The sequence below is a fragment of the Ruminococcus sp. YE282 genome (assembly GCA_900101355.1).
Classification (GTDB): domain Bacteria; phylum Bacillota; class Clostridia; order Oscillospirales; family Acutalibacteraceae; genus Ruminococcoides; species Ruminococcoides bromii_A.
In genome coordinates this window covers 1-56928 of sequence record FMUV01000012.1, presented here as the reverse complement: position 1 = coordinate 56928, position 56928 = coordinate 1, and the positions used below count along the sequence as shown (strand labels likewise).

Sequence of the window (56928 nt, the reverse complement as noted above, 5' to 3'; positions counted from 1 at the left end):
AAAATAATTAACGCATAGATTGTCGATATTATCGCTATTGCGGGAACAGAGCTAATCAAAAAAGATAATAGAAATGGTGGAATCGTAAATATTGTAAATAGAATCAAACCATATGTCTTGTTGCTTTCTTTTAGGTATAATGCCACTAATGACAGTGAAATAGGAAATAGTAGCAAGGTGTAGAATGTATAATTATATCCAATACAGTGTATACCATTCCTCGCTTCAAAAGCAAAAAGAAAGGCAGAGAAAAAAAGGTGTACTGTGTAAATTGCTAAAGGATGACGAAGCAGAAAAGTATAATCGAAGAAATATAAAGCAACTGCTGCAAAACAACCAATCCCAATAGCAATAAAATTATTTTTGCTTAAAGTACCCTCTAACAAATAATGAATAATTACTCCTAATACAAGGAAGGCGGTCGTTAGTTCAATTAACAATATATTAATCTTAGGTCTATATGCACAATCTAATTCTTTACCTATTTTTTGAGGATCGCCCATGGATTTTATCGCTTCTTCCAGTGCTGGATCAGAGTCCATACCTTGATTAACATAAGCATCAAATTGATCCTGTATATGTTGTTCTAAATCCTGCGTAGCAATTTTTCTTGCACGCTTCCAGCGAATATTATTTTGAACTGCTTGGATATAAGCTTCTATAGAATGGGTAGGTTTCAAATTGCAGCTCCTTTCTCAACGAATAAAATTGAGTTAATCGCACTTGAATACTGTTCCCATTCTTTAGACTTTTCTGCTAAGTATGCTTTACCTTTTTCAGTAATATGATAGTATTTTCTTTTTTTCCCAGGTGTCTTACTGTTATTGTCACCCTCATAAGTATCTACATAATCTTTGACTTCAAGATTATGTAACAGGGGATAGAGTGAGCCGGCTGATAAACTAAAAACATTTTGAGATTGTTTTTCCAATTGTTCAATAATCTGATAGCCATACATATCTTGATTTTCGAGAAGTTTAAGTACAAGCATATCCACATTTCCGTATGTTAAAGTTTTATTTCCCATAAAGACCTCCTAATAATAAATATCGGATTTCGATATTTATTATATATCGAAATCCGATATTTGTCAAGATGCTATTTGAATGTTCATTTGAGATAGAAGTGAGGCATACATCATAAAGCTAACAAAGCAATCTTAATCACAAGAGGGCACATAAAAAGTGCTTTTTGGCAATACTTTTAGATTTTTTACTTACTAAAAAATGTTTTTATGGTTTTGTTTGTTGTGTTAAGATCGAAAAAAATATCGCAAAATAATATATTTGGCAGAAAATACCATTGACAAAACTCAAATCAGTATGGATAGATTTAACGTATTCGCCTGCGATGACCGCATCCGATACAGTTTAAATTTACATTCCAGTATGGATAGATTTAAAGTTCGCCGGATACCGCCAGCGGAGATTCTTTAAGTCTATTTACATTCCAGTATGGATAGATTTGAAGGCATCGGCAAAACAGCCCGGTGTTTATCCTGCTTTGGGCAGTGTGTTTTGTCTATCTGCCTTGTGATTTGTATTTATTTCTTTTATTTGTTTATAAATTTTTTCAAAACCGCATATTGTTCTGATTTTTCGCCGTTGTCAACCTACGGTGTTTTTTGCTTCATATGGGGTTGACAATCATATAAAATTCGATGTTTTGTCTTCAAATTTGCCCCAAAAGTCCTTGCTCATCCACCTTTCTTCGCGAGTATGAAACGTAATTACCGAGTCGGTGTCCTTGCGAATGTAGTGCTCAAGTTCCTTTTTCAGCGCAACCGAGTTTGGTTTGCTGAGGTTGCCCTCAAAGACGGAGTTTTGAATGTGCGTCAGGTACTTTTTGCAGGTCTTAAACACCTTTGGCAAAATCTTTTTGCCCTCGTCGTCCGTTACAATGTCATAAACAAGTATTACATACATTTTACCACCAAATTTCAAACCCTTTGTACTCTTTTTCTCCGATTATATGCTTTATCAGCTTGTATAGCTCAAGCCGTATCAAAAATTGATACGAAACATCTTTTTTTAGCTCTTTGTGAGAAATTGTTTGCTGTAATCTTTTGTCAAGCTCTTCCATAATCGTTCGCGAAGCCTTTTGTGTGAGCTGAAGTCCGTTAAGGCCGTCAACAAAGCTGTTTGCGTTAATCTGGTTTCGGTTGAGCAGTGAGAAAATAAGCCTGTCTGCAATCAGTGGTTTGAATACTTCCGAAACATCAAGCGCAAGCGAAAATCTTCGTGTTCCCGGCTGGTGCAAAAAACTGATGGTCGGGTTGAGCTGGGTCTTATAAATTTCCGCAAGTGTTTTTGTGTATATCAGTGAATTAACAAACGATATAAGGCTGTTTATCATGTTATCCGCAGGGTGATATACCCTTTTGTTAAAATCTATGTTTTGGTCAATTATGACGTTCCAGGCTTTGTAATATTCCTGCCTGATATTGCCCTCAACGCTCATAAGTTCCTCAATTGATTCAACGCTGTCTTTCATTTTCTTTGCTCCTTAGGGTTTCAGTGTGGAATTATACCTCACCGAAAGACTGAATGGAATCCGCCGCCATAAAGGTGGGGACATCTGCACTTAGTGTATATTACGCAAAATTCGTAATATGCGCACGACTTGCAGATTTTGTTCTGAGTTTTTGCAGGCGGCAGGGGAGACTTAACAATGCTCTTTATCTCTTGTATTGCCTTTTTAAGCACGTCTTCGTCAGCCTCAGTCAGTTCAATATCAACGCTTTGTCTAAGCAGCGGATAGTCAATTCTGCCCCTCAATCCGTCAACGCCTCTGCTTTTAAGATAAAAAATATAGTATTTAAGCTGCCAAATCCCCGCTTCTTCTATTTTGCGGCTCTTTTTTACATCGTGCAACATTCCGTGCTCTGCGATAAAATCTATGTTTATGGTGTTGTCAATCATAATGTGTTTGTTGGCTCGCTTGTATGAGGTTTCGTCAAGAATTTTTCCCATTTGAACATTTTCGTTGCCGTCTTCCATTGAAAGCTCGTTTGAAAAGTACCATAGCTTGCGCTTGCAAACAAAATAGTAATAAATTTGCATACCGCTGATTTCTTTATATGCCATCGTCCACCTCAGATGAAATTATCAAATCCACCGTCTTTATACTCTTTTATCATTTGGATTCCTCTTTCGTTGTCGTATTTGCAGTTTTCGAGGATTTGGATTCCGTCTTTCCTCATCTTATATTTAATCAGTTGACGGTTTCCCTTGTCTGCATAGTATTTTGAAACAGACACCGTAAAGTCTGTTATTCTTGAATTTGCTATTATCTTATCTTCCTTGGAACTTTCAAAATCATTGATGATTCTCAAAGATTCTTCGATGACGGCACGGTTTGTTTCATCCTCATATACCTCAATCGGTATTACGTCCACACGGTTAATCAAACGAAAATTGTCCTTATCATTTAAATAATTTAGATTTCTCTCTAAGAGTGAAAAAGTTTTACCGTAGTTATTAACATATTTTGAGCCGTTCAGATTTTCAACAGAAAGATATTTTTCAATCGGCTCGGACTTTTGCTTTTCGTTTATTATGCCGCTTACGCTCATTATGCCTTTTTTTGAAAGCTCATATATTGTCTCTCGTCCGCAAAGCGGTATCTTTTTGCATTGCCCTGCTGTTCGGTAAACACATAGCAATTGCAGTCAGTTTTAAAATAGTCTTTACTGCCCTTTCTGTTTACCCATCCAAAGCGCTGAAACAGCGAAAATAAATCGGAAAGTTCCGTAAAAAGAATGTCAAAGTCAATGTCAAGGCTTGCCTCAACCACCGAGGTTGAGACCCAAATTTCGGTTTTGTCTTTGTTTTCTTCTTTGGTTGCAGCCAAAATTCGTTCTTCTTTGTCGGCTCTGTCCTTTTTGATAAATCCTGAGTGAAACAGGTTTATTTCAATGTCCTCGTCTGCGCAATAATCGCTCAGCTTGTCAAAAATTTTCGTGGCAATGTCAATTGAGTTGCACACAACAAGAAATTTTTTTTCTTTGTCGCACCTTATTTTTTGAACGGTGTTCCAAATATCATCTGCCGTCATACAAGCTTCGGTCACACTTACGTTGTGTTTGAGTATTCCGTCACCCGAAAAGTCTGCGGACTTGAATCCGTCGCCCAAAATTTTGGTTAATTCACACCTTACAAACGGCGGAAGCGTGGCGGTAAGCACCGCAATTTTGCCTCCCATAATGTGAATCATTTTTATTGCGTACATTATGGTTGCAAGCAGTTCAGGTGAGTAAACTTGGATTTCGTCAATTATGAATTTGGAATAAGAGGCGATTGCCAGCTTGTATTCGTAGCAAGGATATTTGAGCGCAAAGTCAAAGATTTGGTCGGGGGTGCACACCGTTATCGGAAGTGAAAATTGCCTGGTCATATACAGGTAATCAAAATCAAAATCCTGGTTTTGCTCAAGGTCATTTTTTAGGTAAACTTCTTTTACGTCGGAGTGAATAAGCGCAACTCGGTTTTTGTATTCATCGCCTGATTTTTCGTTTGTAAGTTTTACAAGCCTTTTGAACATAGCGTTGATTGCGGTTTTGAGCGGAAGCACAAAAAAGCATTTGTTGTTGCCGCACCACAACAACCCGGCTTCGGTTTTTCCCATACCCGTGGGTGCGGTAACAACAATATTTTGGTCTGTGTTCTCAAAGCAGAATTTTTGCAAATTATTAAGTTCTATATTGTTTTGCCTTTGCCAATCGTTTATTTTGTCAAGCAAAAATTCGTTCGGAAGTTCACATTCAATTCCGCCGCTCGCAGTGTAATCGCATTTGTGCAGAAAGCCTTTGAGCAGTACGGCACGTTGCTTTTGCTCAGAAACCAGACTCTCTGCGAAAAAATGACCGATATTATTAGCAAATTTTATTATTTTGATTTTCGGCGGAAGATAACAGTCAAAGCAGTTAAGGCTGTCTTGCAATCTGTCATAGTGACTTCGAATAAACGCCGCATATTTGCCTTCATCGCGATAGTGATGATACAACACGCTGAAGCAAACCGATGAATAGTCGTCGCATTTTTCTTTGTCAATAAAGAATACAGAAAGGGTATTGTGAGGAATTTCTTTGTCTTCGTCAAACCTCACCTTTATATTTTTAAAGATTTTGAGTTTAATTCTTTTCTGAAATTTCCCGTTCATCTTGCCGAGGTCGTGACAAAAGCATGTGTAAATCAGGTCATTTATCATACTTTCGTCAACATAGCCAAGTTCAATTAATCTTTCCGCCGCTTCAATTACTTTTTGTGTGTGGGTTAAAAGAGACTCTGTTTCTTTTGCATAAAATTTGCTTAGGTCATATTTTTTAAATAGCTCCTCAACATACTGATTAATATGTTCAGCGTTGTGCAGACAGTTTGGTGCGTTCGTTTTAAGTGATTTGTCTTCCATATTTTACACCATAAATACAAGGTATTCTTTATTGTCGATAATATCCACGGCGGCGTTTTTGCAACCCTCGTCAGCGGCAATTCCGTTTGTATAAAGGACAGGAATTTTATTGAATATTCTTTTGTCGTCAACTACGGTGTAATCCTTGTTGAGCAAATATTTTGTTCCGTACAACGGCAATTGTTCTTCATTTTGAAAAAGCAGAACATCATCGTCAATATATTCTATCGGCATATAAATATGAATGTCCTCATTGATTGCTCCGTCTTTTGAAACCTGCTGCAAATCCACCTCGCGGCAGTCGAGCACTTCAACAAAGTCTTCGCTTCTGCCGATTGCCGTAAGGTTAAAGATATTGTCAACGATGTCCTGCATTGTTTTTTCATCGCTCTGAATATGTATTATCAGTTCAACGTCGCAAAGCAGTTCATAGTATTTGGGAGCTTTGGTGGGAGTTTTAAATCGTGACTTAGGAATGTCGTACTTCTGAGTAACCAACGCCTTGTATGCGTTCTTAATGTTTTTTACCCTCTTGGCAAAGGCTTTGACTTCGGCTTCGGGAATTTCTTTGTCCTCTTTCATAGTCTTGAGCTTAGCGGAGTATTTGTCAACAACGTTCTTTTTAAGCTTGTCAAAATGCTTTTTTCTTCTGTTCAAAAACCGATATTCTTCTATCAGCTTTTGATTTGCAACGTTTATGGTAATCCCCTTGTCAAAGTCGTTGTTCTGTGTATTTAGGGCGGTTGCAACAACCTCGTAGGCTGAGCAAAGCATATCGGGATTTTTCATTTTTACAAGGATTCCTCTGTCTTTTTTCAGAGAGTCTAAAAATATATCCTCCTTGAACAGCCTGCGTTTAAGAGAGCCGTAGCTGCCCTGAATACTCAGCTTCATCGGGTGATATTCCGTATAGCCGCACGCCTTGTGCAGTGCACCGATAACTGTTGAGTATGTCGGCAGGGGATAGGTCATACGGCAGTTTACGGTTTCTTCACGTCGATAGTTTGCCGTGTTTTGTTTTATATGAAGTCTTATTGCTTTCATAAAAGTTTATCACCTCAGGCTGAATAGTAGCTCTTGACCTGCTCTCTCAGCTTGTCAAAAAATTCCGGAACGCTCAGAGGTGCAAGCTCACGGACAATGTCGTCCTCGTTAGCAATCTTTCCGTTCTTCAAAAGACCGCACTTAAAGTCGCCGCCAAGCTTTTGCTTAATCGGTTCAATGTGAAGCTTGTTGTTGTCCATAGTTACGGCGTTTTCAAAGTAATGGGTTTTGCGAGGAGAAAGTCCGCCAACAACAAAAACAGGCTCTGCATTGTCAAGGTTGCCCTTTACAACCAGCGAAAGGTTCTCAACTGCGTCAAGGAGCGCAAGCACACGGCTGCATTTTTCTTCATTGCCAGCTTCTGCGTCAAAGTTTTTGTCAACGCCCACTTCGTCAAGGGCAATAGTCATACTGTAAATTTTAAGCGACTTGTCATATTCATACTGATACGGCATAAGTCCGACGTCCTTTGCGTTATTTTGAACATTAAGACCGTTTGCGTTTGCATAGTTTGTTGCAAGATACAGATTGTTGTGGAATCTTGTGTCGTTAATGAATGGGTTGGGTGATACTGCGTCGGTCAGATAGAAAGAACTATTGCGAATGTATGTCAAATCTCTTGTAGACATATAGCCTCCCTCAAGGGCACGGCAAGTTGCGGCGTTTACTCCGTCTTTGTCAACAAGCTTTTGCATTGCGCCGTCAATTGAGGTCTGCAAATCGTCATACAAACCGGACTGAACACAAATTGCGTTTTTCAGGCTTTCTCTGCTGCGAGTTGCATAGGACTTTTGGTTTCTGTAAACTTTTTGAACGCTTGAAATGTTTCCGAGTCCCTCTCCGTAATTGCTGGTCATATTAGCGATAACTGTTAAAGTAATTGCGTTTTTATTCATTTGTGTTGTCTCCTTTATCATTTGAATTTTTATTAAATGCGCTGGCGAATGCAAATACAAGGTCTTTGTTTTCTTCCGGGTTTTCTTCCGGGTTTTCAAGAAATTTGTAGATAAATCCGAACTCGGTTTCTGCGTATGAAGATAGGTTAAGAAGAATTTCGGTTACCCTGTCATAATCGTGAGCTATCAGCGCACCTATTATTTTCTGTTGAAAAGAGCTGATTTTATTTTCAGCCTTATCTTCTTTTAACTTTAGTGCTGTATGGTATCCTGCACCCCTTGCAATTCTGATGTCATTTGCTAACATATCATCTTGTCCTTTCCATTCAAGATTAATTTCTATCATCTTCTTAATAAGGTATGATGTGTATTGGCTTGAATTTTCATCACTGCACAATACTTTGAGCATAAAAAGAATAGAATCGTCAAGCACCTCATCATTTAGGCATTTTTCGTATATTTCCTTATCAAGATTAAAGTAATAATTTTCGCCGATTTTGTAGCTGAATTTAAATTTTTGGTCTTTCAGCTTTTGAAGCCTTTTCAGACGTTGCGAGCGAACAAACAGCGTTTTGTAAAAATCCTCGTCACGGTTTTTTGAGATTATCTCAACATCGTAGTCTATAAAGTACTTTGAGTTTTTAAGTACCGTAAGCAGTTTGTTCTTTGCGTCGGTATCATTGATGTCATCAAGGCGTCTGCTGATTTCTCTGTTGGTTTCAACAAGCGTTGAAATACTGTAATTGTTGTTTACAAAGTATGTTTCGTACATACTCGGGTTTGAAAATGCAAAGGGGATAAAGTCAAATTCGGGAATATCGTTAGTGACAAAACTGTCTTTGTTAAAGCAATATCCCAAATATTTGGTTTTTCGCCCCTCGTCAACATTGTATCCGTTAATCCTGCAATGCTTATTGCTGTCGGTAAACAAAAGGTTTTGATTGCAAAAGTTTGTGTACATATTTTTGCCGTATCTAAAAGTGCTTTTAATGATTTTTGCTCGGTTTTTACTGATTTTATTTAGGAAAAAATCAGCGTTACTTCCTTCAAACTTTGTTTTTCCAAATACCTCTTTAAACACGGTTTTGCTTTTGATAAGTTCGTTTATCCTTTTTATCTCGTCCTGGTTAAACTCATCGCTTTTAAGCAAATTCTCAATAGTGAGGTGAGTCATTGAATCCCTAAAGTGTGACTGGGCAAATTCAAGATATTTGTCTTCGGTAATGCTCTCCTGATTGTACACAATGCCGTCAAATCCGCTTATGGCTGTTTTAGGCTTGTCCGAGATATTTTCAAGCACTAAGTAGTCAATTCCAAATTCGGTAAAGAAATTGACAAGCCCAGTAATTGCAGCCGAATACCTCCAATCGGTTGGCTGCAAAAGGGTGTTGTAGGATTTTCCGCCGTATGAAAAATCTGTTGTTTGTTTCAAATATTACACCTCCAATCCGTCTGAGATAAGTTCGGCAAACCCGAAACCTGCCGATTTGCGGGAGCCAATTCCGTACTTTAAGAAATGGTTGATTACCGCCTTGTCTTTGGCTTGAATCACAAAGTTTCCGAGACTGCACTCAATTTTGCTTCCGTAGTGGGTTACCACCGTCTTTTTTGACATTATCGGGACAAGCCTGATACCCTCTGACAGTTCGTCCGAAAAGCCTGCGCTTTTTAGCTGGCGGCAAAGAATTTCAGAGCTTTTTTCCGAAAAGTTTTTGCTGTTGACTGAATAATAAATGTCCTTTTTCTCTTCCTTAAAATGCTCTCGCAGACAAAGTGGACTGAGCATTTTTACAAGGGCTTTGTCCGATTCCGAAAGATTTTCGCGAAGCTGAGTAACATCTGACAACGTCATTTGATTTTCAAGCGGCATTTTAAAGGCCTTTCTTTTTTGACCGATTAAAGTGAAAAAGAATACATAGCCCAGCGTTTGGTCGCCGGTTGAAATTGTGACCTCCATCCTGTTTGCCGACAGTATAATTTTATTGTCGGCAAAATTTGGGTTTGGCAGCCTTACGGCAAAGGTCAATGGGCGAACCTTTGGCACATCGTACACTTGATTGAAGAACTTTCCGTCCAACGGTGCAGATAGCGTAGACTTAATGTACGACATAAGCACTTTGCGATAGTCCATAGGCAGAAGCGGATTTTTAAGTGAAAATTTCAGTAATAGCTTCATTTTTACCTCCTTGTTATATTTAATCACATTAAATTTTAAATTAAAGATAATACTTTTGTATTTGCCTATTATTGAATTAATATATGTTTTAGAAAATAATCTCAAATTATGACACTGTTTAGAATATTATATAAAATATAGATGTTTTTTTAATAATTATTGTGTTTTTTGTATTCATTATACATTATTTGTAAGAAAATTTAAATAGAAACAAATTGTGAACAAGAAATTATGTAAATGTGCACAAGGCGTGGTGACTATATTTCACCACGCCTTGTGTTTTATAAAAACTTAAATTTTGTTGCTTCAAATCATATAATGCTTACAATAAAAAATGGTTTGTTGACGTAGAATATCCGTTATGATAAAATTTAAGTACGGAGATGATTATATGACCTTGCAGCAGCTAAACTATGCAATTACAATTTCGCAGACAGGCTCAATGAACAGGGCGGCGGAGCAGCTTTATATTTCTCAGCCATCGCTAACAAACTCAATCAAAGAGCTTGAAAAGGAGCTTGGAATAACAATTTTTAACCGCAGCGGCAGGGGAGTGACGCTGACTGCGGACGGAACAGAGTTCATTTTATATGCACGCCAGGTTTACAGCCAGTATGATAATTTGCTTGAAAAATTCGGAAAAAACGGAAACATAAAAAAGAAATTCGGAGTTTCTACTCAGCATTATTCGTTTGCCGTAAAGGCGTTTGTTGAGATGGTTAATACATTTGACACCACAAAATATGAATTTGCAATCCGTGAGTGCAAAACCCTTGATGTTATTAATGATGTGAGTACCCTTAAAAGCGAAATCGGTATCCTTTATCTGAGCGACTTTAACCGAAAAGCTATTCAAAAACTGCTCAACAGCAACGGCTTGGTATTTAACAAACTGATTGACTGCGACGCATATGTTTATCTTTGGAAAGGTCATCCGCTTGCAAATAACGAGTCAATCACATTTGAAGAGTTGTCGGACTACACCTGCCTTTCGTTTGAACAGGGCGACAGCAGCTCGTTTTATTTTGCCGAAGAGATACTCAGCACAAACGAATATCCGCGCACAATCAAGGTTTGCGACCGTGCCACAATGCTTAATTTGATGGTCGGACTGAACGGCTACACGCTTTGCTCGGGAATTATTAGTGAGGAGCTGAACGGCACGGATTATGTTGCGGTTCCGTATAAGGCGGACAAGGTCAACCCCAACAGCGTTATGGAGATTGGCTATATTGTAAGAAAAAATATTATCCTCAGCCAAATGGGGGAGATGTACGTTAAAGAAATCAGGCGTTATCTCGGCATAAAAGATGACTGAGTAAAAATAAAGGCTATAAAATGAAAACGGACGGTAAAACCGCCCGTTTTGTTTACTCTTTTGCCTTACATAAACCGTTGACGGTTGCTTCTACAATAGACAGTTCTTTATCATCTAAATTGTTGAGCTGTGCGTCTAAGCGTTTGCGGGCGGAACTCTTATTGACTTCTTTATTTGGAAATTACTCGTCAACCGAAATGTTGAACATCGTCACAAGCTGAATGAACAGCTCCAGACTCGGCTTTTGCCCCTCATTTTCAATCGCCTGTAAATGCCTTGGGCCATAGTCAACGATACGGGCAAGCTGTTCTCTCATCATACCTTGTGCTGTTCTGGCTCATTTTATAGCCAGACCGATTGGCGTAAAATCGAAGTCAAAATCATTATTTCTTTCGTCCATAAGCTCACCACCTATACTCTAAAAATCTTACCCTTATATTTTACAGAGATTTGGCTTCCTATTAAACGGTCTGAAACTTCTTGTAGTAAGAGATATAATCTCTGTGGCAAGGAAGTCGAAAAGCGTTATGAAAATTTTTGTGAATTTTTATCTGAGGGCTTGACATTGTAGTAACAAGTTACTATACCTAAAATGAGCAGGAACTTGTTACTACCAAACGGAGGCACACATAAAATGACCGAACTATTTGAGCAATTCAACTGCGATACGCAGCACAGGATGCAGGCAATCTTTTCAAGTATTTTTGTTTTGCAAAATCGTATGCAGACCGCTGGCGAAAAACTTCAAACCGAAATATCTATGAAACAATGGCTTCTGCTTGCAATGACGGAGTGTTGCCCAGAGCCACGAACACTAACGAACATCGGAAACTTGATGGGATGTTCAAGGCAGAATGTAAAGAAATTAGCGTTAGCACTTGAAAAGAAAGGTTTTGTCCATCTGCTATTAAGCAGCAACAACTCCGTTCTTGTTGAACCGACAGAAAAGGTGCAACGCTATGCTGAAGAAATCGGAGAACGGCATATGAAGGCATTAAGTCTGTTATTTTCCGATTTTAGCGAAGAAGAAATTGGACAACTATTTTCCCTCTATTCAAAGCTCTATGTAGGATTAGAGAGAATAGAAAGCTATGTGGAGGAATTAGATTAACTATGAAAGAAGTGAGGAAAAGAAAAGTGTTTATAGTGATTGGTGTATTGTTTATACTTGTTGGTATTATTTTGATATGGTTTAATATTCCATACTCCCCAGTAAAAAGAGATTTTCAGAAAGACATTGATGCTCTTATATCTGAAAATCAACTACAGATAAATGATGAGGTTTTTGAAGAAGAAGATTTTAGCAGCCTGCCTACTGCTATTCAGAAGTACATACAAGAGTGTGGATATATTGGAAAACCCAAAATGTCCTATCTCAAGATGGAATACCACAATGTCGATTTCTCACAGGGCAGAAACGGTCCCACTCTAAAAATCGACTACTCACAATATAACTTCATCAATGAGCCTTGCCGAATGGCACTCATTGACAGCAGTATGTTCGGTATTCCTTTTGAGGGATATGACTACTATCAAAATGGGATTGGCGGTATGAAAGGTGTAATTGCAAAAGCAATTACCTTATTCAACCAGACGGGGGCAGATATGGATAAGACTTGCCTTGCTACTTATCTTGCGGAAAGTTTATTTGCCCCCACCATTTTGTTGCAGGACTATATTTCTTTTGAGGAAACAAGCGATTTTGAAGTACAGGCGACAATCAAATACAAAGGGCAAACGGCAAGCGGTATCTTTACTTTTAATGAACAGTATGAAATGATTTCTTTTACCACAAATGACAGAGCCGCTACAGGAACAGACGGAAGTATGGAATATGTATCGTGGTCTGCAATTTGTAATGATTATCGACTTGCTTCCAATGGCATTAAATATCCTACGAAATTCCAAGCTGTTTGGAATTATCAAGATGGAGATTTGGTTTACTTTGATGGTAGTATCAGCGAGGTATCTTATGGATATAAACAATAAAGCAGAGTGGATACTATGCCCCGTCTGCGGTAATAAAACAAGGGTGCAGATACGGGAAGATACAGAGTTAAAGAATTTTCCTTTGTTCTGTCCCAAGTGCCATAAGCAGACATTGATAAATGCAAAGCAACTGAATATCACAAAAGCAGAAGTGCCAGACGCTAAGACGCAGAGCCGATGAACTTGTGAGATACCTCACAGCTCGTCGGCTCTTTTGTTATCAATTTATATTTGGCAGCACAGCCCACCAAATAAAAAAACGGTGCTTTGGTGGGCTGCTCTGTCACGCCCAAACAAAAATAGTGCAGCCCTCTAAGCCCGTTTAAGGTTTGGAGGGATTTTTATGTGTTGGTCTAATATGACCGCAACGCTGCTCATCAGAAGCAGCGGATACATATAGAGTGTCACGCAGGAACGAGGATAATCTGTTAAAAAATCCTTGCCTGTTCGTGGCACTCTTATGGTTTTTAAATAGAGATTACATTTCTATACCTTTCTATACCATAGGTATAGTTATGTTTATTGCCGCCAAGGGCAAAGTAGTTTAATGATATTTGATAGACACGCAAACTTAAAGTATAAATATGTTTCAAGAAGTTTTTGGTGTAGAGGATATTATGTAGATACAGGTAGCAAGAATAAGTAGGTAAAAATAAACAGCCGCACGTGAGCGGCTGCCTGTAATGGTAATGCGTTGTCAAACTTTCAAATCCCCTTTTAGGGGTTAAGTCCGTAATGCCCTTTTTAGGGGCTGTGCAAACCACTAGTTTACTAGTGGCCTTTTTGATTATATCTGAAGATAAAAATCGGAGCTGTGAAAATCACAGCTCCGTATTTTAGTTATTCTCAATTTTGCCCATCTTGCGAAAACGATTATATCTGTTTTCAATCAGTTCGTCTTTTGGCAAAGCAAGATTTTTTTCAAAGGTACGGTTGACAAGCTTTTTTAAGCTTTCAAATATAGCCTTATCATATTCCTTTGGCTGGCGAATAATACGCTCAATTACGCCAAGGTTGAACAAATCCTGCGCTGTCATCTTGAGAGCTTCAGCCGCTTCGGGTGCCTTTGAGCTGTCTTTCCACAAAATCGAAGCACAGCCCTCGGGGGATATTACCGAATAAACCGAGTTTTCAAGCATCCATACTTCGTCCGCAACAGCAAGCGCAAGCGCACCGCCGCTGCCGCCCTCGCCGATAATAATAGAGAGAACAGGGGTTTTAAGGGACATCATTTCCATAATGTTTTCGGCAATTGCCTGTCCCTGACCTCGCTCTTCCGCACCGATTCCGGGGTATGCTCCGCTTGTGTCAACAAGGCAAAGCACAGGTCGGTTAAACTTTTCGGCTTGTTTCATCAGCCTCAAAGCCTTGCGGTAACCTTCTGGGTGAGCCTGTCCGAAGTTGCGCTCCATACGCTCTCTGGTGTTGCGTCCCTTTTCAATGCCGATAACCGTAACAGGCATATCGTAAAGCATAGCCAGTCCCGCAACAACCGCTTTGTCGTCAGAAAATCTGCGGTCGCCGTGAAGCTCAAAAAAGCTGTCTCCAAACATATATTTTATATAGTCAACGGCAGTCAGCTTTTTGGAGTCTCTTGCCGCTGTAACCTTTTCATATGCCGTCATTTTTCTGCCTCCCCATATCCGTGCATTTTAAGCAGCTTTGCAAGCGTTGCCTTTAAGCCGTCACGGCTTACAACCGCGTCAACAAAGCCCTTTTGCATAACAAATTCAGAGGTCTGAAAATCCTTTGGAAGTTTTTGGCGCATAGTCTGCTCAATTACTCTCGGACCCGCAAATGCAACAAGAGTGTCAGGCTCTGCAAGTATGATATCGCCCTCCATCGCAAACGAAGCCGTAACTCCGCCTGTTGTCGGGTCGGTCAAAACCGTGATGTACAAAAGTCCTGCTTCGCTGTGCCTTTTTACCGCACCCGAGGTTTTTGCCATCTGCATAAGTGACAAAATTCCCTCCTGCATTCTTGCGCCGCCCGAAACCGTGAACACTATTATCGGCAGTCGGTTTTCTGTGGCATATTCAAACGCACGGGTGATTTTTTCGCCTGTAACCGTTCCCATACTTCCTATCATAAAATCGGGGTCCATTACACAAAGTACGGTTTTAATGCCGTTGATTGTACATTCGCCGCACATAACCGATTCTTTTGAGCCGCTTTTTCTTGCTTTTTCAAGCTTTTTTTCATAGCCCGGAAAGTTTAAAATATTCTGAGACTGCATATCGCCATCGTGTTCGACAAAACTGTTTTCGTCTGCAAGGATTTGTATTCTTTGCCTTGCGTTGATTCTGAAGTGGTGACCGCACATAGGACAAATATGGCAGTTTTCTTCCATATCCGTTGTGAGCAGCATTGAGTTGCACTTTGGACACTTGATCCACATTTCTTCGGGAACAAACGGTACGTTTTGCTGTTCGTTCGGTTGTGATTCAAGCTCGTTTTTGGGTTTTACAAAAGAAAAAAAATCCATAACTGCTATCTTCCTTGTATCTGTATATCGTTATTGAATATTGTGTTTTTCTTCAAATTCAGCCATAAAATCCGTTGTGTATTCGCCGCTGACAAATTGTTCGTCCGACAAAATCTCAGCCAAAATATCACGGTTTATGTCAACACCCTCAATAATAAGCTCGGAAAGCGCCATTTTCATCTTTCTGATAGCCTCGGCACGGCTTCTCGCCTGAACAATAAGCTTGCCAATCATTGAGTCGTAGTACGGCGGAATAAAATAATCCTGATAAATCGCCGTATCAAAACGCACAAAAGAACCGCCCGGAATGTGTAGTCTTCTGATTCTGCCGCAGCTCGGTCTAAAGCCCTTTAGCGGATTTTCGGCGTTGATTCTGCATTCAATAACGTTGCCGTGCGTAAAAATACTGTCTTGTGTTCTTGTAAGTTTTGCGCCTGCGGCAATGCGGATTTGCCATTGAACAATGTCAAGTCCCGTTACCATCTCGGTAACGCCGTGTTCAACCTGAAGTCTGGTGTTCATTTCCATAAAATAGAAGTTGTTGTCACGGTCAAGCAAAAACTCAACGGTTCCCGCATTAACATAGTTTACGGCTTTTGCAGCCTTGATTGCGGCAACCATCATATTTTTGCGGGTTTTGTCGTCAAGCGCGGGGCTTGGGCTTTCTTCAATCATCTTTTGGTTTTTGCGCTGAACCGAACATTCACGCTCACCAAGGCAGATGATGTTGTCATACTGGTCGCAGAGAAGCTGCATTTCAATATGCTTTACGGGGTGAATGAACTTTTCAAGGTAGCAGGCTCCGTCGCCAAAAGCAGACTTTGCTTCTGATGAGGCAGACAAAAAAGCGTCCTCAAACTGCTCAATAAAATCAACCCTGCGGATTCCTTTTCCGCCGCCGCCCGAACGAGCCTTGATAAGCAGGGGAAAGCCTATTCTTTCGGCTTCTTTTTTTGCCTGCTCAACATCTTCCACAACGTCGCATCCAGGGGTTACGGGAACTCCGGCTTTGCGCATTGTTTTACGTGCTATGTCCTTGTCGCCGAGGCGTTTAATCATCTCGGAGTCCGGACCTATAAACTTTATGTTGCACTGCTCGCAGAGAGACACAAACTTTGCGTTCTCCGACAGCAGTCCGTAACCCGGGTGAATCGCCTGGGCGCCGCTTTCAATCGCAACGGTAAGTATTGCGGGAACGTTAAGGTAGCTTTCAGAAACTCTGTTTCCGCCAACGCAATAGCTTTCGTCAGCAAGCTGAACGTGCATTGCGTTTTTGTCGGCTTCGGAATATATTGCAACCGTGCTAATGCCCATTTCACGGCACGCACGAATTATTCTTACCGCTATTTCGCCGCGATTTGCAATTAAAATTTTAGAAAACATTTTTTCACATCCAAAAATAAACCTTATAATGATATTCAACAATAATCAAAGGTATTTTCATCCAATAAATAGCCTACGGCTAAAAGATATGGATATCGTTCCACCCTTATATATTTAATTCGGATTTATGTATTCGGCAAAAGCCGAATGATAAACTCAAAGAGATTAATTTACTATTTGTTTTCAACTAAAGCAAACGAAAGCTCTGCGCTTACGCACAGCTTTCCGTCAACATAGCCCCTTGCGTCAATAAAATAGAACGCACCGCGGTTTCTTGTGAGCGTGCAAACGCTTTCAAGAGTGTCTCCGGGTTTTACGGGGCTTTTAAATTTAACCTTGTCCATCTTTGTAAAGTACGGAGTGCAGTTTTTAACTTTATCTGCAAGCAAAACACAGCTTGCCTGTCCCATCATTTCACAGAGAATAACGCCCGGAACAACAGGGTTGCCCGGAAAATGTCCCTGCAAAAAGAATTCGTCTCCCTTGATAGTATATCTGCCTTTTGCAGAATTTTCGTCAATCTTTTCTGCTTCTTCAACCAATAGCATATTGTCGCGATGTGGTAATATTCCTTTGATTTCTTCCTGATTCATAATTATCTCCGTTATTTAATCTTGAAAAGAGGCTGACCGTATTCAACAAGGTCGCCGTCATTTGCGAGAACTTCAACAATTTCTCCGTCTTCTTCAGCCTGAATCTCGTTCATACACTTCATAGCCTCGATAATGCAAACGGTCTCTCCCTTTTTAACCTTTTTGCCTATCGGAGCATATGGGGCGCTGCCCGGAGATGCTGCCGCATAGAATACACCGACAATCGGTGCCTTTATTGCCTTGCCTGCTTCCTTAGGAGGAGCCTGTACAGAAGCCTGTACGGATGCCTGAACCGGAGCCTGTGCAGGTGCCTGAACCGTTGCCTGTACTGTCGGTGCGGCAACAGCCTCCGCCTGTGCGGATTTTTCAAGATGAATCTTTTGACCGTCTGAAGTTTGAAGTTCAAGAACGGAAAGGTCTGATTCTTCAAGAATTGAAATAAGTTTTTTTACTTCTTCATAGTTCACATCAAACATAGTAAAATCCTTTCGTTATATTTTTTTAAACACAACGCAGGCGTCGTGTCCGCCAAATCCGAGGTTGGTTGAGGCGGCAACGTCAACATTGCGCTTTTTGGCTTTATTAGGAGTATAGTCGAGGTCAAGTTCCTCGTCAGGTTCGTCAAGATTTATTGTGGGCGGAATAATTCCGTCTCTTATTGCAAGAACGGCGGCAATCGCCTCAATTGCGCCCGTTGCGCCGAGCATATGACCTGTCATCGACTTTGTGGAGCTGATGCTTGCGTCATACGCCTTGCTTCCGAGAGCTTTTTTTATCGCAAGCGTTTCGGTAAGGTCGTTAAGGTGGGTGCTTGTGCCGTGTGCGTTTATATAAACCTGTGCGTCGTCAGAAATTTTTGCCTCGTCAAATGCAATTTCGATTGCCCTTGCAAGACCTGCGCCCTCAGGGTCGGGAGCCGTAACGTGGTGTGCGTCACAGGTGTTTCCGTAGCCTGCAAATTCCGCATAAATCTTTGCGCCCCTTGCTTTTGCGTGCTCGTATTCTTCAAGAACAAGTATGCCTGCGCCTTCACCCATTACAAAGCCGTCACGGTTTTTGTCAAACGGGCGGGAAGCCTTTTTGGGGTCGGGGTTTGTCGAAAGTGCCTTCATATTTTGAAAACCGGCAATGGTCAGAGGGGCAACTACTGCCTCTGCGCCGCCTGCAATTATTGCGTCTGCATAGCCGGCTTTGATTGCGTGAAAAGCCTCGCCGATTGAGTTGGTTCCGGTTGCACACGCACTCATAACGGAAAGCGAAACGCCCTTTGCGTTAAATCTGATTGCAACGTTGCCGGTTGCTATATTTCCTATCATCTTTGGGATAAAGAAAGGGGAAACCTTTCTCGGGCCGTTTTCGTGAAGCGCAACGGTGTTCTCAACAAAGGTGTTGAGTCCTCCGATACCTGCGCCGATATATACGCCGAGGCGATTTTCGTCAACGGTTCCCAAAATTTTGCTGTCGTCAACTGCCTGCTGAGCCGCGGCAATTGCATACTGGCAATATAAATCTGTCTTTTTTACATCTCGTTTTTCAATGTATTCGGTAGGGTCAAAATTCTTTACGGTGCCTGCAATGTGCACCTTTAAATCGCTTGTGTCAAAAGCGCTGATTTCTTCAATTCCGCAAACGCCGTCAACAAGGTTTTTCCATGTTGTCTCAGCGTCGTTTCCTACGGGGCTTACTGCGCCCACGCCTGTTACAACTACTCGTCTGCTCATATATACCTCCGCTTAAATTGCAAGTCCGCCGTCAACTCTGATAACTTCGCCCGTAACGTATGCCGCTTCGTCGGAGCAGAGAAATTCCACTACCTTTGCAACATCTTCGGGGTCGCCGATTCGTTTTGCCGGAATCTGAGCCTGCATTTCGGTTTTTACCTTGTCCGAAAGGGCGTTTGTCATATCTGTTCCGATATATCCCGGAGCAACGGCGTTTACCGTAACGCCTCTGCCTGCAAGTTCTCTTGCAACAGACTTGGTAAGTCCGATTATGCCTGCCTTTGAAGCGGCATAGTTAGCCTGACCCTTGTTGCCGATAATTCCTACAATTGACGAGGTGCTTACAATTCTTCCGTAGCGTTTCTTCATAAAGTGTTTGTATGTGTGCTTTATCATATTAAACGTACCCTTGAGGTTTACGTTGATAACTGCATCAAAATCCTTTTCATCCATATTAAGCACAAGCTTGTCACGGGTGATTCCCGCATTGTTTACAAGAATTTCAATTCCGCCGAAGTCCTCGATAATCTTGTCTACAACCTGTTTTGAGGCTTCAAAGTCGGACACGTCGCAAAAATACTGTTCAACCTTTGTGCCGTACTGCAAAAGCTCTTTCTTTGCGTTTTCGCCTTCGCTCTCGTCGCCGACATAAAGTATTGCGATGTTTGCGCCCTCTTTTGCAAGTCTTGTTGCAATTGCAAGTCCTATGCCTCTTGAACCGCCTGTGATTACGGCTGTTTTATTTTCAAATTTCATATTTTCCTCCGGATATGTTTTTCAGCATTATCAAACGCTGCGAAAATCTGCGGCGCATTGCCGCAATCAAGTGTATTAAAGCAGGGGACAAAGGAGCGTCAGCTCCTGCTCCTGTGTTAAATTGATATTTTGTCAAAATCCGACGGAACTTCAAACTTGAACTTCTTAACGTCGGGATTAATTCTTTTTATCAGATTCATCAGAGTTTTGCCGACTCCGACCTCAATGAACGTGTCAACGCCGCTTTCAACCATATTTTCAACGATTTTTTGCCAGCGCACTGGATTCTCAACCTGAGCCTTAACCAGTGCTTTGTAATCGCCTTCATAGGGCTGAGCTGTATAATTTGAGTAAATCGGAATTTCGGGTTCTGAAAATTCAACGTTTTTCAGGTATTCGGCAAGACCGTTTGCGGCGTCAGCCATAAACGGCGAGTGAAACGCTCCGCTTACGGCAAGCTTTTTTGCCGTTCCGCCCGCTTCTTTAATAGCCTCACAGAGCTTATCTGCGGCTTCGTCCGTTGTTGCAACAACGGTTTGAGCGGCTGAGTTGTAGTTTACAGGATATGTTTTGTCAAATTTTTTGCATATCTCCTCAACCGTTTCGGCAGGAAGCTTAAGCACCGCAACCATTGCACCGGGATTTGCGTTTGCCGCTTTGTCCATAAGCTCGCCGCGTTTGCACACAAGCTTAAACGCCTCTTCGTCCGACAGCATACCGCAAAAAGCAATTGCGGCAATCTCGCCGAGTGAAAAACCTGCAACGCAGTCGGGTTTTATGCCCTTTTCAACAAGAGCCCGTGCGGCAGCCAAATCGACGGTAAAAACGCAGGGTTGGGTGTTTACCGTTTGGCAAAGTTCTTCCGCCGTGTCCTCAAAGCATTGAATTGAGGTGCCTTTTCGGATAGAGTCTGCCATATCGTAAACGGACTTTGCGCTTTGTGAACTGTTGTAAAGTTCCTTGCCCATTCCGCTGTACTGGGCTCCCTGTCCCGAAAAAACGAATGCTATTTTACCCATTTTGTCGCTCCGTTCAATACTTCTTCAGCCTGAGTGAACATTTCCTCGATGATTTCACGTGCGGGCTGTTCTTTTTTTATCATACCTGCAACCTGTCCCGCAAGCACACAACCGTGGGACACGTCGCCGCCTCGTGCAGCCATTCTGAGAACGCCTGCACCCATTTTTTCAAGCTCTTCGTCGGAAACGCTTGATTTGTCGTATTCTGCCTTTGCATATTCTCTTGTAAATGTATTTTTAAGAGAACGCACGGGATGGCCGAGTCTTTTGCCTGTTACAACCGTGTCAATGTCTCTTGCTTTCAAAACCTTGTTTTTATATTCCTGGGAAATTGTACATTCCTCTGCAACCAAAAATCTTGTTCCCACCTGAACACCCACTGCGCCGAGCATAAATGCTGCCGCAATTTGTCTGCCGTCGGCAATTCCGCCTGCCGCAATAACGGGGATGGAAACTGCGTCAACAACCTGGGGAACAAGCGCCATTGTGGTGATTTCGCCAACGTGACCGCCTGATTCGCCGCCCTCAGCAATTACCGCAAAAGCTCCGTCTTTTTCCATTTTGCGTGCAAGCGCAACGCTTGGAACAACGGGAATTACCTTGATTCCCGCTTCTTTCCACTTTGGCATATATTTGCCGGGATTGCCTGCGCCTGTGGTTACGACCTTGATTCCTTCTTCGATAACAACGTCTGCAACCTCGTCGGCAAACGGGCTCATAAGCATAATATTAACGCCGAAGATTTTGTCGGTCATTTTCTTGCACTTTTGAATTTCCTCACGGAGCTGTTCACCGTTTGAATTCATTGCGGCAATAATTCCGAGTCCGCCTGCGTTTGAAACGCCTGCGGCAAGAGAAGCGTCTGCTACCCAAGCCATACCGCCCTGAAATATCGGAAACTCGAGTCCGAGCGACTGGTCTATTACGGTTGAAATCATATGTATGTTCTCCTTTAAATTAAATAGAATATCCGTCAAAAATGATAATGTATCGAAAGCGGTGCAAAATAATATAAAAGTGCGTTAAAAATGCTTATTTATTGATTTTTGTGCTGACGGCGCAAAAAGCTGTGACAAGCCTGCAAAGTCCGCAAAAATTCAACTTGACGGCAGTAGCCGAAAACGCCATTTTTCCGCATAACATATCGGTTATATACTACCCCAAATTCACCTAAAAGTCAATATATTCACGCTATCTTTTTGTACAAAGAATAAACTGATTGACAAAAATCGGGCGTGTTTCAGCTGCAATAGTCCTCAAGCATTTTTTTCAGATTTTTCTCTCCATCAACCTCAACGCCGCTTTTCAGCCTCAGAATATCGCCCTTCGGCAGGTTGTCCGTGCGTGCTTCGGTCACGATATAGGGAGTGCTTTCGCCTGCTTTGTATACAACGATTACGTTGTTTTCCGATTTGATTATATAATTTTCGACGCTTTTCGCCGTGGGCTCTGCCAAAGCCGTTGCGGTCGGTACGGTTGACGTCTGTGCGGCTGTGGGCATGGCGTACAGACTGCTTATGCATATGCAGGCGATGAGTATTACACCCGTGATTCCGATTAATTTTTTCATAATTATCATCCTTGCGTTGTTTAAAAATATAACATTATTTTTGCCCGAAAACGCCTGTGTATTCACCCTATTGACTAAAATTCAACAAACAATTTCAGATATTTTCTATTAAAAAAATAAATAATGATGTTTATTTTTTGCTTTCAAAGTGCTATAATAATTAATAACTGTTGTGCATTTACTTATTATCTTAATTATATAATTATTCATAAATATACAAAAAAGTCTGCAATTCGCAGTAATTCGCAGACTCTTGTGTTTATATTTATAAGGAGTTAGTATGCGTAATAAGCGTGAAACTGACATAAGTCAGTATACTGAAGAGACAAGGAATAATAATATTCCCGAAATAAAGACCGAAAGCGGCGCAAAAAAGTTTTTTAAGGGATTCGGCAGATTTCTGCTCACCGTGGTTTCTGTCTGCATGGTCGCTTTGATAATAACCGGAATTTCAATCGGCATATATATATATTCGCTGGCTTCGGAGCCGACGGGAATCGACCTTACGGCAAAGTCAATGAACCAGACAAGCTTTATATATACCAAAGACAAAGATACGGGCGAGTTTAAGCAGTATCAAACGCTTTACAGCACCGAAAACCGAATTTGGGTTGACAACCAGGACATTCCTCAGGCTATGAAGGACGCCCAGGTTGCAATTGAGGATAAACGATTTTTTGACCACCACGGCGTTGACTGGGCAAGAACAATCGGAGCTATGTTCAACCTTGCAAGCGGCAACGACACTTACGGCGGTTCGACAATCACACAGCAGCTTATTAAAAACATAACCGATGACAATGAGGTTTCAATCACAAGAAAGCTCAGGGAAATATGCAAAGCTCTCAAGCTTGAAAAGGAATACACCAAAGACCAAATACTTGAGGCTTATCTTAACGTGGTAAATTTCGGCAACAACTGTCAGGGTGTTGAGGCGGCTGCAAAGCTGTATTTTGACAAGAGCATAAAGGATTGCTCAATTGCAGAGTGCGCCGCAATTGCGGGCATAACCCAGAACCCGTCGCTCTGGAATCCGCTTATTTATCCCGAAAACAACAAGCAGAGGCGTGAAATTGTCCTCAAAGAAATGTACGACCAGCACTACATCAAAAAGGACGAGTACGACCAGGCAATGGAAGAGTCGGCAAATATGACGTTTGTGGGCTTTCAGTCAACAAGTGAGGACGACGACGACGACGGATATGTTCAGAACTGGTACATTGACCAGCTCTATTACGACCTAAAATCCGATTTGGCTCAGTATTATAACATCAGCGAAGACGCCGCTTCAGACAAGCTTTATACCGAGGGACTTAAAATTTACTGTGCAATGGACGAGGATATGCAGAATTATATCGAATCCGCCGCCCAAGAAATTGACAAAAGTTCCGACCCCGACATTCAGCTCGGTTCGGTTATGATGGACTTTGACGGACGTGTAATCGCAACCGTCGGAAGCTCCAAAAAGAAAACGCAGGCGCTTGAATGGGACAGAGCTTCTCACTCCGCTTTGCAGCCTGGTTCTTCAATCAAGCCTGTGCTTGTTTATCCTATTGCAATTGAAAACAAACAGCTCTATTATTCGTCAACCGTTCTTGACGAACCGCTTGACAAATACGAATATGACGAATCAACGGGAACCTACAAATCAGGTCCTGAGAACGCATACAGATACTATAAGGGAAACATATTGCTTCCGGACGCTATCGAATGTTCGTCAAACGCAACCGCCGTTCAGGTTATGGAACTCATCGGCGGTCCCGAGGTTGCCTATAAACAGGCTGTAACAAAGATGGGATTTTCTCATCTTAACGAAGAAGATTCACAAATTACAGGTTCGCTTTCCATCGGCGGTATGAACGGCGGTGTTTCCGTTCGTGAGATGGCTGCGGCGTTCACATATATGGGCAACGGCGGACTTTATTACAAGCCGTATACCTATTATTATGTTACAGACTCAGAGGACAACGTAATCATCGACAACCGTGACGCTGTTCCGAAACAGGCTTATTCGGCAGAAACTGCAACGATTATGAACAGACTTCTGCATTACAACGTTACAAACAGCGTAAGCACAAGAGCTATGTACGCACGTGTTGACGGTTGGGATATTGTCGGAAAAACAGGTACCACAAACAGCGACAGAGACTGCTGGTTCTGCGGAATGTCGCCTTACGGCGTAATGGCAACATGGACAGGCTTTGACCAGCCCGATACAATTTCGGACACAACACGCTCTGCAAAATTCTTCTCAAAGGTTATGGGAAAATACCTTGAGGGCAAAGAGCAAAAGGATTATAAGCTTTCCGAAAACTGCATAAAGGCGCAGTATAATCCTGTTACGGGACTTATCGTATCCACCTCTGATTTGTCGGGCAAATATGTCGGATATTACACCGAAGACAATATGCCGTCATACGGTTCCGCATATTACGGAGACAGTTATAACAATTACAGTGATAACAGCAGTAACTATAATGATTATAATAATTACTACGGCGATTCAAGCTCTTATTCCAACAATAACGGCGGTTATAATAACAACGGCGGCGGTGACGGCGCTTCGTCAAGCCACTCGGGTGAAAACAGTGGCGGCGGAGGTCAGCACAGTTCTGCCGAGAGCGGCGGACAACACAGCTCAGCCGACGGCGGCGGAGGCGACGAGAGCAATCCCGCCGCACCCGACGAATAAACAAACCGATTAAATAAGTTTACAGTTAAAAATCCCGAAAGGTAAGGTAAAGATATGGTTTCAGTAGCAATTATGGGTCACGGAGTGGTAGGCTCGGGTGTAGCCGAAATTCTTTTGACGCACAAACAAAAACTTTTTGCAAGCCTCGGAGAAGAGGTTTACATCAAAAAGGTTCTCGATTTGCGAGAGTTTCCTGACAGTCCGATTGCAGACAGATTTACAAAGGATTTTAACGACATCATCAACGACCTTGAAATCAGGGTTGTAGTTGAAGTTATGGGCGGACTTAACCCGGCATATGACTTTGTTAAAAGATGTCTCAAAGCGGGCAAAAGCGTTGTAACCTCAAACAAGGAGCTTGTTGCCGCACACGGCGCAGAGCTGCTTGCCATTGCAAAGGAAGAAAACGTAAACTTCCTGTTTGAGGCTTCTGTCGGCGGCGGTATTCCGATTATCCGTCCGATGAGCCAATGCCTTGTTGCAAACATTGTTTATGAGGTTGCCGGAATTTTAAACGGTACAACAAACTTTATTCTGACTAAAATGATAGAAGAGGGAATGCAGTTTGAGGACGCATTGAAGCTTGCCCAGGATTTGGGCTTTGCCGAGAGAAATCCCGCTGCCGATATTGAAGGATTTGACGCCTGCCGCAAGATTTGCATACTTGCTTCACTTGCATACGGCAAGCACGTTTATCCCGACTCGGTACATACCGAAGGTATCACAAAAATCACCCTTGACGACGTTAAGTATGCCGAAGCATACAATTGCGTAATTAAGCTTATCGGCAAGGTTAAAAAGCTTGGCGACGGCAAAATCGACATCATTGTTGCTCCTATGTTTGTTCCTAACAAAAGCCAGCTTGCAAACATTGACAACGAATTTAACGGAATTATGGTTCGCGGCGACTGCACAGGCGACGTTGTGTTCTACGGCAAGGGCGCAGGAAAGCTGCCGACCGCAAGTGCCGTTGTTGCAGATGTTATTGACTGCTGCAAGCACCTTAAAACCAGAAAATACTTGTACTGGACAGACGGCGACGGCAAGAATATTCTTGATTATAAGGATTCTGTTGCGGCAATGTATGTACGCACAAGCGGCAAAGACGCTTTGAGCAAGGCTGAGAGTACCTTTGGTAACATCAGCGTAATTAAAAAGGACGATGCACCCGCAGACGAGGTTGCATTTGTAACTGAAGAAATGCCATACGGAGAATTTTTGAATAAAAAAGAAGCGCTTGAAAATAACGATGTTAAGGTGCTTTCATCAATCCGTATCGGTGATTTATAATAAAAAGGGGTATTTGAGCAGATGAGTTTGATAGTTCAGAAATTCGGCGGCAGTTCCGTTGCAAACGCCGAGCGTGTTATGAATGTTGCAAACATCGTAACTGACACATTCAAAAAGGGCAACGACGTAGTGGTTGTTGTTTCGGCACAGGGCGACACAACAGACGACCTGATTGAAAAAGCCAACGAGATTAATCCGGACGCTTCACGCCGTGAGAAAGATATGCTTCTTGCCGCAGGCGAGCAGATTTCCATTTCGTTGCTTGCAATGGCAATTGAAAAGCTTGGTTTTCACGCTGTTTCACTTCTCGGCTGGCAGGCAGGCTTTGAAACAACCTCTGCACACACAAGCGCAAGAATCAAAAAAGTTGAGGCTTCAAGAATCCGCCGTGAACTTGACAAGAAAAACATTGTAATTGTTGCGGGCTTCCAGGGCCTTTCAAAATACGGAGATATTACAACTCTCGGACGCGGCGGCTCCGACACAAGCGCCGTTGCAATTGCGGCTTCAATGCACGCAGACTTGTGCCAGATTTATACCGACGTTGAGGGCGTTTATACTGCTGACCCTCGCAAGGTTAAGAACGCAAGAAAACTTAAAGAAATTTCTTATGACGAAATGCTTGAGCTTGCAACACTTGGTGCGCAGGTTCTTAACAACCGTTCGGTTGAGATGGCTAAAAAATACAACATAGAGCTTGAAGTGCTTTCAAGTATGGCTAAGGCTTCGGGTACAATTGTAAAGGAGAAAACAAAGATGGAAAAAATGTTAATCAGCGGTGTTGCTAAGGATACAGATGTTGCAAGAATTTCGGTTAAGGGAATCCCGAACGTTCCGGGACTTGCTTTCAAGCTTTTCTCAAAGCTTTCCGCAAAGGACATCAACGTAGATATTATCCTTCAGTCTATCGGTCACGACGGCAAGAAAGACATCAGCTTTACAGTTGCAAAGAGCAGAGGCAAAGAAGCTGTTGAGTGCATGAAAGACTACACCGAGAACATCGGCGCAGAAGAAATTCTCTATGATGACAACGTTGCCAAAATCTCAATCGTCGGCGCAGGTATGGAAAGCCACGCAGGCGTTGCAACAAAGATGTTTGAGGCTTTGTATGACGCTCAGATTAACATTCAGATGATAAGCACAAGCGAAATCAAGGTTTCCGTGCTCATCGACGCTGCCGACGCCGACAAGGCTGTAAGCACAATTCACGACAAGTTCTTTGACTGATATTGAGCTTTCCTGATTGCATTTGGCAATCAGCTTGAATTAAAGCAAATTTAAAGACTGTTCGTTTTTGAACAAGTTTGAAAAAACAATAAAAATTTCCCCTCTTGGTGTAGATATACATCAGGAGGGGATTTTTTATGCCAATATTCTGCATAATATACGATATTCTGCTTTGTATCGAGAGATTTAAAACAAAGTTATTGTAAATCTCTTGACTACACCAACAAAACGCTGTATAATATATTACATTGATATATCAAACTGACCTAACGGAGGTGCAGCATGAAAAGACAGCAAATAAGAAAATTGTTACTCATAATTTCACTGCTTTTGTTTCCTGTAACGCTTTATTATTTCAGCCCTGCATTAATCATAAATGCGGGATTACAAGGAATAATTAACGGAAGTTTTATTTTATTTGTTCTAATGTTTCTGCTTTCCGTTCCTTTCGGACGAATATTTTGCTCCTATATTTGCCCTGCGGGCGGTTTACAGGAATGTTCTTTTTTAATCAATGAAAAGAAGCCCAAACAAGGGTGGAAAAATTACATAAAATTTGTAATATGGGGAATTTGGATAGTTTCGGTTATATTTTGTTATTTTCATAATGACAAAATATTATCGGTGGATTTTTTCTTTGAAACAGAAAGCGGAATTTCCGTTTCTTCAATCCAAAGCTATATCGTGTATTACGGCATCATTTGCTTAATATTTATTCCCTCTGTCTTATTCGGTAAAAGGGTGTTTTGTCATTATTTTTGTTGGATGGCTCCGTTTATGATATTGGGAACAAAGCTCCGTCGTTTTTTGCATTTGCCGGGGTTACATATCAGAACAGGCAAAACAGACAGTTGCATATTTTGTGGAAAATGTAATAAGTCTTGTCCTATGGGAATTGATGTTATGAGTAAAACAAAGTGCGGAATAGTTGATAATTCGGAATGTATTCAATGTGGTGCTTGTGTTGATAATTGTCCAAAGAATATTCTCTCCTACGGAATGATTGAAAGAAAGGAAAACCGCAATGGCAACCGAGAAAAAAATTGATTATGTGATTTTAGGCTTGTTAAGTCATGAAGAACTGACAGGATATGAAATAAAAAAAAGAATGGATACCACACTAAAATATTTTTGGGGTGCAAGCTACGGAAGCATATATCCTGCGTTAAGTGATTTGGTTAGGCGTGGATTTGCCACAAAAAAAGAAGATACGCAGAACAAAAGAAATAAACTTATTTATACCATAACTGACGAAGGGCGAGAGTACCTCAAAGAATGGTTGGCAGTTCCCGTTGAAAAAGATGAGCTTCGTTATGAAACGCTGCTTAAATTATTTTTTGGGAATGAGCAAGGAGCAGAGCAGTCGCTGCTGCATATAAAATCATTTGAGGGAAAAATCAAAAAAGAATTGCCGTATCTTTTAGGTGCAGAACAAACCTTAAAAAATTGTTTGGATGATGATACAACCCACAAATACTATTTGCTTACAGTACAGTTTGGAATAAAAACTTATAACGCTTATTTAGAGTGGTGTGAAGAAGCAAAAAAATTTTTAACGGAAACGGAGAACGGATAAATGACAGGACATTTAGGTTTTTCATATATCGGATTGATATTTTTGATATTATTATTTGTTCCTAATATTATTTGGGCAAGAAGAAAGCCGCAGGGATATACTTATGAGAACGAAAACAAAGTATTGCTGGTTTTTGAAAGAGCAGGAGAATTTTTGACCGCAATATGTGTTTTGGTTTTTGACGATTTCAATGTGCACGGTTGGTCAAATCGGACTTGGTGGCTTATTGCAGCTTTTGTCTTAATGGCAATGTATGAATGTTGGTGGGTGCGTTATTTTCACAGCGATAGAACATTGTCAGACTTTTATAGCAGTTTCTTGGGTATTCCGCTTGCGGGAGCAACATTGCCTGTAATTTCTTTTTTCCTGCTTGGCATATATGGAAATGTTGTATGGCTTTTGGGTGCTACGATAATCTTAGGAATCGGACATATCGGAATACATATTCAACATAAAAGAGAACTTAAATCTCAATATTAAAAGGGGCAATCAGCCTGAAATAAAGCAAAATGTTACCCTGATTTAAAAGCCGCCACAAAAGTGACGGCTTTTGGTTTGTATGTTTAATTTTCAAGCGTTCGGTGTTGTTGCACACCTGTTTTCAGAGCTGTTTGCCGAAAAAATACATCCGCAGTAATTTTGGCGATACAGGTTGTATTTGTGCGATAAAACAATTGAGCGCTTATATCCCTCTCGCTTTTTAAAATCACTGTAAAGCCAGCTTACGCCAAATTCTTCGCCTGCCTCTTTTCCAATTCGGTTCAGCAGGTCGGCATTTTTCAGCGGGCTGATTGTCAGCGTGGTGGTAAAATAGTCGCCGTTAAGCTCCTTGGCTTTTTGAGCGGCTGCTCTTAATCTCAGTTTAAAGCATTGCTCGCACCGCCTGCCGCCCTCGGGCTCGTTTTCAAGCCCCTTGGCTGCGGCAAAAAAGTCTTTTGGGTTGTATTCACCCTCAACAATCTTCACGGGATTTTTAAAATCCATAAGTGAAATCAGCCGTTTTTCCTCCTCAAGGCGGTAATCATACTCCTGCTTTTTGGAGATGTTGGGGTTAAAATAAAATACCGTTATATTAAAATATTCGGAAAGATATTCAAGACAATAGCTTGAGCAGGGCGCACAGCAGGCGTGCAGCAAAAGGTTTGGAGTAACGCCTCGGCTTTGGCAGTCTGCAATCACCTTGTCAAGCTCTTTTTGATAGTTTATCTTATTCATAGTTTGTGATGTAATCAAGCAGTTCTTCCGCTGTGTTCGCAACAAACGGAGCACCTGCGGACTTTAGCTCGTCCTTTCCTCGGAATCCCCAGGAAACCCCTGCCATCTTAACCTTTGCGTCCTGCGCTGTAAAAACGTCAACATCGCTGTCGCCGACATAGATACATTCTTTCTTTGAAATTCCGTGCTTGTTAAGCATAGCAATCAGGGCTTCGCCGCTTGGCTTGCGCTTGTATTCGGGTTTGTTGCCCCAAGCTTCCGTAAAGCTGTGGTTCGGGTAAACCCTGCTAAGAATTTTTGCAACAAACTCATCGGGCTTGTTTGACAGCACGGCGGTTTTTATTCCCCTTTGTTCAAGGTCGTTAAGCATCTGTGCACAGCCGTTGTATGCGGTTGTGTTGTCGTTGCAGTGAATTGCGTATTCGCTGTTAAACGTGTCCTCAACAATCTTAAAAAGCTCTTTGTTATCCGAAAGCTTTCCCATAGCCTTGGTTATCATAACTTCTCTGCCGTTGCCGACATATTGATTATAATTTTCAATCGGTTCCGCTTTTATTCCTGCCTTTACAAGTCCCTTGTTTACGCTTTGAGCCAAGTCGGTCAGCGAATTTACAAGCGTTCCGTCCAAATCAAACACAACAATTTTAATCATATTACCTGTTAAGTCCTTTCTCCTGCTCAAAAAGAATCGCTCTGCACGGTGCCGCTTCAAGCCCTCCGAGTTTAATCGGAAAACAGCTTAGCTCGTATTCTCCGTCGTGCACAGCCGACAAATTCAGATTTTCAAGCACAACAATTCCCGCACGTGCAAGCTCATAATGCGTTTTTACCTCGTCAAAGGCGGGAGCGATTGAATTTGCGTCCGTACCGACAAGCACCACTCTGCTTGAGGCAAGCACAGCAGCCGCAGAGTACGACAAAAACGTTTTGCCCTCGCCGTGAAACAGCACACGCCTTTTGCAGTACGGCAAAAGCCTTTCAACGTCGTCTCCCGTGAGTATTCCTCGAACAGAGATTACCGTGCACTTGCCGTAAAATGTGTTGAGCCTCACCTTGTCAATCGGGCTTCCGTCCTCACAAAAGTGAAGCGGAGCGTCAATGTGGGTTCCAAGGTGCGAAGTAGCCGAAACGGCGGACAAATTGTATTCGTCGCCGTTTTCAATGCTTTTAAGCTGTTCAACCTTTGTCTGTGGGTCGCCGTCAAAAACGGGAACTTTCAGTGCGTCACGTGAAATGTCATGAATAATCAATTTTGTCACCGCCTCATCTAATCGTCTTTGTATCTATTTTAGCACAAAATATGTAGGTTTGTACAGTCATTTTGTAGTTTTGTGCAGAAAACGGTCTGCCGTTTACGGGGATAATTTTGTAGGCATATCCGATAAGCACAAAATCATAAGATTAACAAAACCTTGGTGCGAGACCTGACGTTAACATCATCTTAGCCGATACGACCAAACCGCAGTTAGTTTTATGATATAAATGCAATACAAATTTATTTTTATATCGGCAAAGTTTATGAATATTGACATTTTGGCGTATATACGTTATTATTTGAGTATCAATATTCTGAATCATTTTGTGTATTGCAGGAAAGGAAGCGGTGTTATGAAGTGTTCAAATTGCGGGTTTGAGTCTGGCGGAAAATTTTGCCCGAAATGCGGAGCCAAAATGCCGCAAAAAGACAGTGCAATCCCGAATGTAAACAATGCGGAAAACAGAGGTTTTTCTAACGGAGCCTATTTAAATGCTCCGAACCCTGTCAATAACTCAGGTCAGTTTGGATTTAATATGAATCAGCCGCAGCAGATGCCGCAGACTCCGCCTCAGCCAAACAGACCGGTTTACCGGCAGCCTGTCTATGCTCAGCCAAAAAAGAAGACAAAGGCACTGCCGATAATAATTTGTTCAATAATCGGTCTTGTTATAGTTGCGGGAATCGCCGTTGCGTTTATATCTTCGGCTTTTTATAACCAAAACTTTTTGAATGTTATGAGCGGGTCAGACAGCTCATACAGCGATTATGATAATTCGTACGACAGTTCGGCAGACGATTATAAATCTTATGGCGACTACGGAAAGGTACATAAAATCGACGAGGTGTATGAATGTCCTGTCGGCAAGGTTAGCCTTACCGATGTAAAGGTATCAAATGAGGAAATGTCAGACGAAGATTACTGCGTTTATGCGGTTACGTTTGAGTTTGAGAACACAACGGGTCAGCCACTGTATCTTGATATGTATTCCAATGCCCTTGACCCCGAAGCCTTTGAGTATTGTGACGATGTGGAGTTTCTCTACACCGATACAAAACCTCGCGGCGATTATGACGGCTACACGGTTAAGGCAGGGGAGACAATTAAATTTGTTGAGCACTACAAAGCTTTGAAGGACAGCGGAAAAGTAGTGTTTGAATTGAGCTTGTCAGATATTAAGGATTATAATTTTGACATAGACACAATGTATGAAGTCAATTTAAGTGATTACTCCGAACAGACACAGGAAACAACCAAATAATTCGGGGCAGCCGGTCGGCTGCCTTTTTGTTTCTGAAAATATTAAACAGTCGGATTAATTTATGTCGTCAAGAATATTTATCTTTTCAAGCTCGTCAATATCATACGAGGCTTTGCGTTTAGGCTCTTTTGGCAAATCCTGTTCAAGCCATTGAAGTAAAACCGCATAGTGGTTGCGATAGAACTTTCCCGTTGAAGCCAAATAACGTGAAAGACGTTCGATTTTATCCGAATAATCGTCGGGATATTGAGATTTAAGCGAGTCAAGCTCCTGCTGAGTAAGAAAGACATTCTTGAATAATCCCAGTGCAGGCAGGCGCACCTCTGTATTCTTATCATTTTTATAATTCTTTTCTTTATTATCATTCTTATATTGTGGTTGAACGGTGGTTGGAGGATGGTTGGCTGACGGCGGAAAGGCGGTTGACTTGTCGGGAGTTTTTTGGTATTTGTCGTAGTTATTTACCGTAATAATCGAATATTTTGAAAATCCTCTGACGGTTATTTCATTGGTTGATTTAAGGTGTTCAAGCGACGTTCTGACGCTCTGCTCGGAAATTCCGAGGCTTGCCGAAAGACTGCGGCGGCTTGTCAAAAGCTGACCTCTGCAAACGGTTATGTTTTCAAAGTCACGGTCAACCACATTTGCGTTTAACAGCAAGTGCACAAACAGGCGGAATGTGTTTGGTTTTTTGTACCAACGCCATCGAAGAATGTTTCGGTCAAGTTTTATAAATGTTGTAGGTTCGGACATAAAAAATCTCCTTTCAACCATGCACGGAAGAAAGGAGTAATTGCATATTTCTATGCAACTTTTGAAAATTTTGTTTGTTAAGGGGTTTGATAAAATTTTTAATATCAATCAAAAATTATTGAACGTTTGGTTTATGTGCGTTAATTCAAAAAGCCAAGATATTTGCAGGGCAAACAAATCACAAATATTCCCCAAAATGCCGAAAATATGAATACAAAATCTCCAAAATGCAATGATAGTAGTATATATCATTTCTCGGAGGAATTTTTATGGTTTCAAAAAATGTTTCGCTAAATCCGTGTGTTTCGCAAAGCCTGACGCCTGCACTGCAATTTGCTTCTGCCGCTGAAAAATACAAGTGTAATGTAATAATTCGGCTCGGCACAAGCTGTTATAACGCCAAAAGCATTATCGGCACGCTTGCTTCGTGCTTTTCGTGTGTGGACGAGCTTGAGGTGGTTTGCGACGGAAGCGACGAGGCTGTTGCCCTGGACGAAGTCACCAAACTGCTTAAAAGCGACGGGTTTATGTAAACCGCATTTCTTCCAAAGGCTTAACTTGGGTAATCGAAATTCGGCAAAACTTGCATTTGGCTTTTTGAACAAATATAATTAATTTAAAGATGAACAGGCAACCGATGTTTGCCGTTAAAACCGATGAAAGGATTTTTGCAATGAAGATTACCGACAACCGCATTGACGGCGGAAAAGCTTTTGACTGGGGGCTAACCTCTCACGATTACGCAAAATACAGGGATATTTATCCGAAAGAATTTTATGAAAAAATAATATGCCGCAATCTTTGCACACAAGGGCAGAATGTTCTTGACCTTGGAACGGGAACAGGAGTTTTGCCGAGAAATTTGTACAGATTCGGCGCAAATTGGACGGGAACCGATATTTCGGAAAATCAGATTATTGAAGCCCAAAGGCTTGCAAAAGCCGAAAATATGGACATAAATTTCAAGGCTTGCTCGGCAGAAAAACTTGATTTTCCAAGCAACAGCTTTGATGTAATCACAGCCTGCCAGTGCTTTTGGTATTTTGACCACGAAGCTCTTGTGCCCAAACTTTGGAATATGCTCAAAAAGAACGGCAGATTTTTGGTTATGTGTATGGAGTGGCTGCCGTTTGAAGATAAAATTGCAGGGGCAAGCGAAAATTTGGTGCTTAAATACAGCCCCGACTGGAGCGGCGCAGGCGAAACCAAAAAGCCGATTGAAATTCCGAAATGTTATTTTGAAAAGTTTGACTTGGTTTCACACGATGAATTTGATTTAAAGGTGCCGTTTACCCGAGAATCGTGGAACGGAAGAATGAAAGCCTGCCGCGGAATCGGAGCATCATTGCCTACCGAAAAAATAAAAATGTGGGAAGCCGAGCACAAAAAACTGCTTGAGAAAATTGCCCCCGAAAGCTTTGAAGTTTTGCACTATGCGGCAATTGCCGAGCTTAGGGTTAAAAAATAAATTTTAATATTTTGTTTTCAGCCTTACTGTTTTCACCTCCTGTATGCAATGTGAAATCTTATTATTTTCAATAATATTTTATACAAATCTGTTGATTTTTTGTTTTTATCATTTATAATGTTTATATATCTGAAATTTTGACAAATATTTCAATTTCGGATTTGTATCAACTTATGAACCGATTGTTCTTAACAGCGTTAATTCAAAATATTTATTAAAGTATGAAAAGAGGGGTTACATTGAAAAAACTACTTGCGGTGCTTATGTCTGCGGCAATTTTGGCTTCGTTTGCGGCTTGCTCAAATGACGCCGCTTCAAACAGCAAGACCGAACAAACCACGTCGCAAAGTTCTGCAAACGAAGCTGTTCAAACAACTTCTCCGTCCGTGGAAACAGACAATGTAGACTGGGTGCCGTTTAAGGAATACAGCCTTGACAGCGATTCAAAGGTAAAAAACATTATCCTGATGATAGGCGACGGTATGGGCGAAAACATTATAAAAGCCGCCGAAATCGTAAAGGGCGACAAATTGATTATGTCGGGTTTGCCAAACCAAACCCATGTCACAACATACTCTCAGTCGGTTACCTCGGGTGAAGCTGAATTTACCGACAGCGCCGCAGCAGCCACTGCCCTGAGCACGGGAGTTAAAACCTATAACCAGTGCATCGGCGTTGACAAGGACGGCAACAGCCTTGAAACAATTTGCGAGTTTGCGCAAAAATACGATATGAAGACAGGGCTTGTTGATAGGCACTATGTGTGCCACGCAACCCCGGCGGGCATGGCGGCTCATAACTCAAACCGAGGCAACTATGTTCAGATTTTGCGTGATATGGCAAAAACCGGTGTAAACGTAATGTTTGGCGGCGGTGAGCAGTATTATAAAAATTCAAACAAAACCAAGAACTATATAAACGAAAAAGGTTATAAGTTTATTGATACCGAAGAACAGCTTTTGGCTCTTGACGGCAGTGACGATAAGGTTTTGGGAATGTTTGCGTACGAAAATATGAAAAACGCATACCGAGAACCCACCTTGACAACAATGACGTCAAAGGCTCTTGATTTGCTTGACAACGACAAGGGATTTTTCCTTATGGTTGAGGGCAGCAACATTGACGTGTGCGAATCCGAGCAGGATATGAAGGGAACCATTGAGCAGATGATGGCGTTTGACCATACTGTTGACTATGTTCTCAATTGGGCGCAGCAGCACCAGGGAACACTGGTTTTGGTTACAGCCGACCACGAAACGGGCGGTGTGCAAATTCCCGACAATGCCACGGCTGACGACATAAACAACGACTGCTTTACCTCAGACGGAGAACATACCAACACAAATGTTTTGTTGATGGCAGGCGGCGCACAGTCGGCGGAAATTTGCAGTTCCGATGTTATCGACAACACAGACATCGCAAAGTATATGCGCAAGGTTTTGACAGATTCTCACAAGTAATAGTATTTGCGGTGATTTTTGCTGATTAAATTGTCAGAAAATCAAATACCTGTTTTAAATTAACACTGAACACCGAGTAAAAATACACCTCTCCATAAAACAAACAATGGCACGCCCGATGACTTTGCATATAATTATAATGCAGAGTCCTCTGCCTTTGTGGGCGGCGGGTTTAATTTAGTCTTTCGGTGGTGAATTAAAAATTCCCTACCGAAATTCTTAGGGGGCTAACGCTCTTTTACACAGCTTGCAATCGGTTGCAAATTCTGCTTCTTGCAAGCAAAGCAGAGCGTTGCTCCGTTTTAATGTTTGTGGAGAGGTGTAATGTGATAAACTTTAACAACATATGTTCGGTAATCAACAGGCACGCGGAAGCGGTGGCATTTTTAATCGGCAGTGACAAATACAGGTCAATACAGGGCAGGGTGCTGTTCTATAATCTTCGTGATTTGGTGTTGGTAAGGGCAGAGGTCTCGGGTTTGCCGCAAAGCGACGAGCCGTGTCAAAGTCCTATTTTTGCTTTCCATATTCATGAGGGAGGCGAGTGCACTGGCAACAGCGAAGACCAATTTGCAAACGCAGGCGCTCACTATAACCCATGGGACTGCCCACACCCATACCACGCAGGAGATTTGCCGCCTTTGATGGGCGTAAACGGTGATGCGTTTTCTATGTTCATAACCAACCAATTTACCGTTCCCGAAGTTATCGGAAAAACGGTTATCATTCACGCTCACCCCGATGACTTTCACACTCAGCCCTCGGGAAATTCGGGAGAAAAAATTGCCTGCGGCATAATCAGACCTACCGCCAGATTAAGCGGATTCAGATTTTAATATTTTGTATAAAAAATGCGCCCCGATACGGAGCGCTTTTTTATGTTTGATTTTAATTTTATCGGAGCAATAATGTTCAAATATTAAACCTGATTGTCTTTAAGTCTTTGTGAACGGCTTACCGCTTCGCAAAGTGCCACAAAGATAATAAACAGCGGTGTTGTGATTGGCTGAGAAATATTAACGAAAGCCTGTGCCGAATATCCCACAACTGTGGCAAGGAACACAATAACAATCGGATTTTTTGAGGCTGTCTTTACTGCCCTTACAACTGCAGAACCGACAAAGGCAAGGTATGAGCCGAGTCCGACTATTCCTGTTGTGATAAGGTAGTTGATGTATTCGTTGTGAGCCGCATTGGTAGAACTGTCGCCAAACTTCATAAGTCCGTCAAAATATTGGCTGAACGGATAGTAAAACGTGTCGGGACCTGTGCCGAACAGCTTTTGCCAAACGGAAGCGTCACCGAAAATCCACATTGACCTTATCCACATATAGCCTCTGTGAGTGCCCCACTTGTCGTTGAATCTGAGAAGCTTTTCAAAGTCGCCGAGGTCTGTCTGTGTGTCAATTGTGCTGAAATATACCACGGTAAAAATCAGACCGATAACGGCAACGGAAAGCAGTATTGCAAGCACAATCGGAACGGTTTTCGGCAAAATCAGGTTTGGTTTTTTTGCGTCGGTCAAATACAAGGCAATTGTTGCGGCAAGGCAGATTCCAAGCAAAACATAACCGAGGTTTGAGAACACAAACATCTGCTGCAAATCGCCTATTTCTTTGTATTTGTCACCCATAGCAAGCGAAAACAGTCTCAGCAGTTTTGCACAGGCAAGCATAACCGTCAAAGCCAAAAAATATTTTTTAAGCTTTGATATTTTGCGTGAATACACAATGAAGTATATCATCAGGAAAGCGCCTATGCCCAAAATTCCCGAGTCGCTGTCCGAAACCATAAGCGACATAAAGCCAAAGCCCGAGGACGCAAGGTAGAGAATACGCAAAGGCCTTTTTTGGGTGTGAACCGACATAGCAACAATAACGGGAAGCGAAATGCAGATGTAGCTTGAAAGCAGGTTTTTGTTGCCGATTGTTGAGATAAAGTCGTTTGCCTGGGCTTCTCCCAAAATTCTCAGCGTGCCGAGCGGGTCAAGATAAAATCCGTTTAAAACCGACAAAAGGTAAACGCCGATTGACGCCGCCGCAAACACCGCAAGAACGTATTCCATATAGTAAAACAACCGTGTGATTAAAAAATATGCAAGCACATAAAATGCGATGAGTATAACGCCGTTGTTTCTTCCGTTTGGCTCACCGAAAAACGCTGTTTCGGTATAAGGCGAAAACAAAGCCGAAATCAGACTTGAAAACAGCAGGGCAAGCAATGAATAGTCCACAAACGAAAAGCTTTTAAATATGCTGTTTTTGGGTTTTGCTTTGTCGGATTTTTTTGCGTTTTCGCTGTATGTTGTTATCAGCAAAAGCTCCGCTATTGCGGCAATTCCCGTAAGTATCAAAAAAAGATAATACTTGTCGTGCCTGATGGTTGTAAAGGCGTTGTCAAAGTGAATAAACGGAAAGTTCCCGTCCGCAAAAATTGACAGATAAAGCGGAAACAGTGAAAACATAAGTGCAAGATAATAATTAAGCGAAGCACATTTCAGAGTGTATCGTTTATGCTCGCCTTGTTTTGTAAGAGATTGTTTTTTTGAGTCGGACATATGATTAACCTTTCACAAAATTATGAATAAAATAGTATGTACAGCGCCGTTTAAAGCGGTGCAAAGGCTCCAAGCCTCTAAGGCGGCGGAAACTTCGGTGTTTCAAAGAAAGTTATAATTCCAAACCGAGCCCCGGAAAAGCTTGATGATTTGCACCTTTTAAAATCTGTTGCAACCAATGTTTTTGACAAACAAAACAGCGCATTGCTTCGATTTAAAACGGACGTCTGAAAACATAAAACAATTTTATACCGTAACAATAACAATGTCAAATGAAAAGTATTGTATTTATTAAAATTGAGTGGTATAATTAGGTGCAACAAAAAGGAAATTAAATTCAGTTAAATATTAGCGCACAAAAATGTGCGATGTTCTTTAGAATACAGTGGTATATCTGAGGTGATATATAATGAAAAAGCTAATAATCTTCGGTTTTGAAGGCACAATTGCCGATACTTCTCCGGGAACGCTTTATTGCTTTAACACAACCGCGTCGGCTATGGGCTATTCTCCCGTTGACCGTGACGCATTGCAAAAAATAATAGGTGCAACACTTGAGCAGGGCTTTGAGAGGCTCTACGGAATGAAAGGCGATGAAATACAGTACGCCGTCAACAATTACAGCAAGTTGTATTCGCAAAAAGGCGAAGAAATGCTTATGCTGTATGACGGAATAGAGTCGTCGCTCTTAGAGCTTAAGAAAAACGGTTACAAGCTGGCAATTGCCACACAGCAGAACAAACGCTACACAACCGATATGCTGAAAACCCATCACGACATCGGAAAACTGTTTGATATTGTTTGTGCAACCGACGTCGGTTCAAACCTCAACAAGTGTGATTTGATTATGCAGGCTTGCAACGGTCTTGGAATTTCGGTTCAGGACAGTGTTCTTGTCGGCGACAGTTATGTTGACGCCGATGGCGCACGTCAGGTGGGAATGGATTTTGCCGCTGCGCTTTACGGAATCGGATTTAAGAGCAAAGAGGAAGCTGAAAGATACAACTGCGTTGCTTATCTCTACTCTGCCGCCGATATTTATTCAAGACTTTCTGTACTTTGATAAAATTTGTTGCGTATTAAAGATGTTTAATAAAAAGTATGCCGATTTAACGAATAAGCCAAAATTTATATGCCAAATGTCTTGACAAATTCAGAAACATCAGCTATAATGATATGGCTGTCGGAAATCGACAGACTTCGAGGTGTAACTCAGTTTGGTAGAGTGCTTGGTTTGGGACCAAGATGCCGCAGGTTCAAGTCCTGTCACCTCGACCACAAACAGGTCATAACGAAATGTTATGACCTGTTTTTTTGTGCTTTTCGGAAGATAACAAGACTTGAAGTTGTAGTGATAAAACTTAAGATATAATTTAATCTCCAACCGTAGTCTTACTTACTGATTTTGGCTCAATGCTTTCAGTATTTTCTTTGCCTTTTCAATCTCACATCCCATTGCCATATGAGAAATAAATCCGTGGGAGGTCGGCGGATTGTCAATAAATTCTTTAAGTTCCTTAACGCCCACAGGTTTTTCACTATTAAACACAAAGCCTAAATTCAGGGCAAAAAGATAACCGTCCTTTTCACCCCAGCCGTCGGTAACGCTGAAACAGCACAGCTTGTCATCGGTTAATAATATTCGCTCCGAATCGCCGATTTTTCCAATACAGGCAAACGTTCTTTCCAGAAGGTGTTCGCTTCCGATTGCGGGGGTTAAAATCCTCACACCCCTGAAGCATTCATTTAAATTAATGTCCCTTGCTGATTTGCAAATTTCGTAGATTTCGTTTTCGCACAACTTTTTTTCCGATAACATAATCGGTCCTCCTAAGTAAATTTATTACCTATAAGAAAAACGAAAAGCGCCCATCGTCTGATGAGCGCTGATTTTATATATCGTATCCACCCATCATTCAAGCATTACCACCTTTCCTTTCGGCAGGTTGGTGTGCGGTCAACGAGCTTGTCTCTCACGCACTCTTTATAGGTTGATTTTATTGTAGCAACAAAGTTGATATTTGTCAATATATCAAAACCGTTGTCGGTTAAAAAATGCATATTATTGCCATTTGTGCAAATGCTATTACCAAATATATTGGAGGTAATGCAATGAGTAATAATATGGACTTAGGCTATGAAATGTTCTGCTATCAATGTGAGCAGACGGCAAACGGCAAGGGCTGTACAAAGCTCGGCGTTTGCGGAAAAACTCCCGAGGTCGCAAACTTGCAGGATTTGCTGGTTTTTCAGCTTAAAGGAATCAGCTGTTACGCAAAGGCTTTGACTGATTCGGGTCAGCACGTTGACAAGGCGATTGTCAGCTTTATTGAAAATTGCCTTTTTACAACTCTTACGAACGTAAACTTTGACGCAGAGGTTCACGTTGCGCTGTTAAGAGAATCTCAGCAAATTAAGGAGAATTTGCGAAGTATTGTCGGTGAAATAAGTAACCCTACCGCTCACGCTTCCTACAATCTTCCGCAGACAAAAACGGAAATGCTCAAGGACGCACCTCTTGCGGGAATTATGTAAGACAAGTCGCTTGACCCCGACATTCGTTCTCTGCGCCAGACAATCGTTTACAGCTTAAAGGGAATCAGTGCATACGGTCATCAGGCGAGAGAGCTTGGATATTACAGCGACCAAGTCGATGATTTTTATATTATCGCCCTTGAGGCAACCACCGATGATAACTTAACCGTTGAAGACCTCATTCGTATGACAATGCGAACGGGCGAGGCGGCAATTGAGGTTATGAAAAAGCTTGACGAGGCAAATACAACTGTGTACGGCAACCCGTCGCCTCACAAGGTTAATGTGCATATGAAGAAAGTCCCGTTTATAATTGTTTCGGGTCACGACCTCAAAGACTTGGAAATGTTGCTTAAGCAGACCGAGGGCAAGGGGATTAACGTTTATACACACGGTGAAATGCTTCCGTGCCACGGCTATGAGGGGCTGAAAAAATATCCTCACCTTGTAGGAAATTTCGGCGGCGCCTGGCAAGACCAGCAAAAGCAGTTTGACAGTCTTCCCGGCTGTATTCTCATGACCAAAAACTGCCTTATGCGCCCAAGGGAATCATATAAAGACAGAATATACAGCACAAATGTAGTCGGCTGGGACGGCATGAAGTATATCGGAAAAAACGAAAAAGGCGAAAAAGATTTCAGCGAAATTATCAAGCAGGCAATAGAGCTTGGCGGCTATCCCGAAGAGCAAGAGCCTTATGATATTCTCGTCGGCTTCGGACATCACGCAACTTTGAGTTATGCCGATAAAATCATTGAAGCGGTAAAAAGCGGAAAGCTCAGACACTTCTTCCTGATTGGCGGATGTGACGGCGCAAGACCGTGCAGAAACTATTACACTGAATTTGCAAAGATGGTTCCTCAGGATTGTATGATTCTTACGCTTGCCTGCGGAAAGTACAGGTTTAACAAGCTGCAGTTTGGCGAGGTTGCCGGGCTTCCGAGGCTCCTTGACGTGGGTCAATGCAACGACGTATATTCTGCAATCCGCATTGCAACGGCTCTTGCCGACGCATTTGGAACAGATGTAAACGGACTGCCGCTGTCAATGATAGTGTCTTGGTATGAGCAAAAGGCAGTTGCGGATTTACTCGCACTTCTCAGCCTTGGAATTAAAAATATCTACCTTGGTCCCACACTCCCTGCTTTCTTGAGCCCTAACGTTCTTCAATATCTTTCCGATACCTTTGATTTGCACGCAATCAGCAACGCCGAGGACGACATCAAAACTTGTCTAAAGCAGAATATTTGATTATGATTTAGGCACACCAACAGTTTAAAATATGTAATATATTTCCTTTTAAAGGCGGCTTTTATATAAGTCGCCTTTAATTTTTATTGTAATAATATCTTATGCAATTTTAATATGCCGTCTGTACGTTTGCAAAATAGATTATTGCAACAACCCCTTCTGTTTAGCAGAAGGGGTTGTTTGTCGGGTTGCGGTCAGAGCATTTTAATATTTTTAGGTTGTTGTCGCCGTCACAAAATGCCGCAAAAACAGTTTCGATTTTTTCGTTTTGCTTCTCAAGCTCGGAATTAAGCCAGTCCATATTGTTGCCTGTGCTGTTCAGGTTTTTCTTGAGCACCCTGCCGTCTGCCACAACCACAACCTCAATTCTTTTTTGTTGTGTTACGATTTTTAAATCGTCGGGTGAAACCGGGCGGCTTTTGTCTTTGGGCAAAACCGAAATTTGTCCCGTGTGTTCAAACATTACTGTTTCAACATCGTCAAGCGAAAAATATTCTTTGTCCCTGAGCATTGTCAAAAACTCGTTAAAATCAATTTTTGCCGTGGTAAGATTGCGTTTGAACAGCTTGCCTCGGTCGTAAAGCACAATGCTTTTGCCTGTGAAAAATCTTCTGCAAACGGCAGACTTTTGCGATAAAATCGTGAGGAGTATCATAATAAGTGCATACACCAAAAGTGCCACAAAGCATTGCCAAAAGTCGCTGATTTCACTTGTTGCCATTTCCGCCGCAATCGAGCCGATTGTGATTCCGTTTACATAGTCAAACATATTCAGGTTTGACATCTGCTTGTTTCCAATCAGTTTTGACAGAATAAAAAGCACTGCAACCGACACAAACGCCGTCACCACAATGTATAACAAATCGTCCATAATATTGCCTCCGATAAAGAATTTCGTGATTATTATGGACTTTTTTTGAATTAATATTCGAATAATGCGGAAGTATTTGGTTAATGCTAAATATACGCCGTCAATGGGGTGTTGACAAAAAATAATTTGTGCTGTATTATAAAGAAAAACGATTGCATACAATTTAATTTTATAATATAAATTTGCCTGCAATTTAATTAAAGTCAGTGTGGTGATTTTTTGGTCAGATACGATATTGCAATTATTGGCACGGGCCCTGCGGGAATTTCAGCCGCAGTTACGGCAAAAATCCGCGGTAAAAATATAATTTTGCTTGGCAACAAAAACCTGAGCGACAAAATTACTCGGGCTTCAAAAATAGAAAATTATACTGCGCTTCCCGACATCAGCGGCAGTGAGCTTGCACAGCATTTGCACTCACACCTTGAATCGCTTGAAATTGACATTACCGACAGGCGTGTTAGCACGGTGTATGCAATGGGCAGTTACTTTGCGATTCAGGCTGACGAAGAAATTATCGAAGCAAACAGCGTGATTGTTGCAAGCGGTGTTATGCAGGGAAAAACCCTGAAAGGCGAAAAAGAGCTTCTCGGCTCGGGCGTCAGCTATTGCGCTACCTGTGACGCAAGGCTTTATCGCGGCAGAAAGGTTGCGGTTATCGGTTACAGCGACGATTCCGCCAAAGAAGCCGAGTTTTTGTCCGAGATTGTGTCCGAGGTTTTGTTCTTTCCTATGAAAAATGGCGTTGTTCCCGAAGTACGCACAAATATAAAAATAATCAATGAGATTCCGCGTGAAATTTCGGGAGAAAAAACCACAAGCGGCGTCGTTACAGACGAAAACGAGTATGCCGCAGACTGCGTTTTTGTGCTCAGAGATTCCGTCCTGCCCGACACACTTGTTCCGGGACTTGAAACCGACGGCAGTCACATAAAGGTTGACTTGCAGATGAGAACAAACATAAGCGGTGTTTTTGCCTGCGGAGATATTGCGGGCAAACCGTATCAATATATCAAGGCGGCAGGTCAGGGCAATGTTGCCGCACTTTCTGCCGTTGAATATCTTAGTCATACGTCAAAAAACAATTCATAATATTAAGCAAAGGAGAATAAATATGGTTGAGAAAATTTATGATAATAATATGGATGAGGCACTTGAAAGCAAACTTGCGCTTGTTGATTTTTCGGCAACATGGTGCGGCCCGTGCCAGATGCTTGCTCCGATAATCGAGGAGCTTTCCGATGAGCTTGACGGAGAGGTGGATTTTTACAACGCAGATTCCGACGAAAATATGGAACTTGCTCAGGAGTATGACATCCACAGCATTCCTGCGCTTTTGCTCTTTAAGAACGGCGAGGTTGTTGCAAGAACGGTAGGTTTTCAGCCCAAAGAGGCAATCAAGAGCTTTATTGAGGCAAACAAATAATCGGGAGAGATATTTATGGCTGACAATTACGATACGTTAAAGCTTGAAAATCAAATCTGTTTTCCGCTGTATGCTTGTTCAAAAGAAATTGTAAGGAGATACAAGCCGTTTCTTGACGAGCTTGACCTTACATATACCCAGTATATTGCAATGCTGGTTATGTGGGAGCACAAACAGATAAATGTTAAAAATATGGGCAGGCTTTTGTTTCTTGATTCGGGAACGCTTACGCCCGTGCTGAAAAAGCTTGAGCAAAAGGGTTATATTCTGAGGACAAGAAGCTCTAAAGACGAACGTATGGTAATAGCGAATATCACGGAAAAAGGCGAACAGCTAAAGGGCAGCGCAGCCCTTGTTCCGCAAAAGGTAACGCAGTGCGTAAACCTTACCAAAGAGGAAGCAGAGCTTTTGTATGCGCTGCTTTACAAGGCACTGGACAAAGGCGAAGATGAATAAACGCTGTTTAAACAACAAATTCGGGCGGATTGCCCGCAGATTTCATAAACTGTTCTGTAAATAAAATTGCCGCTGAGGGATAGACCTTCAGCGGCTGTTTTGTCTGTTGAGTTTTAAATCGGAGCAGCGTTCTCTTTGCCCGAAAAGCATAGATTGCGACCGATTGCACTGTGATTATAAAATTCTTTTTTGCGAGCCGATTTCAAAATGATATTTTACAATACCAAGGTCAATTTTTGTGTAAAATCCGCTGCCTGCTCTTGCCCAAACCGTGCCGTCCGACTGCAATTCAATAAAGAACTTTTGCTGATTCAGTGCAGTCGGCGCCAGCATAGCGGCGTCCATACCCTTGATGAACCAATCGGGCAAAGCGTCTTTGTAGTTGCACAGCCTTTTCATTGACTTGTTCTTGTGCGGAAAACCGTTTGACTTTCCGTATCCCACCGCAATAATGCAAACCTGTTTTTCGCCTCTGCCGATGTTTGCATTGCTCTTGCCGTGGCTCAACGCCACCCAGCAGGTGTTAAGCCCCAGCTCCTGAGCCTTGAGCACAATTTTTTCTCCGTAATATCCAAGGGTCTCATCAAGTCTGGTTGACTTTCTTCCGACAAGACATATGTAGTTCTTCACGCCCACAAAATTTCCGTAGTGAGCAATTTTGGATTCAAAGCACTTCGGCTCGTCGTAGAATATCTGAATGTGCAGTCCCTTTTCTTTATTAATGTCACTTATAAGCTTGTCCAGCACCTCACGTTTTTCCGGCTCAATCGCCTTATCTTCATATTGTCTGACGCTGTGGCGCTGCTTCATAAGCTCAAGCATATCCATATTAATCAAACCTCCCGTTTTTGTTTTATGTATGCACCTCTGTAATATTATTGTTCAAGCGCAAAATTATTTTAAATTAAAGTAACAATCTGTTTTTTGCAAATGCAAAGCTTAACAGATTGTAAGGGCGCAAAAGGGCGTAAGCTCATCAGGTTTTGGCGGAAGATTATAACTTCAGATAAAATTCCGATTGCAGTCCGCCGCCTTGGAGGCGAGAGCCGTTTGCACTCAGTTTATAGTATAGCATATGTTTACAAAATTTTCATCAACAAATTGTAAAAATGAGGAATTTTTTCAATGTGATAACATAGCGCAAAAAAGCTCCCGCAAGGGGAGCTTTTCTTTAAACGCCGGAGCTTGCCGTGGAGTCGTCCATAATCGTATCTCTGCTGTCGCGGAACAGTAATGAACTACACCAAATTGCCGAAAGTCCCACAATAACATAGATGATTCGGCTGATGATACCTGTTTGTCCGCCGCAGATAAACGCAACAATATCAAACTGAAAAATTCCGATGCTTCCCCAGTTTATTCCGCCTATAACAAGCAGCGTCAACGCTATTTTATCAAGCATTTAAAATCCTCCTTTTTTAAATACTGAGTTTAGTGTTGACGCAAATTTTTAAAATATTCGTTTTTTAAATTTTGAAAATTTTACATTTAATTTTATTAGCTGAAAAAGAAAAAGTAAAATCCGATAATCAAAAATCCCAGCGCAATTACCGAGGCTCCGATAATTCGTGTTATTTTCATTGATTTTTGAAGTTTAAGCTTTGAAATCATACCCTCGGTCGGAAACGGCAGGAACAACAGCATTATTCCCAGCACAACGCAGCATACCGACGCAAGCACCGTTCCGACAGACTTTGAAAACGGAAACAAAAACAAACCTACCGGTATTCCGAATACACAAATTACGTTGATGACGGAGAACAGCTTGCCGTACTTTTCGCTGGTTTCATAATATTTATTTGCCCTTCTTTGACATTCGTCAGAGCAGTATTGCTCAAAATATGTAATTTCTTTGGCGCAGTAATCGCATTTTTTCATAAAAGCACCCTTTCACGGTTTCTGAAAACTAATTTTAGCACAATTAAGTCATAAATTCAACAGATTGATTTTAAATCGGAGCAACATTCTGCTCTGTTTGCAAATAAAAAACGTGACCGATTGCAGGCAAAGCAAAAAAGCGTGTAATAATTTGCTTAATTTTCTATTGACATATGATTTTGTCGGGAGTATAATGTGGATAAATAAAGGCAATGGCAAGTGTTGCCTGAATATAAACCGTTGATGCGGAGATAAAAACAAAAAATGCGCTTACAGAGAGTGGGGATTGCTGAGAGCCTCGCAGAATGCAGTTTGTTAAATGGACCGCTGAGGGCACAGTCAAAGGGTTTCCGAGTATTCTGTGACGTGAAGGCATACGTTAGTTGTCGGGAATATGTTGGTATTCCGCAGAGAGTATGGGCAACCATAAATCAAGGTGGCACCACGGTAATGTTTTAACCGTCCTTGACAGATGATATTCATCTGTCAAGGACTTTTTTTATTGTTTGATTTTACGAAAAGGGGCATTGATATGATTTCACTTGAAAAAGCAAAACAGCTTGCACAGGGCTACAAGCTTGTGCCTATTAGCCGTGAAATTCTTTCGGATGTGCGCACGCCGATTGAAGTTCTGAGAATTTTAAAAACAGTCAGCTCACATTGCTATATGCTTGAGAGCGTTGAAAAACAGAAAAAATGGGGAAGATACACATTTTTGGGCTTTGACCCCAAGCTTGAAATTACCTGCACTGACGGCGTTATGACAATAAAGGACGGAAACGATGTCAAGACCCTTGAAACCAAACGCCCCGACAAAGAAATCGCAAAAATTATGCAGGAATACACCAGCCCTAAGGTAGAGGGACTTCCGACATTCACAGGCGGACTTGTGGGATATTTTTCGTACGATTATGTTAAGTACAGCGAGCCGAAGCTCAATCTTGACGCCGAAGATGTCGAGCATTTTAAAGACGTTGACCTTATGTTGTTTGACAACGTAATTGCCTTTGATAACCTGAAGCAGAAAATTTTCGTAATTGCAAATGCAAAAACAGATGACCTTGAAAACGAGTATGCAAGGTGCATTAAACAGATTGACAAAATTGTTGACCTTATTCACAATGGCACTCCCGAAAAAATCGTTCCGGGAAAAATCACGTCTCCGTTCCGTGCACTGTTCTCGGAAGAAAAATATTGTGAAATGGTTGAAAAGGCAAAAAAATATATTTATGAGGGCGATATATTCCAGGTTGTGCTGTCTAACAGGCTTGAAGCCGATTACGAGGGCAGTTTGTTTAATGTTTACCGCCACCTGAGAACAATTAATCCGTCGCCTTATATGTTCTATTTCAGCAGTGACGACATCGAGGTTGCGGGCGCTTCACCCGAAACCCTTGTAAAGCTTGAAAACGGAGTTTTGCACACATTTCCTCTTGCGGGTACACGCCCAAGGGGAAAGACAAAGGAAGAGGACGACGCACTTGAAAAGGAGCTCCTTTCAAACGAAAAAGAGCGTGCCGAACACAATATGCTTGTTGACCTCGGACGTAATGACCTTGGCAAGATAAGCGAGTTCGGAACGGTTAAGGTTGAAAAATATATGTCGATTGAACGCTATTCCCACGTTATGCACATCGGCTCAACCGTTGCCGGCAAGCTTGACAAAAGCAAGAGCTATATGGACGCAGTCGGTTCGGTTTTGCCTGCGGGAACGCTTTCGGGCGCACCGAAAATTCGAGCTATGGAGATTATTAACGAGCTTGAGAACAACAAGCGCGGAATTTACGGCGGAGCAATAGGATATATTGACTTTACAGGCAACCTTGACACCTGTATCGGCATAAGAATTGCATTTAAGAAAAACGGCAAGGTCTTTGTTCGTTCGGGTGCAGGAATTGTTGCCGACAGCGTGCCCGAAAACGAGTACAGAGAGTGCATTAACAAGGCAAGAGCGGTTATGAACGCAGTAGGCGAAGGAGGAGATACAGATGATTTTGTTGATTGATAATTACGACAGCTTTTCATACAATCTTTATCAGCTTGTCGGCGAGCTTAACCCCGATATAAAGGTAATCAGAAATGATGAATATACAACACAGGAAATTGAAAAAATGAATCCGTCTCACATAATATTGTCACCTGGACCCGGCAGACCCGCAAATGCAGGTGTTTGTGAAGACGTTGTAAAGGAGCTGAAAGGCAAGTTCCCGATTTTGGGCGTGTGCCTTGGACACCAGGCAATCTGTGAGGCGTTCGGAGCCGAGATTTCATATGCAAAGAAGCTTATGCACGGCAAAATGTCCGTGGTTACGCTTGACCATTCAAGCAGACTGTTTGATGGACTTGGCGACACCGCCGAGGTTGCAAGATATCACTCACTTGCGGTTGTTGCAGACACCCTGCCAAGCTGTTTGAAAGCAACATCGTTTACAAAAGACGGCGAGGTTATGTCGGTTGAACACACAAAGTATCCGATATTCGGACTGCAATTTCACCCCGAGTCTATTCTTACGCCTGACGGAAGAAAGATTCTAAAGAACTTTTTGGCAGTATCAATATAAGCGCAGATGACCTCGCTCTTATAGGCGGTGGGCTCAATTCAGTCTTTCGGCGTGGGATAATCTCCACTGAAAAACTGAGGAGCTAACGCTCCCTTGGCACCGTTGCAATCAGTTGCAAGCAGAGCATTGCTCCAATGACATACAAATTGAATTTATGTCGCACCGATGTGCGAAAATATACATAAACAGGAGGTTTTATTATGATTAAAGAGGCTATATTATCGTTAAGCAAAAAGCAGGACCTTACGTCCGAGGTTATGGAACAGGTTATGGACGAAATTATGAACAACGAGGCTAACGACGCTCAAAAGGCTTCGTTCCTTACGGCACTTGCAATGAAAGGCGAGACAATTGACGAAATTACCGCTGCCGCAAAGGTTATGCGCAAACACTGCGAAAAGTTCCTGAATGACCAGGATGTGCTTGAAATCGTCGGAACGGGCGGCGACGGTTCAAATACCTTTAACATTTCAACAGCCGCTTCAATCGTAACCTCAGCCGCAGGAGTTCCGGTTGCAAAACACGGCAACCGTGCCGCTTCAAGCAAGTGCGGAACGGCAGACTGCCTTGAAGCCCTCGGCGTTAAAATCGACATTTCTCCCGAAAAGAGCCAAAAGCTCCTTAATGACATTAACATTTGCTTCCTGTTTGCTCAAAAATATCATACCGCAATGAGATTTGTGGGCGGTGTAAGACGTGAAATGGGAATCCGAACTTTGTTTAACATACTCGGACCTTTGGCTAACCCCGCAGGAGCTTCAATGCAGCTTTTGGGCGTTTACAGCGCAGATTTGGTTGAGCCGCTTGCAAGGGTTCTTTCAAACCTCGGCGTTAAGAGCGCAATGGTTGTTTACGGCGAAGACAGCATTGATGAAATTTCAATGAGCGCACCAACAAAGGTTTGTGAATTTAAAGACGGCAATTTCAAAATATATGAAATTACTCCCGAACAGTTTGGCTTTGAAAGATGTCAAAAGTCAGAACTTGTAGGCGGCACTCCGCAGGAAAACGCACAGATACTGCGTGATATTCTTGACGGCAAGGACGGAGCCAAGAGAAATGCAGTTCTTCTCAATGCCGGAGCAGCAATTTATGTTGCCGGAAAAGCCGACAGCATTGATTCGGGCATAAAAATTGCAAAAGATATGATTGACAGCGGCAAGGCAAAGGCTCAGCTTGAAAGATTTATCGAGCAGAGCAACAAGTGAGGCGCTTATGAACATTCTGAATGAAATAGCAGACAAAACAAGGCTCCGTGTTGCGGAACAAAAAAAGAACGTTTCCGAGTCGCAAATGCGTGCTGCCGCTGAAACGCTTGCAAAGGATAAAAGCAACAGCTTTGCATTTTATAAAGCCCTCAGCGGCAAAGGAATCCATTGTATTTGCGAGGTAAAAAAAGCTTCGCCGTCAAAGGGCTTGATTGCCGAAGACTTTGATTATGTAAATATTGCAAAGGATTACGAAAAGGGCGGCGCAAGCGCAGTTTCGGTGCTGACAGAGCCATACTGGTTTTTGGGCAGCAACGAATATCTTAAGGAAATAAGAAAAAACATTTCAATTCCGATTTTACGCAAAGATTTTACCGTTGACGATTATATGATATATGAGGCAAAGGTAATCGGTGCCGACGCAGTTTTGCTTATCTGCACAATTACCGAAAACGATGTTCTCAAACACCGCATTGAGCTTTCCAAAAGCCTTGGACTTTCGTCGCTTGTCGAAGCTCACAGCGAAGAAGAAATCCAAGCGGCAATTGATGCCGGGGCGGAGATTATCGGTGTAAACAACCGCAATCTTAAGGATTTTTCCGTTGATGTGTCGCTGAGCGCAAAGTTCAGAAAAGAAGTTCCCGAGAATATTCTTTTTGTTGCCGAAAGCGGAATAAAAACAGCTCAGCAGGTAAGAGATTTGGAAAGCGACGGAGTAAACGCCGTGCTTGTTGGCGAAACTCTTATGCGTGCCTCCGACAGGGTTAAAGCCGTACGGGATTTTTGCGGCAGGTGATGTTATGACAAAGATAAAAATCTGCGGAATACGCTCGCTTGACGACGTTGCAATAATCAATGATTGTATGCCCGACTACATAGGCTATGTTTTTGCGCCGAGCAAGCGGCAAATTTCGCTGAATACGGCGATTGCTTTGTCAGCCAATGTGTTTAGTGGCATAAAAAAGGTTGGCGTGTTTGTAAACCAGCCGATTGATTTTCTTGTCAGCGCAATAACAAGCGGAGCGGTTGATTTTGTTCAGCTTCACGGCGATGAAACCGCCGAATACGAAAAAAAGCTGTTTGCCGCACTGAAAAACAGCGGCATTGAACAGCCCGAAAAACGCTGTATAAGGGCGTTCAGAATACGTAACAAAGACGATATTGAAAAAACAAAGTCAACAATGTGTGCGACTCTCTTGCTTGACGCATACTCCGAAAAGGCAGTCGGCGGCACGGGTGAAACTTTTGACTGGACGTTGATAAATAATATTGAAAAGCCGTTTTTCCTTGCAGGCGGAATAAGCATTGACAATGCGGAAGACGCAGTAAACAGCGCACATCCGTTTGCGCTTGACGTAAGTTCAAGCCTTGAAACCAACAGTAAAAAAGACAGGGCAAAGGTTGAAGCGTTTGTTAAAAAAATCAGGGAATTATAACCGTAAGTTAATGTGTTTTTCATTCCTAAGGCGGCGTTGCTTTTAAATTTAAATGTAACACAACAAAATAGTTTGCAAAAAAATTACCGTTTCTCAGACACAGTGTTTGTGACTTTGAAACGGTAATTGTAATTTATTTATTAATTTTTGCGCTTTAATAATATTATTAATATTAATGCAAAATCAGCGCAGCATAAGTTTTTTGTCAAGTCCGCGTACTTCAAGCAGACGGGCAAACGGAAGTCCCAAAATTATAAGCACACCCAGTTCTCCGAGCGCAACAAGTCCGCCTTGCAGCAAGAAGTCGCCAAAGTGGAATCCGCCCTCAACAAAGAAAAATTCAATTTCAAATCCAACCAAAATTCCGTTGAGCAGCGCAGGCATAAGGCAGGAAAGAATCGGAAGTTTTGCAATTCGTATGTTCCTTGTGCGGTACATAAGGATTGCAGCCAAAAGGCTTGCGGCAGAACCGAAAATCAAATCATACGGTCCCAGCGTTGACAAAGAACTGATGTTTGCCAGTATGCACCCAACTGTCAGTCCCGGAATTGCGGCAGGCGTAAACAGAGCGAATATTGTCATAATTTCGGATACTCTGAATTGCACCGCCATTGAAGCGGTTCCCGGCAAAAGCGTGTTTTGCAGAATTGTCAAAACGGTATAGAGCGCAGCAATAACAGCCGACTGAACAATGTACAGGGTTGTTTTCTTTTTCATATTATGTTTTCCTCCGTAGTGTTTGTTTTAGGTCTGGATTTTGCGAACAGACCGTTGAGTATTTTATCACACAAAATACCCAAATGCAATATTGACGATGTAAAAAAAATAAAGTACAATAGAATATATATTAAAATCGGAGCAAATCTCGGCTTTGCTTGCAAAAACAAAGCCTGCCCAGAAAAGTGAGCATTGGCTCCTCATGGCTTTGGCTGAGACTAACTCTCTGCCGAAAGGTCGCAATGTCCTCCGCATTAGCGGTAGGATATCTGTGTTTAAATTATAATCAGGGTGATTTTTTGAAATATATCAATAAACTCCACACAGTACTTGCCGTTACGGCTGTTTTTTTGTGTGTTTCTGTTTTCAGCGGCTGTTCGCTTTTGGACGAATTGGGATTTTCGGATAATTCTCAAATATCGCAGACGGTTACTTCCGGCGGCACTGTTGTGGGAGCAAGGTCAAATGCGTATTCAGGATACGGTTTCAGCAATCTTGAACGTGAAGATTTGCAGAATCTTTATGAGATGCTTGACCAATATGCAAATAAATCCTCGGTTGAAAAAATAGTTGCTGACGGCACCTTTTCCGTTAAGGAAATAAGTCAGGTACTTGAAGCCTACAAAAACGACAATCCTCAGGTCTTTTGGCTTGACGATACTTTTGAATATTCGCATTTCGGCTCAAAGACGGGCATAATTCTCAGCTTTATCTATGACGGTGACGAGCTTAGCCAAATGAAGCAGAATTTTGACGCCAAGGTTAGTGAGATTATTGCAAACGCCCCCACAAACTCAACCGACTATGATGTTGAACTCTACATCAACGACTATATCGTTGACAACTGTCAATATGACAAAGAGGGTGCGGCGGCAGCCGACAACGGCGAAACTTTGGGCAATGAACACAATGCATACGGCGCACTTATTGATCAAAAGGCTGTTTGCGACGGCTATTCGGCTGCTTTTCAGCTTTTGTGTAACAAACTCGGCATTGAGTGTGTTTCAATTCAGGGAACGTCAAAAGACGAACCTCATATGTGGAACGGCGTAAAAATTAACAATGAATGGTATCACACCGATGTTACGTGGAATGACAGCGATGAATATGTTCATTCTGAAAGATATTTTTATCTTAATTTAACAACAGAGCAGATAAAAGCCGACCACACAATTAACCTAAGTTACGGCGAAGTTTCCGACGACAACTTTGACGAGAACACGATTTATAATATCTTTGTTCCTTCGTGCACAAGTCAGACATACAACTACTTTAACGCAAGCTGTCCAAAGCTTACAAATATCAACGGTTCGGACGAAATTGTCACCCTGCTTGCCCAAACGGCGGCACAGAGGGGAGAGGACTTCGACGTTGTGATAGACGAAGGTCTTGATTTTCAGACAACTGTTGACAGCCTCGCAAGTGACGGATATATTTACAACTGGCTTGAAAAGGCAAATGCAAAGAACGGCAACAACCCTAAAATCAGCGATAAAAGCAAGCTCTATAATTTTTCGGAGCACAGACTGCTAACGATAAAACTTCAATACGAGTAATTTGCACCGTGTGTTTACTGCTCATGGCAACATCAGTAACATGCAAGAACATTTCAACAAAATCAAAAAATATAAAAATCAAAAACCGCACGACCAAAATGATTGTGCGGTATTAATTTAAAGGACTGATAATATGAAATACGACGTAAAAAAATATCCTTTGATTTCAAACGCCGAAATTGCCGACGGAATCTTTGATATGCATGTGGAATACGACAGCAATGCCCTGCCGGTAAAGTGCGGACAATTTGCCCACGTTTATGTTCCGTCCAAAACCCTGCGACGCCCGATTTCCGTGTGCGATGTTGAAAACGGTGTTCTTAGGCTTGTGTATCAGGTCAAGGGCGAAGGCACAAAGATTATGTCACAAATGAAAAGCGGCGAAACAGTCGATATTCTTGCGCCTCTCGGCAACGGTTTTAAAATTGAACAAGGCAAGCGTTACTGCCTTATCGGTGGTGGAATCGGTGTTCCGCCAATGCTCTACACTGCAAAGCAAACCCAAAATCCGCTTGTTATCACAGGTTTTCGTGACAAATCGCTTGTAATTTTACAGGACGATTTTGCCAAGGCGGGGGCTGAGCTTGTGCTTGTAACCGACAACGGAACTGCTGGAACAAAAGGCTTTGTTACCGACATTCTCCGTGAAAAAATAAATGAAACAGATGAGGTCTGTGCCTGCGGTCCGACTCCTATGCTCAAGGCGGTTGCCAAGGTTTGTGCAGAGTTTTCAAAGCCGTGTCAGGTTTCGCTTGAGGAACGTATGGCTTGCGGAATCGGTGCATGTCTCGGATGTGCCGTAAAGGTTAATATAGGCGGCGAAGAAATTATGCAGCACGTTTGCAAAAACGGACCTGTATTTAACGCTGAGGAGGTAGTTTTTAATGGCTGATTTATCCGTAAAAATAGCAGGTGTTGAATTTGGCAATCCGCTGATTGCGGCTTCGGGAACATTTGGCTTTGGCAAAGAGTACGGCGAGTTTTATCCGCTCAGCGCATTGGGCGGAATTTCCTGCAAGGGAATCACCCTTAAAAAGCGTGACGGAAACCCATCGCCTAGAATAGCTGAAACTCCGTCCGGTATGCTTAATGCCGTTGGACTGCAAAACCCGGGTGTTGATGTTTTTATCAAAGAGGATTTGCCTTGGCTCAAACAGCAAAACACGGTTGTTATCGCAAACATTGCCGGCAACACCTTTGAGGAATATTGTGAAATGGCAGAAAAGCTCAGCGACACCGATGTTGATATGATTGAGCTTAATATTTCCTGTCCAAACGTAAAGCAGGGCGGCGTTCAGTTCGGCACAAGCTGCGAGGGGGTCGGCGAAATCACAAGGCAGGTAAGAAAGCACTGCACAAAGCCCCTAATAGTAAAACTCAGCCCGAATGTTACCGACATCGCTTCAATAGCCAAAGCGGCAGAAGACGGCGGCGCCGACGCAGTGTCGCTGATAAACACACTTACAGGTATGCGAATCGACATAAATTCAAGACGTCCGATAATCCGCAACAACACGGGCGGAATGAGCGGAGCGGCAGTTTTTCCTGTTGCCGTAAGAATGGTTTGGCAGGTTTCAAATGCCGTCAAAATTCCCGTAATCGGACTCGGCGGAATAACAACCTGGCAGGACGCCGTTGAAATGATGATTGCAGGTGCGTCTGCCCTGCAAATCGGCACGGTTTTATTTACCGACCCGTACGCTCCAATCAAAATCACCGAGGGTATGCAGAAGTATCTTGACAAAAACAACATCTCAAGTGTTACCGAACTGACAGGCACAATCCGTCCCTGGTAAATTTTGTATCAGCAGCGTAGAAACTTAAGTGTTAGTCAAATAGCTTTGTTCAGCGTAATAACCAATGGATAAACCGCCTTACTTTTTTGTATCAGCAGCGCAGATACTTATGTGTTAGTCAAA

58 protein-coding genes, 1 tRNA gene, 5 pseudogenes and 1 riboswitch (1 of these 65 only partly in view) are annotated in these 56928 nt (G+C 42.1%); of the genes and pseudogenes, 30 read left to right on the top strand and 34 right to left on the bottom strand.

Features of this window, described 5'->3' with window-relative positions; genetic code table 11:
* From BLP46_RS05750 to cas6, 11 genes and pseudogenes are all read right to left on the bottom strand, one after another.
* Positions 1 to 680, bottom strand: the 5' portion of a protein-coding gene (locus BLP46_RS05750) for a permease prefix domain 1-containing protein (RefSeq protein ID WP_092976985.1). Its footprint begins 607 nt before the window's first position; 680 of the gene's 1287 nt are visible here — the first part of the coding sequence; the start codon lies at positions 678 to 680; its stop codon lies off the left edge, out of view.
* Complete coding sequence (locus BLP46_RS05745; protein WP_092976982.1) at positions 677 to 1027, bottom strand: PadR family transcriptional regulator; 351 nt, start codon at positions 1025 to 1027, stop codon at positions 677 to 679. Before BLP46_RS05745 ends, BLP46_RS05750 begins: the two co-directional genes overlap by 4 nt.
* 619 nt (positions 1028 to 1646) lie before the next feature.
* Positions 1647 to 1925 carry a CRISPR-associated endonuclease Cas2 gene (cas2, locus tag BLP46_RS05740; protein WP_092976979.1) on the bottom strand — a complete coding sequence of 93 codons (279 nt, stop codon included), beginning with the start codon at positions 1923 to 1925 and terminating at the stop codon, positions 1647 to 1649.
* A gap of 1 nt (position 1926) precedes the next feature.
* A pseudogene (gene cas1 / locus BLP46_RS05735) lies at positions 1927 to 2475 on the bottom strand (CRISPR-associated endonuclease Cas1); the annotation flags it as partial.
* Between the two features lie 56 nt (positions 2476 to 2531).
* Complete coding sequence (gene cas4, locus BLP46_RS05730; protein ID WP_092976973.1) at positions 2532 to 3086, bottom strand: CRISPR-associated protein Cas4; 555 nt, start codon at positions 3084 to 3086, stop codon at positions 2532 to 2534.
* Positions 3087 to 3094: 8 nt separating this feature from the next.
* Complete coding sequence (locus BLP46_RS05725) at positions 3095 to 3574, bottom strand: hypothetical protein (protein WP_092976970.1); 480 nt, start codon at positions 3572 to 3574, stop codon at positions 3095 to 3097.
* Positions 3574 to 5409 carry a CRISPR-associated helicase/endonuclease Cas3 gene (locus tag BLP46_RS05720; protein WP_092976967.1) on the bottom strand — a complete coding sequence of 612 codons (1836 nt, stop codon included), beginning with the start codon at positions 5407 to 5409 and terminating at the stop codon, positions 3574 to 3576. Before BLP46_RS05720 ends, BLP46_RS05725 begins: the two co-directional genes overlap by 1 nt.
* A 3-nt stretch (positions 5410 to 5412) precedes the next feature.
* Entirely contained in the window at positions 5413 to 6453 is a 1041-nt protein-coding gene (cas5, locus tag BLP46_RS05715; protein ID WP_092976964.1) for a CRISPR-associated protein Cas5, read from the bottom strand.
* A 14-nt stretch (positions 6454 to 6467) separates the two neighbouring features.
* Positions 6468 to 7349, bottom strand: a complete 882-nt coding sequence (gene cas7i / locus BLP46_RS05710; protein WP_092976961.1) for a type I-B CRISPR-associated protein Cas7/Cst2/DevR — start codon at positions 7347 to 7349, stop codon at positions 6468 to 6470.
* Positions 7342 to 8781, bottom strand: a complete 1440-nt coding sequence (gene cas8a1, locus BLP46_RS05705) for a type I CRISPR-associated protein Cas8a1/Csx8 (RefSeq protein ID WP_092976958.1) — start codon at positions 8779 to 8781, stop codon at positions 7342 to 7344. The genes cas7i and cas8a1 overlap by 8 nt, the downstream gene beginning before the upstream one ends.
* 3 nt (positions 8782 to 8784) lie before the next feature.
* Complete coding sequence (gene cas6, locus BLP46_RS05700; protein WP_092976955.1) at positions 8785 to 9525, bottom strand: CRISPR-associated endoribonuclease Cas6; 741 nt, start codon at positions 9523 to 9525, stop codon at positions 8785 to 8787.
* Between the two features lie 391 nt (positions 9526 to 9916).
* Here cas6 and BLP46_RS05695 point away from each other — a divergent pair, with 391 nt between their 5' ends.
* Positions 9917 to 10843 carry a LysR family transcriptional regulator gene (locus BLP46_RS05695; protein ID WP_092976952.1) on the top strand — a complete coding sequence of 309 codons (927 nt, stop codon included), beginning with the start codon at positions 9917 to 9919 and terminating at the stop codon, positions 10841 to 10843.
* A gap of 52 nt (positions 10844 to 10895) precedes the next feature.
* Here the strand turns inward: BLP46_RS05695 and BLP46_RS13535 are convergent.
* Positions 10896 to 10991, bottom strand: a pseudogene (locus BLP46_RS13535) (transcriptional regulator); the annotation flags it as partial.
* Positions 10992 to 11024: 33 nt separating this feature from the next.
* Positions 11025 to 11168, bottom strand: a pseudogene (locus BLP46_RS13530) (helix-turn-helix domain-containing protein); the annotation flags it as partial.
* 309 nt (positions 11169 to 11477) lie between these two features.
* Between BLP46_RS13530 and BLP46_RS05685 the strand changes: the two are divergent.
* The 4 genes and pseudogenes from BLP46_RS05685 to BLP46_RS05670 all read left to right on the top strand — a co-directional run.
* Positions 11478 to 11954 (top strand): MarR family winged helix-turn-helix transcriptional regulator, encoded by a 477-nt coding sequence (locus BLP46_RS05685; protein ID WP_092976949.1) that lies wholly within the window; start codon positions 11478 to 11480, stop codon positions 11952 to 11954.
* Between the two features lie 2 nt (positions 11955 to 11956).
* On the top strand, positions 11957 to 12832 hold the full coding sequence (locus BLP46_RS05680; protein WP_092976946.1) for a DUF6544 family protein: 876 nt from the start codon (positions 11957 to 11959) through the stop codon (positions 12830 to 12832).
* Positions 12816 to 13013 carry a cysteine-rich KTR domain-containing protein gene (locus BLP46_RS05675; RefSeq protein WP_092976943.1) on the top strand — a complete coding sequence of 66 codons (198 nt, stop codon included), beginning with the start codon at positions 12816 to 12818 and terminating at the stop codon, positions 13011 to 13013. Before BLP46_RS05680 ends, BLP46_RS05675 begins: the two co-directional genes overlap by 17 nt.
* A gap of 351 nt (positions 13014 to 13364) precedes the next feature.
* Positions 13365 to 13475: pseudogene (locus BLP46_RS05670) on the top strand (transposase); the annotation flags it as partial.
* Between the two features lie 193 nt (positions 13476 to 13668).
* Here BLP46_RS05670 and BLP46_RS05665 read toward each other — a convergent pair.
* The 10 genes from BLP46_RS05665 to BLP46_RS05620 form a co-directional block, all read right to left on the bottom strand.
* Positions 13669 to 14475, bottom strand: coding sequence for an acetyl-CoA carboxylase carboxyltransferase subunit alpha (locus tag BLP46_RS05665; RefSeq protein WP_318259487.1), 807 nt, complete (start codon positions 14473 to 14475; stop codon positions 13669 to 13671).
* Complete coding sequence (gene accD / locus BLP46_RS05660) at positions 14454 to 15317, bottom strand: acetyl-CoA carboxylase, carboxyltransferase subunit beta (protein ID WP_092976937.1); 864 nt, start codon at positions 15315 to 15317, stop codon at positions 14454 to 14456. Before accD ends, BLP46_RS05665 begins: the two co-directional genes overlap by 22 nt.
* A 30-nt stretch (positions 15318 to 15347) precedes the next feature.
* Positions 15348 to 16700, bottom strand: coding sequence for an acetyl-CoA carboxylase biotin carboxylase subunit (gene accC, locus BLP46_RS05655; RefSeq protein WP_092976934.1), 1353 nt, complete (start codon positions 16698 to 16700; stop codon positions 15348 to 15350).
* 173 nt (positions 16701 to 16873) lie between these two features.
* The gene (locus BLP46_RS05650) at positions 16874 to 17293 is read right to left on the bottom strand and encodes a 3-hydroxyacyl-ACP dehydratase FabZ family protein (protein ID WP_092976931.1); all 420 of its coding nucleotides are present in this window, start codon (positions 17291 to 17293) and stop codon (positions 16874 to 16876) included.
* Between the two features lie 11 nt (positions 17294 to 17304).
* On the bottom strand, positions 17305 to 17769 hold the full coding sequence (gene accB / locus BLP46_RS05645) for an acetyl-CoA carboxylase biotin carboxyl carrier protein (RefSeq protein ID WP_092976928.1): 465 nt from the start codon (positions 17767 to 17769) through the stop codon (positions 17305 to 17307).
* Positions 17770 to 17784: 15 nt separating this feature from the next.
* Complete coding sequence (fabF, locus tag BLP46_RS05640; RefSeq protein ID WP_092976925.1) at positions 17785 to 19014, bottom strand: beta-ketoacyl-ACP synthase II; 1230 nt, start codon at positions 19012 to 19014, stop codon at positions 17785 to 17787.
* 12 nt (positions 19015 to 19026) lie between these two features.
* Positions 19027 to 19770, bottom strand: coding sequence for a 3-oxoacyl-[acyl-carrier-protein] reductase (gene fabG, locus BLP46_RS05635; RefSeq protein ID WP_092976922.1), 744 nt, complete (start codon positions 19768 to 19770; stop codon positions 19027 to 19029).
* A 116-nt stretch (positions 19771 to 19886) separates the two neighbouring features.
* Positions 19887 to 20789, bottom strand: coding sequence for an ACP S-malonyltransferase (locus tag BLP46_RS05630; RefSeq protein ID WP_092976918.1), 903 nt, complete (start codon positions 20787 to 20789; stop codon positions 19887 to 19889).
* Entirely contained in the window at positions 20777 to 21727 is a 951-nt protein-coding gene (gene fabK, locus BLP46_RS05625) for an enoyl-[acyl-carrier-protein] reductase FabK (RefSeq protein ID WP_092976915.1), read from the bottom strand. The genes BLP46_RS05630 and fabK overlap by 13 nt, the downstream gene beginning before the upstream one ends.
* 302 nt (positions 21728 to 22029) lie before the next feature.
* On the bottom strand, positions 22030 to 22359 hold the full coding sequence (locus BLP46_RS05620) for a hypothetical protein (protein WP_092976912.1): 330 nt from the start codon (positions 22357 to 22359) through the stop codon (positions 22030 to 22032).
* Between the two features lie 280 nt (positions 22360 to 22639).
* On the opposite strand from BLP46_RS05620, the gene BLP46_RS05615 reads away from it, so the two are divergent.
* The 6 genes from BLP46_RS05615 (at position 22640) to BLP46_RS05590 (ending at position 29624) form a co-directional block, all read left to right on the top strand.
* Positions 22640 to 25051 (top strand): transglycosylase domain-containing protein, encoded by a 2412-nt coding sequence (locus tag BLP46_RS05615; RefSeq protein ID WP_092976909.1) that lies wholly within the window; start codon positions 22640 to 22642, stop codon positions 25049 to 25051.
* Positions 25052 to 25105: 54 nt separating this feature from the next.
* Positions 25106 to 26341: a homoserine dehydrogenase gene (locus BLP46_RS05610; RefSeq protein ID WP_092976906.1), complete on the top strand. Its 1236-nt coding sequence runs from the start codon at positions 25106 to 25108 to the stop codon at positions 26339 to 26341.
* Positions 26342 to 26362: 21 nt separating this feature from the next.
* On the top strand, positions 26363 to 27568 hold the full coding sequence (locus tag BLP46_RS05605; protein ID WP_092976903.1) for an aspartate kinase: 1206 nt from the start codon (positions 26363 to 26365) through the stop codon (positions 27566 to 27568).
* 282 nt (positions 27569 to 27850) lie between these two features.
* Complete coding sequence (locus BLP46_RS05600) at positions 27851 to 28615, top strand: 4Fe-4S binding protein (protein WP_092976900.1); 765 nt, start codon at positions 27851 to 27853, stop codon at positions 28613 to 28615.
* A complete protein-coding gene (locus tag BLP46_RS05595; protein ID WP_092976897.1) occupies positions 28593 to 29144 on the top strand; it encodes a PadR family transcriptional regulator in 552 nt (183 codons plus the stop codon). Before BLP46_RS05600 ends, BLP46_RS05595 begins: the two co-directional genes overlap by 23 nt.
* Complete coding sequence (locus BLP46_RS05590) at positions 29145 to 29624, top strand: hypothetical protein (protein ID WP_092976894.1); 480 nt, start codon at positions 29145 to 29147, stop codon at positions 29622 to 29624.
* Between the two features lie 90 nt (positions 29625 to 29714).
* Here the strand turns inward: BLP46_RS05590 and BLP46_RS05585 are convergent, their stop codons facing one another.
* Genes BLP46_RS05585 through BLP46_RS05575 form a run of 3 tightly spaced genes read right to left on the bottom strand, consistent with a single transcriptional unit; the run spans position 29715 to position 31609 of the window.
* Positions 29715 to 30359 (bottom strand): epoxyqueuosine reductase QueH, encoded by a 645-nt coding sequence (locus BLP46_RS05585; protein WP_092976891.1) that lies wholly within the window; start codon positions 30357 to 30359, stop codon positions 29715 to 29717.
* Positions 30352 to 31011 carry an HAD family hydrolase gene (locus BLP46_RS05580; protein WP_092976888.1) on the bottom strand — a complete coding sequence of 220 codons (660 nt, stop codon included), beginning with the start codon at positions 31009 to 31011 and terminating at the stop codon, positions 30352 to 30354. The genes BLP46_RS05585 and BLP46_RS05580 overlap by 8 nt, the downstream gene beginning before the upstream one ends.
* A 1-nt stretch (position 31012) precedes the next feature.
* A complete protein-coding gene (locus tag BLP46_RS05575) occupies positions 31013 to 31609 on the bottom strand; it encodes a cyclase family protein (RefSeq protein ID WP_092976885.1) in 597 nt (198 codons plus the stop codon).
* A gap of 358 nt (positions 31610 to 31967) precedes the next feature.
* Here BLP46_RS05575 and BLP46_RS05570 point away from each other — a divergent pair, with 358 nt between their 5' ends.
* Positions 31968 to 32876 carry a zinc ribbon domain-containing protein gene (locus BLP46_RS05570; RefSeq protein WP_092976882.1) on the top strand — a complete coding sequence of 303 codons (909 nt, stop codon included), beginning with the start codon at positions 31968 to 31970 and terminating at the stop codon, positions 32874 to 32876.
* 54 nt (positions 32877 to 32930) lie between these two features.
* Here the strand turns inward: BLP46_RS05570 and BLP46_RS05565 are convergent, their stop codons facing one another.
* On the bottom strand, positions 32931 to 33629 hold the full coding sequence (locus BLP46_RS05565; protein ID WP_092976879.1) for a hypothetical protein: 699 nt from the start codon (positions 33627 to 33629) through the stop codon (positions 32931 to 32933).
* Positions 33630 to 33898: 269 nt separating this feature from the next.
* On the opposite strand from BLP46_RS05565, the gene BLP46_RS05560 reads away from it, so the two are divergent.
* The 4 genes from BLP46_RS05560 to BLP46_RS05545 all read left to right on the top strand — a co-directional run bounded on the left by BLP46_RS05560 (position 33899) and on the right by BLP46_RS05545 (position 37393).
* Positions 33899 to 34162: an HPr family phosphocarrier protein gene (locus BLP46_RS05560; RefSeq protein ID WP_092976876.1), complete on the top strand. Its 264-nt coding sequence runs from the start codon at positions 33899 to 33901 to the stop codon at positions 34160 to 34162.
* A 140-nt stretch (positions 34163 to 34302) separates the two neighbouring features.
* The gene (locus tag BLP46_RS05555) at positions 34303 to 35097 is read left to right on the top strand and encodes a class I SAM-dependent methyltransferase (RefSeq protein ID WP_092977006.1); all 795 of its coding nucleotides are present in this window, start codon (positions 34303 to 34305) and stop codon (positions 35095 to 35097) included.
* Between the two features lie 239 nt (positions 35098 to 35336).
* Entirely contained in the window at positions 35337 to 36557 is a 1221-nt protein-coding gene (locus tag BLP46_RS05550) for an alkaline phosphatase (RefSeq protein ID WP_167669192.1), read from the top strand.
* A 326-nt stretch (positions 36558 to 36883) separates the two neighbouring features.
* Positions 36884 to 37393 carry a superoxide dismutase family protein gene (locus tag BLP46_RS05545; RefSeq protein ID WP_318259482.1) on the top strand — a complete coding sequence of 170 codons (510 nt, stop codon included), beginning with the start codon at positions 36884 to 36886 and terminating at the stop codon, positions 37391 to 37393.
* 83 nt (positions 37394 to 37476) lie between these two features.
* Here the strand turns inward: BLP46_RS05545 and BLP46_RS05540 are convergent, their stop codons facing one another.
* Positions 37477 to 39114 carry an O-antigen ligase family protein gene (locus BLP46_RS05540; RefSeq protein WP_092976869.1) on the bottom strand — a complete coding sequence of 546 codons (1638 nt, stop codon included), beginning with the start codon at positions 39112 to 39114 and terminating at the stop codon, positions 37477 to 37479.
* A gap of 409 nt (positions 39115 to 39523) precedes the next feature.
* Here BLP46_RS05540 and BLP46_RS05535 point away from each other — a divergent pair, with 409 nt between their 5' ends.
* Together BLP46_RS05535 and BLP46_RS05530 are read left to right on the top strand one after the other, a co-directional pair.
* Positions 39524 to 40177: an HAD family hydrolase gene (locus tag BLP46_RS05535; RefSeq protein WP_092976866.1), complete on the top strand. Its 654-nt coding sequence runs from the start codon at positions 39524 to 39526 to the stop codon at positions 40175 to 40177.
* Between the two features lie 138 nt (positions 40178 to 40315).
* A tRNA-Pro gene (locus BLP46_RS05530) sits at positions 40316 to 40392 on the top strand.
* Between the two features lie 118 nt (positions 40393 to 40510).
* Here BLP46_RS05530 and BLP46_RS05525 read toward each other — a convergent pair.
* Entirely contained in the window at positions 40511 to 40933 is a 423-nt protein-coding gene (locus BLP46_RS05525) for a hypothetical protein (protein ID WP_092976863.1), read from the bottom strand.
* Between the two features lie 87 nt (positions 40934 to 41020).
* Positions 41021 to 41107: riboswitch (SAM riboswitch) on the bottom strand.
* 119 nt (positions 41108 to 41226) lie between these two features.
* Between BLP46_RS05525 and hcp the strand changes: the two are divergent.
* Positions 41227 to 42900, top strand: a pseudogene (hcp, locus tag BLP46_RS05520) (hydroxylamine reductase).
* A gap of 163 nt (positions 42901 to 43063) precedes the next feature.
* Here the strand turns inward: hcp and BLP46_RS05515 are convergent.
* Positions 43064 to 43771, bottom strand: a complete 708-nt coding sequence (locus BLP46_RS05515) for a DUF421 domain-containing protein (RefSeq protein WP_092976860.1) — start codon at positions 43769 to 43771, stop codon at positions 43064 to 43066.
* Positions 43772 to 43990: 219 nt separating this feature from the next.
* Here BLP46_RS05515 and BLP46_RS05510 point away from each other — a divergent pair, with 219 nt between their 5' ends.
* From BLP46_RS05510 to BLP46_RS05500, 3 genes are read left to right on the top strand one after another with little or no spacing between them, the layout of a single operon-like run.
* Complete coding sequence (locus BLP46_RS05510; protein WP_092976857.1) at positions 43991 to 44863, top strand: NAD(P)/FAD-dependent oxidoreductase; 873 nt, start codon at positions 43991 to 43993, stop codon at positions 44861 to 44863.
* Between the two features lie 22 nt (positions 44864 to 44885).
* Positions 44886 to 45197, top strand: a complete 312-nt coding sequence (trxA, locus tag BLP46_RS05505) for a thioredoxin (RefSeq protein ID WP_092976854.1) — start codon at positions 44886 to 44888, stop codon at positions 45195 to 45197.
* Between the two features lie 15 nt (positions 45198 to 45212).
* On the top strand, positions 45213 to 45653 hold the full coding sequence (locus BLP46_RS05500; RefSeq protein ID WP_092976851.1) for a MarR family winged helix-turn-helix transcriptional regulator: 441 nt from the start codon (positions 45213 to 45215) through the stop codon (positions 45651 to 45653).
* Positions 45654 to 45827: 174 nt separating this feature from the next.
* On the opposite strand, the gene BLP46_RS05495 is transcribed toward BLP46_RS05500, so the two are convergent.
* The 3 genes from BLP46_RS05495 to BLP46_RS05485 form a co-directional block, all read right to left on the bottom strand.
* Positions 45828 to 46481, bottom strand: a complete 654-nt coding sequence (locus BLP46_RS05495; RefSeq protein ID WP_092976848.1) for a nitroreductase family protein — start codon at positions 46479 to 46481, stop codon at positions 45828 to 45830.
* A gap of 343 nt (positions 46482 to 46824) precedes the next feature.
* On the bottom strand, positions 46825 to 47055 hold the full coding sequence (locus BLP46_RS05490; protein WP_092976845.1) for a DUF378 domain-containing protein: 231 nt from the start codon (positions 47053 to 47055) through the stop codon (positions 46825 to 46827).
* A gap of 95 nt (positions 47056 to 47150) precedes the next feature.
* On the bottom strand, positions 47151 to 47531 hold the full coding sequence (locus BLP46_RS05485) for a hypothetical protein (protein ID WP_092976843.1): 381 nt from the start codon (positions 47529 to 47531) through the stop codon (positions 47151 to 47153).
* Positions 47532 to 48063: 532 nt separating this feature from the next.
* Here BLP46_RS05485 and trpE point away from each other — a divergent pair.
* The 5 genes from trpE to BLP46_RS05460 all read left to right on the top strand — a co-directional run bounded on the left by trpE (position 48064) and on the right by BLP46_RS05460 (position 52736).
* Positions 48064 to 49536 (top strand): anthranilate synthase component I, encoded by a 1473-nt coding sequence (gene trpE / locus BLP46_RS05480; RefSeq protein ID WP_207645212.1) that lies wholly within the window; start codon positions 48064 to 48066, stop codon positions 49534 to 49536.
* Positions 49520 to 50092, top strand: coding sequence for an anthranilate synthase component II (locus tag BLP46_RS05475; RefSeq protein WP_092976840.1), 573 nt, complete (start codon positions 49520 to 49522; stop codon positions 50090 to 50092). Before trpE ends, BLP46_RS05475 begins: the two co-directional genes overlap by 17 nt.
* A gap of 200 nt (positions 50093 to 50292) precedes the next feature.
* Entirely contained in the window at positions 50293 to 51300 is a 1008-nt protein-coding gene (gene trpD / locus BLP46_RS05470; protein ID WP_092976837.1) for an anthranilate phosphoribosyltransferase, read from the top strand.
* 7 nt (positions 51301 to 51307) lie between these two features.
* The gene (gene trpC / locus BLP46_RS05465) at positions 51308 to 52096 is read left to right on the top strand and encodes an indole-3-glycerol phosphate synthase TrpC (RefSeq protein WP_092976834.1); all 789 of its coding nucleotides are present in this window, start codon (positions 51308 to 51310) and stop codon (positions 52094 to 52096) included.
* 4 nt (positions 52097 to 52100) lie between these two features.
* On the top strand, positions 52101 to 52736 hold the full coding sequence (locus tag BLP46_RS05460) for a phosphoribosylanthranilate isomerase (RefSeq protein WP_092976831.1): 636 nt from the start codon (positions 52101 to 52103) through the stop codon (positions 52734 to 52736).
* Positions 52737 to 52919: 183 nt separating this feature from the next.
* Here the strand turns inward: BLP46_RS05460 and BLP46_RS05455 are convergent, their stop codons facing one another.
* On the bottom strand, positions 52920 to 53453 hold the full coding sequence (locus tag BLP46_RS05455) for a QueT transporter family protein (protein ID WP_092976828.1): 534 nt from the start codon (positions 53451 to 53453) through the stop codon (positions 52920 to 52922).
* Positions 53454 to 53752: 299 nt separating this feature from the next.
* Between BLP46_RS05455 and BLP46_RS05445 the strand changes: the two genes are divergently transcribed.
* The 3 genes from BLP46_RS05445 to BLP46_RS05435 all read left to right on the top strand — a co-directional run bounded on the left by BLP46_RS05445 (position 53753) and on the right by BLP46_RS05435 (position 56805).
* Positions 53753 to 55009: a transglutaminase domain-containing protein gene (locus BLP46_RS05445; RefSeq protein ID WP_167669191.1), complete on the top strand. Its 1257-nt coding sequence runs from the start codon at positions 53753 to 53755 to the stop codon at positions 55007 to 55009.
* Positions 55010 to 55142: 133 nt separating this feature from the next.
* Complete coding sequence (locus BLP46_RS05440) at positions 55143 to 55901, top strand: dihydroorotate dehydrogenase electron transfer subunit (RefSeq protein ID WP_092976818.1); 759 nt, start codon at positions 55143 to 55145, stop codon at positions 55899 to 55901.
* Positions 55894 to 56805, top strand: coding sequence for a dihydroorotate dehydrogenase (locus BLP46_RS05435; RefSeq protein WP_092976815.1), 912 nt, complete (start codon positions 55894 to 55896; stop codon positions 56803 to 56805). Before BLP46_RS05440 ends, BLP46_RS05435 begins: the two co-directional genes overlap by 8 nt.
* Positions 56806 to 56928 lie beyond the last annotated feature (123 nt).

Coding starts and splice junctions, on each gene's coding strand:
- BLP46_RS05500 (WP_092976851.1), top strand. CDS start 45,213: ATGGCTGACAATTACGATACGTTAAAGCTTGAAAATCAAATCTGTTTT.
- trpE (WP_207645212.1), top strand. CDS start 48,064: ATGATTTCACTTGAAAAAGCAAAACAGCTTGCACAGGGCTACAAGCTT.
- BLP46_RS05590 (WP_092976894.1), top strand. CDS start 29,145: ATGACAGGACATTTAGGTTTTTCATATATCGGATTGATATTTTTGATA.
- BLP46_RS05680 (WP_092976946.1), top strand. CDS start 11,957: ATGAAAGAAGTGAGGAAAAGAAAAGTGTTTATAGTGATTGGTGTATTG.
- BLP46_RS05630 (WP_092976918.1), bottom strand. CDS start 20,789: ATGGGTAAAATAGCATTCGTTTTTTCGGGACAGGGAGCCCAGTACAGC.
- BLP46_RS05555 (WP_092977006.1), top strand. CDS start 34,303: ATGAAGATTACCGACAACCGCATTGACGGCGGAAAAGCTTTTGACTGG.
- BLP46_RS05695 (WP_092976952.1), top strand. CDS start 9,917: ATGACCTTGCAGCAGCTAAACTATGCAATTACAATTTCGCAGACAGGC.
- BLP46_RS05580 (WP_092976888.1), bottom strand. CDS start 31,011: ATGATTAAAATTGTTGTGTTTGATTTGGACGGAACGCTTGTAAATTCG.
- BLP46_RS05485 (WP_092976843.1), bottom strand. CDS start 47,531: ATGAAAAAATGCGATTACTGCGCCAAAGAAATTACATATTTTGAGCAA.
- fabG (WP_092976922.1), bottom strand. CDS start 19,770: ATGAAATTTGAAAATAAAACAGCCGTAATCACAGGCGGTTCAAGAGGC.
- BLP46_RS05585 (WP_092976891.1), bottom strand. CDS start 30,359: ATGAATAAGATAAACTATCAAAAAGAGCTTGACAAGGTGATTGCAGAC.
- BLP46_RS05460 (WP_092976831.1), top strand. CDS start 52,101: ATGACAAAGATAAAAATCTGCGGAATACGCTCGCTTGACGACGTTGCA.
- fabK (WP_092976915.1), bottom strand. CDS start 21,727: ATGATTTCAACCGTAATAGACCAGTCGCTCGGACTCGAGTTTCCGATA.
- BLP46_RS05515 (WP_092976860.1), bottom strand. CDS start 43,771: ATGGACGATTTGTTATACATTGTGGTGACGGCGTTTGTGTCGGTTGCA.
- trpD (WP_092976837.1), top strand. CDS start 50,293: ATGATTAAAGAGGCTATATTATCGTTAAGCAAAAAGCAGGACCTTACG.
- accB (WP_092976928.1), bottom strand. CDS start 17,769: ATGTTTGATGTGAACTATGAAGAAGTAAAAAAACTTATTTCAATTCTT.
- BLP46_RS05435 (WP_092976815.1), top strand. CDS start 55,894: ATGGCTGATTTATCCGTAAAAATAGCAGGTGTTGAATTTGGCAATCCG.
- accD (WP_092976937.1), bottom strand. CDS start 15,317: ATGGATTTTTTTTCTTTTGTAAAACCCAAAAACGAGCTTGAATCACAA.
- accC (WP_092976934.1), bottom strand. CDS start 16,700: ATGTTTTCTAAAATTTTAATTGCAAATCGCGGCGAAATAGCGGTAAGA.
- BLP46_RS05720 (WP_092976967.1), bottom strand. CDS start 5,409: ATGGAAGACAAATCACTTAAAACGAACGCACCAAACTGTCTGCACAAC.
- BLP46_RS05475 (WP_092976840.1), top strand. CDS start 49,520: ATGATTTTGTTGATTGATAATTACGACAGCTTTTCATACAATCTTTAT.
- BLP46_RS05495 (WP_092976848.1), bottom strand. CDS start 46,481: ATGGATATGCTTGAGCTTATGAAGCAGCGCCACAGCGTCAGACAATAT.
- BLP46_RS05565 (WP_092976879.1), bottom strand. CDS start 33,629: ATGTCCGAACCTACAACATTTATAAAACTTGACCGAAACATTCTTCGA.
- BLP46_RS05675 (WP_092976943.1), top strand. CDS start 12,816: ATGGATATAAACAATAAAGCAGAGTGGATACTATGCCCCGTCTGCGGT.
- BLP46_RS05605 (WP_092976903.1), top strand. CDS start 26,363: ATGAGTTTGATAGTTCAGAAATTCGGCGGCAGTTCCGTTGCAAACGCC.
- BLP46_RS05685 (WP_092976949.1), top strand. CDS start 11,478: ATGACCGAACTATTTGAGCAATTCAACTGCGATACGCAGCACAGGATG.
- cas6 (WP_092976955.1), bottom strand. CDS start 9,525: ATGAAGCTATTACTGAAATTTTCACTTAAAAATCCGCTTCTGCCTATG.
- trxA (WP_092976854.1), top strand. CDS start 44,886: ATGGTTGAGAAAATTTATGATAATAATATGGATGAGGCACTTGAAAGC.
- BLP46_RS05540 (WP_092976869.1), bottom strand. CDS start 39,114: ATGTCCGACTCAAAAAAACAATCTCTTACAAAACAAGGCGAGCATAAA.
- BLP46_RS05455 (WP_092976828.1), bottom strand. CDS start 53,453: ATGAAAAAGAAAACAACCCTGTACATTGTTCAGTCGGCTGTTATTGCT.
- BLP46_RS05490 (WP_092976845.1), bottom strand. CDS start 47,055: ATGCTTGATAAAATAGCGTTGACGCTGCTTGTTATAGGCGGAATAAAC.
- BLP46_RS05560 (WP_092976876.1), top strand. CDS start 33,899: ATGGTTTCAAAAAATGTTTCGCTAAATCCGTGTGTTTCGCAAAGCCTG.
- BLP46_RS05650 (WP_092976931.1), bottom strand. CDS start 17,293: ATGAATCAGGAAGAAATCAAAGGAATATTACCACATCGCGACAATATG.
- BLP46_RS05725 (WP_092976970.1), bottom strand. CDS start 3,574: ATGAGCGTAAGCGGCATAATAAACGAAAAGCAAAAGTCCGAGCCGATT.
- BLP46_RS05615 (WP_092976909.1), top strand. CDS start 22,640: ATGCGTAATAAGCGTGAAACTGACATAAGTCAGTATACTGAAGAGACA.
- BLP46_RS05440 (WP_092976818.1), top strand. CDS start 55,143: ATGAAATACGACGTAAAAAAATATCCTTTGATTTCAAACGCCGAAATT.
- BLP46_RS05525 (WP_092976863.1), bottom strand. CDS start 40,933: ATGTTATCGGAAAAAAAGTTGTGCGAAAACGAAATCTACGAAATTTGC.
- BLP46_RS05610 (WP_092976906.1), top strand. CDS start 25,106: ATGGTTTCAGTAGCAATTATGGGTCACGGAGTGGTAGGCTCGGGTGTA.
- BLP46_RS05600 (WP_092976900.1), top strand. CDS start 27,851: ATGAAAAGACAGCAAATAAGAAAATTGTTACTCATAATTTCACTGCTT.
- BLP46_RS05745 (WP_092976982.1), bottom strand. CDS start 1,027: ATGGGAAATAAAACTTTAACATACGGAAATGTGGATATGCTTGTACTT.
- BLP46_RS05570 (WP_092976882.1), top strand. CDS start 31,968: ATGAAGTGTTCAAATTGCGGGTTTGAGTCTGGCGGAAAATTTTGCCCG.
- fabF (WP_092976925.1), bottom strand. CDS start 19,014: ATGAGCAGACGAGTAGTTGTAACAGGCGTGGGCGCAGTAAGCCCCGTA.
- trpC (WP_092976834.1), top strand. CDS start 51,308: ATGAACATTCTGAATGAAATAGCAGACAAAACAAGGCTCCGTGTTGCG.
- BLP46_RS05535 (WP_092976866.1), top strand. CDS start 39,524: ATGAAAAAGCTAATAATCTTCGGTTTTGAAGGCACAATTGCCGATACT.
- BLP46_RS05595 (WP_092976897.1), top strand. CDS start 28,593: ATGGCAACCGAGAAAAAAATTGATTATGTGATTTTAGGCTTGTTAAGT.
- cas4 (WP_092976973.1), bottom strand. CDS start 3,086: ATGGCATATAAAGAAATCAGCGGTATGCAAATTTATTACTATTTTGTT.
- cas2 (WP_092976979.1), bottom strand. CDS start 1,925: ATGTATGTAATACTTGTTTATGACATTGTAACGGACGACGAGGGCAAA.
- cas7i (WP_092976961.1), bottom strand. CDS start 7,349: ATGAATAAAAACGCAATTACTTTAACAGTTATCGCTAATATGACCAGC.
- BLP46_RS05620 (WP_092976912.1), bottom strand. CDS start 22,359: ATGAAAAAATTAATCGGAATCACGGGTGTAATACTCATCGCCTGCATA.
- cas5 (WP_092976964.1), bottom strand. CDS start 6,453: ATGAAAGCAATAAGACTTCATATAAAACAAAACACGGCAAACTATCGA.